At 72.6% G+C, this 55,755-nt stretch carries 55 protein-coding genes and 1 riboswitch (1 of these 56 only partly in view); of the genes, 28 read left to right on the top strand and 27 right to left on the bottom strand.

The genetic code is table 11. The annotated features are described in order from the left end of the window. From ACZ7N4_RS34940 to ACZ7N4_RS34920, 5 genes are all read right to left on the bottom strand, one after another. On the bottom strand, positions 1–338 hold the 5' end (the start) of the coding sequence (locus tag ACZ7N4_RS34940; protein ID WP_471367063.1) for a cobyric acid synthase. It extends 1,171 nt beyond the left edge of the window; the window shows 338 of its 1,509 coding nt (coding positions 1–338); its start codon is at positions 336–338; its stop codon lies beyond the left edge, outside the window. Then, positions 335–1,279, bottom strand: a complete 945-nt coding sequence (locus tag ACZ7N4_RS34935; RefSeq protein ID WP_471367060.1) for a cobalamin biosynthesis protein — start codon at positions 1,277–1,279, stop codon at positions 335–337. The genes ACZ7N4_RS34940 and ACZ7N4_RS34935 overlap by 4 nt, the downstream gene beginning before the upstream one ends. Before the next feature lie 110 nt (positions 1,280–1,389). Next, positions 1,390–1,531: riboswitch (cobalamin riboswitch) on the bottom strand. 129 nt (positions 1,532–1,660) lie between these two features. Then, positions 1,661–1,888, bottom strand: coding sequence for a hypothetical protein (locus ACZ7N4_RS34930; RefSeq protein ID WP_471367057.1), 228 nt, complete (start codon positions 1,886–1,888; stop codon positions 1,661–1,663). 31 nt (positions 1,889–1,919) lie between these two features. Next, positions 1,920–3,173, bottom strand: coding sequence for an inorganic phosphate transporter (locus ACZ7N4_RS34925; RefSeq protein WP_471367055.1), 1,254 nt, complete (start codon positions 3,171–3,173; stop codon positions 1,920–1,922). Positions 3,174–3,316: 143 nt separating this feature from the next. Beyond that, positions 3,317–4,009 carry a lysozyme gene (locus tag ACZ7N4_RS34920; protein WP_471367134.1) on the bottom strand — a complete coding sequence of 231 codons (693 nt, stop codon included), beginning with the start codon at positions 4,007–4,009 and terminating at the stop codon, positions 3,317–3,319. 530 nt (positions 4,010–4,539) lie between these two features. Between ACZ7N4_RS34920 and ACZ7N4_RS34915 the strand changes: the two genes are divergently transcribed. The 3 genes from ACZ7N4_RS34915 to ACZ7N4_RS34905 all read left to right on the top strand — a co-directional run bounded on the left by ACZ7N4_RS34915 (position 4,540) and on the right by ACZ7N4_RS34905 (position 8,141). Then, a complete protein-coding gene (locus ACZ7N4_RS34915; protein WP_471367052.1) occupies positions 4,540–5,217 on the top strand; it encodes a class II aldolase/adducin family protein in 678 nt (225 codons plus the stop codon). A gap of 157 nt (positions 5,218–5,374) precedes the next feature. Beyond that, positions 5,375–6,502: an alpha/beta hydrolase gene (locus ACZ7N4_RS34910; RefSeq protein WP_471367050.1), complete on the top strand. Its 1,128-nt coding sequence runs from the start codon at positions 5,375–5,377 to the stop codon at positions 6,500–6,502. Between the two features lie 220 nt (positions 6,503–6,722). Then, complete coding sequence (locus tag ACZ7N4_RS34905; protein ID WP_471367045.1) at positions 6,723–8,141, top strand: hypothetical protein; 1,419 nt, start codon at positions 6,723–6,725, stop codon at positions 8,139–8,141. A gap of 35 nt (positions 8,142–8,176) precedes the next feature. On the opposite strand, the gene ACZ7N4_RS34900 is transcribed toward ACZ7N4_RS34905, so the two are convergent. Further along, the gene (locus ACZ7N4_RS34900) at positions 8,177–8,593 is read right to left on the bottom strand and encodes a VOC family protein (protein WP_471367044.1); all 417 of its coding nucleotides are present in this window, start codon (positions 8,591–8,593) and stop codon (positions 8,177–8,179) included. A gap of 234 nt (positions 8,594–8,827) precedes the next feature. On the opposite strand from ACZ7N4_RS34900, the gene ACZ7N4_RS34895 reads away from it, so the two are divergent. The 4 genes from ACZ7N4_RS34895 to ACZ7N4_RS34880 all read left to right on the top strand — a co-directional run bounded on the left by ACZ7N4_RS34895 (position 8,828) and on the right by ACZ7N4_RS34880 (position 12,843). Then, positions 8,828–9,640, top strand: coding sequence for a hypothetical protein (locus ACZ7N4_RS34895; RefSeq protein WP_471367039.1), 813 nt, complete (start codon positions 8,828–8,830; stop codon positions 9,638–9,640). 95 nt (positions 9,641–9,735) lie between these two features. Next, the gene (locus ACZ7N4_RS34890) at positions 9,736–11,334 is read left to right on the top strand and encodes an ABC-F family ATP-binding cassette domain-containing protein (protein WP_471367035.1); all 1,599 of its coding nucleotides are present in this window, start codon (positions 9,736–9,738) and stop codon (positions 11,332–11,334) included. A 366-nt stretch (positions 11,335–11,700) separates the two neighbouring features. After that, entirely contained in the window at positions 11,701–11,922 is a 222-nt protein-coding gene (locus ACZ7N4_RS34885) for a helix-turn-helix domain-containing protein (protein ID WP_004002281.1), read from the top strand. Positions 11,923–12,039: 117 nt separating this feature from the next. Next, complete coding sequence (locus ACZ7N4_RS34880) at positions 12,040–12,843, top strand: enoyl-CoA hydratase/isomerase family protein (protein WP_471367028.1); 804 nt, start codon at positions 12,040–12,042, stop codon at positions 12,841–12,843. Positions 12,844–13,280: 437 nt separating this feature from the next. On the opposite strand, the gene ACZ7N4_RS34875 is transcribed toward ACZ7N4_RS34880, so the two are convergent. From ACZ7N4_RS34875 to ACZ7N4_RS34855, 5 genes are all read right to left on the bottom strand, one after another. Beyond that, the gene (locus ACZ7N4_RS34875; protein ID WP_471367025.1) at positions 13,281–14,036 is read right to left on the bottom strand and encodes an SDR family oxidoreductase; all 756 of its coding nucleotides are present in this window, start codon (positions 14,034–14,036) and stop codon (positions 13,281–13,283) included. A gap of 4 nt (positions 14,037–14,040) precedes the next feature. Then, positions 14,041–15,825: a glycoside hydrolase family 15 protein gene (locus ACZ7N4_RS34870; protein ID WP_471367023.1), complete on the bottom strand. Its 1,785-nt coding sequence runs from the start codon at positions 15,823–15,825 to the stop codon at positions 14,041–14,043. 89 nt (positions 15,826–15,914) lie between these two features. Further along, on the bottom strand, positions 15,915–16,727 hold the full coding sequence (locus ACZ7N4_RS34865; protein ID WP_471367020.1) for an SURF1 family cytochrome oxidase biogenesis protein: 813 nt from the start codon (positions 16,725–16,727) through the stop codon (positions 15,915–15,917). Positions 16,728–16,776: 49 nt separating this feature from the next. Beyond that, a complete protein-coding gene (locus ACZ7N4_RS34860; protein ID WP_356150861.1) occupies positions 16,777–17,010 on the bottom strand; it encodes a hypothetical protein in 234 nt (77 codons plus the stop codon). A gap of 98 nt (positions 17,011–17,108) precedes the next feature. Then, a complete protein-coding gene (locus ACZ7N4_RS34855) occupies positions 17,109–18,092 on the bottom strand; it encodes a DEDDh family exonuclease (RefSeq protein ID WP_471367015.1) in 984 nt (327 codons plus the stop codon). A 376-nt stretch (positions 18,093–18,468) separates the two neighbouring features. On the opposite strand from ACZ7N4_RS34855, the gene ACZ7N4_RS34850 reads away from it, so the two are divergent. Continuing rightward, the gene (locus ACZ7N4_RS34850; protein WP_471367013.1) at positions 18,469–19,179 is read left to right on the top strand and encodes a VIT1/CCC1 transporter family protein; all 711 of its coding nucleotides are present in this window, start codon (positions 18,469–18,471) and stop codon (positions 19,177–19,179) included. Positions 19,180–19,292: 113 nt separating this feature from the next. After that, the gene (locus ACZ7N4_RS34845) at positions 19,293–20,342 is read left to right on the top strand and encodes a zinc-dependent alcohol dehydrogenase family protein (protein ID WP_471367010.1); all 1,050 of its coding nucleotides are present in this window, start codon (positions 19,293–19,295) and stop codon (positions 20,340–20,342) included. Positions 20,343–20,470: 128 nt separating this feature from the next. On the opposite strand, the gene ACZ7N4_RS34840 is transcribed toward ACZ7N4_RS34845, so the two are convergent. Further along, positions 20,471–21,850 (bottom strand): CoA transferase, encoded by a 1,380-nt coding sequence (locus ACZ7N4_RS34840; protein WP_471367006.1) that lies wholly within the window; start codon positions 21,848–21,850, stop codon positions 20,471–20,473. 85 nt (positions 21,851–21,935) lie between these two features. Continuing rightward, positions 21,936–23,468, bottom strand: a complete 1,533-nt coding sequence (locus ACZ7N4_RS34835; RefSeq protein WP_471367002.1) for a S8 family peptidase — start codon at positions 23,466–23,468, stop codon at positions 21,936–21,938. Positions 23,469–23,746: 278 nt separating this feature from the next. Here ACZ7N4_RS34835 and ACZ7N4_RS34830 point away from each other — a divergent pair, with 278 nt between their 5' ends. The 3 genes from ACZ7N4_RS34830 to moaA all read left to right on the top strand — a co-directional run bounded on the left by ACZ7N4_RS34830 (position 23,747) and on the right by moaA (position 26,917). Further along, positions 23,747–24,103, top strand: coding sequence for a DUF485 domain-containing protein (locus ACZ7N4_RS34830; RefSeq protein ID WP_471366999.1), 357 nt, complete (start codon positions 23,747–23,749; stop codon positions 24,101–24,103). Continuing rightward, positions 24,100–25,755 (top strand): solute symporter family protein, encoded by a 1,656-nt coding sequence (locus ACZ7N4_RS34825; protein WP_471366997.1) that lies wholly within the window; start codon positions 24,100–24,102, stop codon positions 25,753–25,755. The genes ACZ7N4_RS34830 and ACZ7N4_RS34825 overlap by 4 nt, the downstream gene beginning before the upstream one ends. Positions 25,756–25,927: 172 nt before the next feature. Beyond that, positions 25,928–26,917 (top strand): GTP 3',8-cyclase MoaA, encoded by a 990-nt coding sequence (gene moaA / locus ACZ7N4_RS34820; protein WP_471366994.1) that lies wholly within the window; start codon positions 25,928–25,930, stop codon positions 26,915–26,917. Positions 26,918–26,982: 65 nt separating this feature from the next. On the opposite strand, the gene ACZ7N4_RS34815 is transcribed toward moaA, so the two are convergent. Both ACZ7N4_RS34815 and ACZ7N4_RS34810 read right to left on the bottom strand, forming a co-directional pair. After that, complete coding sequence (locus ACZ7N4_RS34815; RefSeq protein ID WP_189307007.1) at positions 26,983–27,201, bottom strand: hypothetical protein; 219 nt, start codon at positions 27,199–27,201, stop codon at positions 26,983–26,985. Between the two features lie 263 nt (positions 27,202–27,464). After that, a complete protein-coding gene (locus ACZ7N4_RS34810) occupies positions 27,465–27,845 on the bottom strand; it encodes a DUF3099 domain-containing protein (protein ID WP_471366988.1) in 381 nt (126 codons plus the stop codon). 246 nt (positions 27,846–28,091) lie between these two features. Between ACZ7N4_RS34810 and ACZ7N4_RS34805 the strand changes: the two genes are divergently transcribed. Next, on the top strand, positions 28,092–28,373 hold the full coding sequence (locus tag ACZ7N4_RS34805; protein ID WP_471366984.1) for a GlsB/YeaQ/YmgE family stress response membrane protein: 282 nt from the start codon (positions 28,092–28,094) through the stop codon (positions 28,371–28,373). Between the two features lie 121 nt (positions 28,374–28,494). On the opposite strand, the gene tyrS is transcribed toward ACZ7N4_RS34805, so the two are convergent. The 3 genes from tyrS to ACZ7N4_RS34790 all read right to left on the bottom strand — a co-directional run bounded on the left by tyrS (position 28,495) and on the right by ACZ7N4_RS34790 (position 32,741). Beyond that, positions 28,495–29,763, bottom strand: coding sequence for a tyrosine--tRNA ligase (gene tyrS / locus ACZ7N4_RS34800; RefSeq protein ID WP_471366980.1), 1,269 nt, complete (start codon positions 29,761–29,763; stop codon positions 28,495–28,497). A gap of 66 nt (positions 29,764–29,829) precedes the next feature. Continuing rightward, positions 29,830–31,221: a metallopeptidase TldD-related protein gene (locus ACZ7N4_RS34795; RefSeq protein WP_471366978.1), complete on the bottom strand. Its 1,392-nt coding sequence runs from the start codon at positions 31,219–31,221 to the stop codon at positions 29,830–29,832. Then, positions 31,218–32,741, bottom strand: coding sequence for a TldD/PmbA family protein (locus ACZ7N4_RS34790; protein WP_471366976.1), 1,524 nt, complete (start codon positions 32,739–32,741; stop codon positions 31,218–31,220). The genes ACZ7N4_RS34795 and ACZ7N4_RS34790 overlap by 4 nt, the downstream gene beginning before the upstream one ends. Positions 32,742–32,982: 241 nt before the next feature. On the opposite strand from ACZ7N4_RS34790, the gene fabG reads away from it, so the two are divergent. From fabG to ACZ7N4_RS34775, 3 genes are all read left to right on the top strand, one after another. Then, positions 32,983–33,687: a 3-oxoacyl-[acyl-carrier-protein] reductase gene (fabG, locus tag ACZ7N4_RS34785; RefSeq protein WP_467923818.1), complete on the top strand. Its 705-nt coding sequence runs from the start codon at positions 32,983–32,985 to the stop codon at positions 33,685–33,687. 5 nt (positions 33,688–33,692) lie between these two features. Next, the gene (gene fabI, locus ACZ7N4_RS34780) at positions 33,693–34,460 is read left to right on the top strand and encodes an enoyl-ACP reductase FabI (protein ID WP_189306993.1); all 768 of its coding nucleotides are present in this window, start codon (positions 33,693–33,695) and stop codon (positions 34,458–34,460) included. 155 nt (positions 34,461–34,615) lie between these two features. Then, positions 34,616–34,966 carry a hypothetical protein gene (locus ACZ7N4_RS34775; RefSeq protein ID WP_471366970.1) on the top strand — a complete coding sequence of 117 codons (351 nt, stop codon included), beginning with the start codon at positions 34,616–34,618 and terminating at the stop codon, positions 34,964–34,966. Here the strand turns inward: ACZ7N4_RS34775 and ACZ7N4_RS34770 are convergent. Beyond that, positions 34,944–35,636 carry a FadR/GntR family transcriptional regulator gene (locus tag ACZ7N4_RS34770; protein WP_471366967.1) on the bottom strand — a complete coding sequence of 231 codons (693 nt, stop codon included), beginning with the start codon at positions 35,634–35,636 and terminating at the stop codon, positions 34,944–34,946. The two genes, ACZ7N4_RS34775 and ACZ7N4_RS34770, sit on opposite strands and share 23 nt — an antisense overlap. Before the next feature lie 133 nt (positions 35,637–35,769). Here ACZ7N4_RS34770 and ACZ7N4_RS34765 point away from each other — a divergent pair, with 133 nt between their 5' ends. From ACZ7N4_RS34765 to ACZ7N4_RS34750, 4 genes are all read left to right on the top strand, one after another. Beyond that, entirely contained in the window at positions 35,770–37,101 is a 1,332-nt protein-coding gene (locus tag ACZ7N4_RS34765; protein ID WP_471366963.1) for a CynX/NimT family MFS transporter, read from the top strand. 56 nt (positions 37,102–37,157) lie between these two features. Next, positions 37,158–37,277: an SGM_5486 family transporter-associated protein gene (locus tag ACZ7N4_RS34760; protein ID WP_256464729.1), complete on the top strand. Its 120-nt coding sequence runs from the start codon at positions 37,158–37,160 to the stop codon at positions 37,275–37,277. A gap of 167 nt (positions 37,278–37,444) precedes the next feature. Then, positions 37,445–37,651 carry a hypothetical protein gene (locus ACZ7N4_RS34755; protein ID WP_471366958.1) on the top strand — a complete coding sequence of 69 codons (207 nt, stop codon included), beginning with the start codon at positions 37,445–37,447 and terminating at the stop codon, positions 37,649–37,651. Between the two features lie 78 nt (positions 37,652–37,729). Then, positions 37,730–38,248 (top strand): SixA phosphatase family protein, encoded by a 519-nt coding sequence (locus tag ACZ7N4_RS34750; RefSeq protein ID WP_471366956.1) that lies wholly within the window; start codon positions 37,730–37,732, stop codon positions 38,246–38,248. Positions 38,249–38,413: 165 nt separating this feature from the next. On the opposite strand, the gene serB is transcribed toward ACZ7N4_RS34750, so the two are convergent. Further along, the gene (gene serB / locus ACZ7N4_RS34745) at positions 38,414–39,640 is read right to left on the bottom strand and encodes a phosphoserine phosphatase SerB (RefSeq protein ID WP_471366954.1); all 1,227 of its coding nucleotides are present in this window, start codon (positions 39,638–39,640) and stop codon (positions 38,414–38,416) included. 911 nt (positions 39,641–40,551) lie between these two features. On the opposite strand from serB, the gene ACZ7N4_RS34740 reads away from it, so the two are divergent. Further along, the gene (locus ACZ7N4_RS34740) at positions 40,552–43,131 is read left to right on the top strand and encodes an ABC transporter ATP-binding protein/permease (protein ID WP_471367131.1); all 2,580 of its coding nucleotides are present in this window, start codon (positions 40,552–40,554) and stop codon (positions 43,129–43,131) included. A gap of 150 nt (positions 43,132–43,281) precedes the next feature. Here ACZ7N4_RS34740 and ACZ7N4_RS34735 read toward each other — a convergent pair whose 3' ends face one another. From ACZ7N4_RS34735 to ACZ7N4_RS34725, 3 genes are all read right to left on the bottom strand, one after another. Then, positions 43,282–44,043 (bottom strand): transglycosylase SLT domain-containing protein, encoded by a 762-nt coding sequence (locus tag ACZ7N4_RS34735; RefSeq protein ID WP_471366951.1) that lies wholly within the window; start codon positions 44,041–44,043, stop codon positions 43,282–43,284. Between the two features lie 241 nt (positions 44,044–44,284). After that, positions 44,285–45,457, bottom strand: coding sequence for an S-adenosylmethionine:tRNA ribosyltransferase-isomerase (locus ACZ7N4_RS34730; RefSeq protein ID WP_471367129.1), 1,173 nt, complete (start codon positions 45,455–45,457; stop codon positions 44,285–44,287). Between the two features lie 8 nt (positions 45,458–45,465). After that, the gene (locus tag ACZ7N4_RS34725) at positions 45,466–46,176 is read right to left on the bottom strand and encodes an SDR family NAD(P)-dependent oxidoreductase (protein WP_471366949.1); all 711 of its coding nucleotides are present in this window, start codon (positions 46,174–46,176) and stop codon (positions 45,466–45,468) included. A gap of 748 nt (positions 46,177–46,924) precedes the next feature. Between ACZ7N4_RS34725 and ACZ7N4_RS34720 the strand changes: the two genes are divergently transcribed. From ACZ7N4_RS34720 to ACZ7N4_RS34710, 3 genes are all read left to right on the top strand, one after another. Continuing rightward, positions 46,925–48,070, top strand: a complete 1,146-nt coding sequence (locus ACZ7N4_RS34720) for a GAF domain-containing sensor histidine kinase (protein WP_471366944.1) — start codon at positions 46,925–46,927, stop codon at positions 48,068–48,070. Continuing rightward, entirely contained in the window at positions 48,063–48,704 is a 642-nt protein-coding gene (locus tag ACZ7N4_RS34715) for a response regulator (protein ID WP_471366942.1), read from the top strand. The genes ACZ7N4_RS34720 and ACZ7N4_RS34715 overlap by 8 nt, the downstream gene beginning before the upstream one ends. Positions 48,705–48,873: 169 nt before the next feature. After that, positions 48,874–49,119: a chaplin gene (locus ACZ7N4_RS34710; RefSeq protein ID WP_189306968.1), complete on the top strand. Its 246-nt coding sequence runs from the start codon at positions 48,874–48,876 to the stop codon at positions 49,117–49,119. A 72-nt stretch (positions 49,120–49,191) separates the two neighbouring features. Here the strand turns inward: ACZ7N4_RS34710 and ACZ7N4_RS34705 are convergent, their stop codons facing one another. Then, entirely contained in the window at positions 49,192–49,980 is a 789-nt protein-coding gene (locus tag ACZ7N4_RS34705; protein WP_471366935.1) for a hypothetical protein, read from the bottom strand. Positions 49,981–50,129: 149 nt separating this feature from the next. Here ACZ7N4_RS34705 and ACZ7N4_RS34700 point away from each other — a divergent pair, with 149 nt between their 5' ends. The 3 genes from ACZ7N4_RS34700 (at position 50,130) to ACZ7N4_RS34690 (ending at position 52,493) form a co-directional block, all read left to right on the top strand. Continuing rightward, a complete protein-coding gene (locus ACZ7N4_RS34700; RefSeq protein WP_471366930.1) occupies positions 50,130–50,921 on the top strand; it encodes an ABC transporter ATP-binding protein in 792 nt (263 codons plus the stop codon). Between the two features lie 60 nt (positions 50,922–50,981). Then, positions 50,982–51,413, top strand: coding sequence for an NfeD family protein (locus ACZ7N4_RS34695; protein ID WP_467923801.1), 432 nt, complete (start codon positions 50,982–50,984; stop codon positions 51,411–51,413). 123 nt (positions 51,414–51,536) lie between these two features. Continuing rightward, complete coding sequence (locus tag ACZ7N4_RS34690) at positions 51,537–52,493, top strand: SPFH domain-containing protein (protein ID WP_471366926.1); 957 nt, start codon at positions 51,537–51,539, stop codon at positions 52,491–52,493. Between the two features lie 107 nt (positions 52,494–52,600). On the opposite strand, the gene ACZ7N4_RS34685 is transcribed toward ACZ7N4_RS34690, so the two are convergent. From ACZ7N4_RS34685 to ACZ7N4_RS34675, 3 genes are all read right to left on the bottom strand, one after another. Next, entirely contained in the window at positions 52,601–53,107 is a 507-nt protein-coding gene (locus ACZ7N4_RS34685) for an HNH endonuclease (RefSeq protein ID WP_471366922.1), read from the bottom strand. Positions 53,108–53,275: 168 nt separating this feature from the next. After that, positions 53,276–53,815 (bottom strand): YbhB/YbcL family Raf kinase inhibitor-like protein, encoded by a 540-nt coding sequence (locus ACZ7N4_RS34680; RefSeq protein ID WP_471366919.1) that lies wholly within the window; start codon positions 53,813–53,815, stop codon positions 53,276–53,278. 44 nt (positions 53,816–53,859) lie between these two features. Then, complete coding sequence (locus ACZ7N4_RS34675; RefSeq protein WP_471366916.1) at positions 53,860–54,642, bottom strand: sporulation protein; 783 nt, start codon at positions 54,640–54,642, stop codon at positions 53,860–53,862. 100 nt (positions 54,643–54,742) lie between these two features. Here ACZ7N4_RS34675 and ACZ7N4_RS34670 point away from each other — a divergent pair, with 100 nt between their 5' ends. After that, on the top strand, positions 54,743–55,393 hold the full coding sequence (locus ACZ7N4_RS34670) for a DNA-3-methyladenine glycosylase (RefSeq protein WP_471366913.1): 651 nt from the start codon (positions 54,743–54,745) through the stop codon (positions 55,391–55,393). Positions 55,394–55,755 lie beyond the last annotated feature (362 nt).

The following is a 55,755-nucleotide window of genomic DNA, read 5'->3' as shown; positions in this document are numbered from 1 at the left end:
AGCAGCCGTTGTTGGCGCCCGCCGTGGTACCCGCGTGCGCTCAGCTCGCCCACCGGCTTGCCGAGCAGCACCACCTGACTGCTCTGCTCGCCGCCGGGCTTGAGCAGCACCGGGTTCATCAGCGCGGTCGGCTCGACCCGGCAGGCCTGCGCCTGCATCGCCTGCGCCCGCCCGATCTCGGCGCCCTCGCGCGTGACGAACGAGTTCAGCGACATGTTCTGCGCCTTGAACGGCGCGACCTTCACCCCCTGGCGTACCAGCCAGCGGCAGATGCCGGCCGTCACGACGCTCTTGCCGGCGTCGGAGGTGGTGCCGGCGACGAGGAGACCACCGTTCACTTCCCGCGTCCTTTCAGCAGCCGGCGTGCGGTGAGCGTGCCGGCGAGGGCGAGCAGGCCGACGCGGCGGGAGAGCCGTACGGCCCGGTCGATGTCGGTGACCCGGACGGGCCGCCCGGCGGCTCCGTTGAGGACGGGCCGGTGCTCGACCCGGCCGCCGTAGGAGAGCGTCCCGCCCAGGCGTACGCCGAGGGCACCCGCGAAGGAGGCCTCCACGGGACCGGCGTTGGGGCTGGGGTGCCGGCGCGCGTCGGCCTTCCAGGCACGCAGGGCACCCAGCGGATCGGGTCCGGCCGCGGCGGCGAGCACGGCGGTCAGCCGGGCACCCGGCCAGCCGGCGACGTCGTCGAGGCGGGCGGAGGCCCAGCCGAAGCGCCGCAGACGGGGGGACTTGTGACCCACCATCGCGTCCAGGGTGTTGACCGCCCGGAACCCGAGGAGCCCCGGGACCCCCGCCACGGCACCCCAGACGAGGGCGCCGACGACGGCGTCCGAGGTGTTCTCGGCGACCGACTCGACCACGGCCCGGGCGACACCGTCGGCGTCCAGCGCCTGCGGGTCCCGGCCGCACAGGTGGGGCAGCCGCGCCCGGGCGGTCTCGATGTCCCCGGCCTCCAGGGCGCGTCCGATGGCGCGGGCCTCGCGGGCGAGCGAGGTGCCGCCGACGACGGCCCAGGTGGCGGCGGCGGTCAGCGCGACGGAGGCGGTGGGGGAGGGGCGTACAGCGCGTGCGGCGAGTGCGCCGAGCGCGACGGCGCCACCGGCGCACACGGTGGTGTGCAGGGCGCCCCAGCCGCGGTGGTCGTGCCACAAGGCGCCTTCCACGGCCCCGGCCGCCCGGCCGAACACGGCGACCGGATGCCCGCGACGGGGATCGCCGAGGAGCAGGTCACCGAGGACGCCGGCGGCGGCGCCGTACGCGTATGTGCGATCGGCACCCATCGGCTCAGCCGGCCGTGGGCACAGGAACGGGCCTGACAGCCCTGGTGCTGGTCCTCGATCGGCAGCCGAGCATGGCGATATGTGTCCTCACTCAGGGTGTCCGCGCCCTGGTTCGACGTGCATCGGCGGTGAGAGTTCCTGGCTCCCGGGAAGTTCTTCCCCGGTGACAGTGGCGGGACCGCGCCGGATTCGCACCGGCTTCCTCTCCTGCCGCCGTTGATGGCCTGGGCAGTCCACCACGCGCCCGGAAGGGCCGTCAACTTGCCTTTGACCTGCGTGGGGACAGTGTGCTGATCCCCACACCGCGGGGCGCGCGGGGTCTGCCGGGGTACGGCAGAGGCTCCCCGCACGGCGTGCGCGGGGAGCCTTTCGGTGGTGTGGTCAGGCCTTGGCCACGATCAGGTTGATGCCGTACGCCACCGCCGCCGCGCAGGCCGCGAAGCACAGGTAGGCGCCGGTGACGGCGAGGGCGGCGGAGTCCCCCTGGGCCGTGGCCTTCTCGCGCCGGTTCAGGCCCGCGATGCCGAGCGTGAACAGGGTCACCAGGCCCACGGTGACCACGAGGCTGACGCCGAACACGGAGCCCAGGGCTGCCCAGTCGATCTTCATAGTGCTTCCTTCGCTAACCGGGTGCTCGGGGTCAGACCGCGGCGGCCGGCGGGGCGGCCGGAGCCGGTTCGGCGGGGGCGGTGGCCTGCTGCGGGAACGTGAGGTCCACATCGGCGGCGACCGTGCCGGTGGGCGGCGGGATCACGGCGGCGATGGCGGTCGTGACCACACCGGCGGGCTCCTCGGTCTCCTCGACCACGTTGGTGTGGTCGACGACCTCGCGGCGGGAGATCTTCCAGATCGCGGCGGACGCGGCGACCAGGAAGACGGCGACCACGGCGGTGCCCCAGTCACCCAGGTCGGTGACGGCCTCGGCGCCCGCGCCGACCAGCGCGGCGGCCGGGAGGGTGAGCGCCCAGGCGACGAACATGCGGGTCGCGGTGGACCAGCGGACCACACCGCCCTTGCGGCCCAGGCCCGCGCCCATCACCGAGCCGGAGACGACGTGGGTGGTGGAGAGGGAGAAGCCGAGGTGGGAGGAGGCCAGGATGGCGGTCGCGGCGCTGGTCTGGGCGGCGAAGCCCTGGCGCGGCTCCAGGTCGGTCAGGCCCTTGCCCATGGTGCGGATGATGCGCCAGCCGCCGATGTAGGTGCCGAGCGCGATGGCCAGGCCGGCGGAGAGGATCACCCAGGTGGGAGGGTTGGAGCCGGGGGCGATCGAGCCGCCCGCGACGAGGGCGAGGGTGATGATGCCCATCGTCTTCTGGGCGTCGTTGGTGCCGTGCGCGAGGGAGACCAGGCCGGCGGAGGCGATCTGGCCGGCGCGGTAGCCCTTGCGGGTGGCCTCGCCGTCGGCGGTGCCGCCGATGCCGTAGGAGAACCGGGTGGCCAGCAGCGAGGCGAGGCCCGCCACGATCGGCGCGGCGACGGCCGGGAGCAGCACCTTGGTGACGAGGACGTCACCGTGGACGGCGCCGAAGCCGGCGGAGGCGACGGTGGCGCCGACCAGGCCGCCCATCAGGGCGTGCGAGGAGCTGGACGGCAGGCCCACGAGCCAGGTCAGCAGGTTCCAGAGGATCGCGCCGACCAGGGCGGCGAAGATGACCTCGGGACGGATGCCGGTCTCGTCGACGAGACCCTTGGAGATCGTGTTCGCGACCTCCACGGAGAGGAAGGCGCCCACGAGATTGAGGACGGCGGACATGGCGACCGCGATCTTCGGCTTCAGGGCGCCTGTGGAGATGGTGGTGGCCATCGCGTTCGCGGTGTCGTGGAAACCGTTCGTGAAATCGAACGCGAGAGCGGTTGCCACCACTATCGCGAGGATCAGCGAGAAGCTTTCCATTTACCCAGGCAATCGTTCGAGGTCATTGGCGGGTCGAACGTAGGCAACCTGGGTGAACGGAAGATGAACTGAGACGGGCGTGAGGATGTCCGTCACGCGCGTACGAGGCTCCGCTCCCCTCTCCCGGCCCAAGCGCCCCTTGGCTAGCGGCCGCGGGCCAGGACCCGCAGCCTGCTCAGGGAGCCGTTGAAGAGATTCTGGTCACCCGGCAGCCGGCCCTTGGTGCCGTACTGCCAGAACGTCCAGTACCGCCAGCCGCCGGGCAGGGCGCCCGGTCGCGAGGTGCCGTGACGGGCGATCCACAGGGCGTGCGAGGAGGAGAAGGCGCGACTGTTGCCGGTGCACAGCCTCCACCACTGGGTCGTGGTGTAGATCAGCGGCCGGCGGCCGGTCTCCCGCTTGATCTCGTCGCTGAACGACCGGATCCAGCGGACCATCCGTTTCCTGTCCAGCCCGTAGCACTTGTGCCGCGCGTCGTACGGGTTGTACTCGATGTCCAGCGCGGGCGGCAGCGTCCAGCCGTCCGCCCGCCAGTCCCCGCCGTGCCGTACGAAGTAGGCGGCCTGCCGGGCCCCGGAGGACCGGTCCGGCAGCGCGAAGTGGTACGCGCCCCGGATCAGGCCGGCCTTGCGGGCGCCGGTGTACTGCCCCGAGAAGTAGGGGTTGCGGTAGGCCGTGGACTCGGTCGCCTTGATGTACGCGAACCGGGCGCCCCTGGCCCGGGCGGCGGCCCAGTCGATCCGCTTCTGGTGCGACGACACGTCATGCCCCCGGGGCAGCCCGGCACCGGCCCTCGGCATCCCGGCGGCGTCCGGGGCCGCGGGCTCCTGCCAGATCCCGGCTGTCCACGCGGAACCGGTGGCGGTGGCCGGCGAGATCCCGGCTGTCCGCGCGGAAACGGCGGCCGGCGGGGATGTGCCGGCCTCGGCCTGCCCGGCCGCCTTCGGTGCGCCGCCGGCCGTCCGCAGGGACCCGGCCGGCCGCGGCGAGTCCGTCGAGGCCGACGCCGGTGGTCCGGCCGGACCGGTCGGCGCCTCCCCCGCGGATGCGGCCCCGGCGGGTGCGGGGCCGGCGAGGGCGAGGACCGCCGTGGCCGCGGTGAGAACCGCGGCGCGGCGGCGGGCGAGGGTGCGTTCACGGGCCATGCGTCTCCCCGGGGCGGCGGACGGCCTGCCTCCCGCGGGCGGCGGCGGTCGTCCAATGGGCAGGAGGGACCATTGAAAAACCCGGCGATCACCGAATGGGCGACGATTTGATGCGGTTCCGGGTGGTCTGTCATAAAATGCGCCCGTTCGGCCGCACGGTCTCCGGGCGGAAGCCGCCGCCCCGCCCGCTCCGCGCACCCCCCGGCTGGCAGGATCACCGCATGGCTGAACCGATTCTGCACACCGACGACGGGCACCAGGACGAGGTACGGCTCTGGGCGGAACTGGTCGCTACGGCCCGCCGCAGCGTCGCCGACGGACTGGTCGTCGGCACCTCCGGCAACGTCTCCGCCCGCATCGGGGACCTGGTGCTGGTCACCCCCTCCGGCGTCCCCTACGACCGGCTCACCCCCGCCGACATCACCGGCGTCGACCTCACCGGACGCCAGGTGCTCGGCACGCTCGTACCGACCAGCGAGCTGCCCATGCACCTCGCCGTCTACCGCACCACCGACGCCCGGGCCGTCGTCCACACCCACGCCGTGCACGCGACCGCGGTCTCCACGCTCGTGCCCGAGCTGCCCCCGGTCCACTACATGACCGGCGCCCTCGGCGGTCCCGTACGGGTCGCCCCCTACGCCACCTACGGCACCGACGAACTCGCCGAGAACATGCTCCGCGCCCTCGCCGGCCGCTCCGGCTGCCTGCTGCAGAACCACGGCACGATCACCCACGGCGCCACCCTCGACCAGGCCTACGACCGTTCCGCCCAGCTGGAGTGGATGTGCCGGCTGTGGCTGACGGCGTCCTCGGTGCCGGGCCTGACGCCGTCCCTGCTCACGGAGGCACAACTCGCGCAGGCCGGGGAACGCTTGAAGGGATACGGCCAACGGAGGTGACCCCGTGCCCCACAGCAACCCGCCCCGAGCCCTGACCGCTCCGCTCGACCTGCTCCGCCGCACCGGTGCGAGCCGGCCGGGCCCGATCCGCGGCACCGGCCCCCTGCGCCCCCCGCTTCCGCTGGCCGGAGGACCGGTCCGCGCCGACACTGGACCCGTGCGTACCGCAAAGGCGACCGCCACCGCACTCACCGCCTTCCTGGCAGCCGGCACGGCTTCCGTGGTCGCCGGCCGGCTCGCCAGCGCCGCCGCGCTGAAGGCGCCCGCGGGACGTCCGCTGCCCACCGAGCCCCGCCTCACCGTGCACGGCACGGCCGCCGGCCAGGTCACGCTCACCCGCGACCTGGCCGCCCTGCGCCCCGGCACGTACGGGCTGGCCGGTGACGGCTCGCACGCGGTCGTCGGCCCCGTCCTGGAGGCGGCCGAGCACACCGCCGACACCGTCGTACGCCGCCTCGAACGCGTCACCCACGGCACCCTCGCCCCCGGCGACGCGGTGTGGCTCACCCCGAACCTGTACGTCGGCGACCCCGGCACCGCCCTCGGCCTGGACCACGCCGACGTCGACGTGCCCGGGGAGCTCGGACCCCTGCCCGCCTGGTTCGTGCCCGGCGACCGGAACACCTGGGTGATCGCCCTGCACGGCCTCGGCACCACCCGGGAACACGCCCTCAACGTCATGCGCTTCCTGCACGGCCGCCGGCTTCCGGTCCTCGCCCTCGCCTACCGCGGCGACCTCGGCGCCCCGCGCCCGCCGGACGGGCTGAACCACCTCGGGGAGACCGAGTGGCGGGACGTCGAGGCGGCGATCCGCTACGCCCAGCGGCACGGCGCCCGCCGGGTCGTCCTGTTCGGCTGGTCCACCGGCGCCACCATGGCCCTGCGCGCCGCCGAGCGCTCCGCCGTCCGCGACCGCGTCGCCGGGCTCGTCCTCGACTCCCCGGTGCTCAGCTGGGAGGCCACGCTGCGCGCCCTGGCCCGGGCCCGGCACACCCCGTCCTCGCTGCTGCCGCTCGCCGTGCGGGCCGCGCAGGGCCGGGCCGGACTGCACGCCGACCGGATCGCCGGGACGCCCGACGCCGACCGGCTGCGGGTCCCCACCCTGATCGTCCACGGCCCGGACGACCAGGTCGCCCCCTACGAGTTCTCCCGCAGGCTCGCCCACCGCCGCGCCGGCCTCGTCTCCCTGCACACCGTCGCCCGCGCCCCGCACGGGGCCATGTGGAACGTGGACCCCGAAGAGTACGAGGAACAGCTGCGCCGGTTCCTGACCCCGCTGATGTGACCCCCGACCCCCCGACCCCCGGACACCTGTGACCCGCGGACACCCGGCCCGCATCCGGACGACATCCGGCCGACACCGGCACGAAGCATTCCGTTTCAGGCCTACCGATGGCGTGATCGGGTCGCTACGGCCGGTCCCACGCCCCGTGCATTGGCCAGCCCGGTAGCCCGCCGTGACATTCCGTTTGGGTTTTCGGACCGTCAACCGGAAGACTGCACCCGTGACGTCCCGTATCCCGCGCGACTCCAGGCTCCGACTCGTCCGACCGCGACCCCTGGCCGCCGCCCCCAGAGCTGTGAACCAGAGGCGCCCACAGCGCCCCGCACCCCGGCCGCCGGAGGGCACACCCGCCCCGGCCGAACTGGCCGGAATGGCCCGCACCAAGCTGGCCGGCGCGGCCCGCGTCGCCCGCTGGGCCGATGCCGCCCTCGGCCCCGGCCGCACCGGTGCCACCACCGACGGCAAGGCCACCCTCTCCGCCGCCACCGCCGAACGCGCCGCCGCCGAACTGGGCCTGACCGCCGCTCAGGTCCGCGCCGACTGGGACACCGCCCGCCTCGCCGGACTCGTCGAGGTGCACGGCGACAGCGCGCGCCCCGGCTGGCGGCTGCGCGCCTGGGACCGCGACGACAGCGCCGTACTGCGCGGCTGGGTGGCCCTCTTCGACGCCTGGTCGCTCGCCTGCCCGGAACCCGACGGGCACGAACCGGCCGCCGTCGCCGAGGTCGTCTCGGCCATGCCCCAGGTGCTCTCCTTCCTCCAGCTGTCCGCCGGCCCCGTCCCGGTCGAGCAGCTGCTGGACCTGCTCCAGCAGCGGGTCACCGAGCTGCGCACCGAACGCTGCGAGGTCTCCTACGAGCCCGGTACCGGCGGTCCCGCCGGATCCCCGGTCCCGGCGGACCCGGCACCCGCCGAGCACGCCCCGCTCGCCCCGCTGCTCGACTGGGCGCTGAGCGCCCTCGCCGCCGTCGGCGCCCTCACCTACGGCGGCGGCCAGGCCACGCTCACGCCGCTGGGCAACTGGGCGGTCTGGGTCAAGCTGGAGCAGATCTGCGTGGCCGCGCAGAGCCCCGCCGGCAACATCGAGCAGTCCGCCGAGGACATGCTCCGCGGCTGCGCCCAGCTCCGCCCCAACGCGGCCCGCGCCGAGTACCGCGCCTGGCTCGCCGCCCGCCCGGTCGGCAGCGCCGTCACCGAGCTGATCGGCGCCGCCCGCGGCGACGACGCCCTGCTGCGCGGCCTGGCCTTCGAGGCGCTGCGCGTGGTCGGCGCCCCCGCCGAGCCCGACGTACGGTCCGTCGTGGACGAGCCGGCGCTGCGGCCGTACGCGCTGCTGTGGCTCGCCGAGCACGACGGCATCGACCCGGAGGACGCCCACGAGGTGCTCACCCGGGAGGAGGCCACCTGGCTGTGGGTGGACACCGCCGCCGCCGTCGCCGACCACGGCGAGGCGCCGATGCTGGTCCGGCACCTGGAGTCCGCGGTGCAGCCCACCGTGCCCCAGCTGCTCGACGAGGTCCGCGCCGTCGGCCACCCGCGCACCGTGCAGGTCCTGGTCGCGCTCGCCGCCGCCCACCCCGACCCGGCCCTGGCCAAGGCCGTCCGCCGGGCCGCGTTCCAGGTGCACACCGGAGGCTGAGGAGGGCCGGCGGGGGAGCGCGGCGCGGGAGCGGCTCAGACGCCGAGGTCGGGGGCGTACGTCCCGAAGCTCCAGACGTTGCCCTCGGCGTCCCGGGCCATGTAGTCCCGCGAGCCGTAGTCCTGGTCCGTCGGGGGCACGAGGATCTCCACGCCGTGCTCGACGGCCCGCTGGTGGTGCGCGTCCACGTCGTCCACCACGACGTACACCCCGGCGGGTCCCGCGTCCCGCATCACCGTGTCGAAGACGCCGCCACGGCCCTTGGAACCGATCATCACCGCGCCGTTGCCCTGGACCAGCTCGGCGTGCATCACCGTGCCGTCCTCCGTCTCGTACACCGACAGCTCGGTGAAGCCCAGGGCCTCCGTCAGCTGCCGGATCGCCGCCCTCGCGTCCGCGTACAGCAACGTGGGACAGATGCCCGGTCGTGCGCCGCCGCCCGTGCCCGCCATGCCGATCACTCCTTCGTGCACCGGTTCCGCCCCGCGACTGCGAGTCTCGCAGCCGCCACTGACAACGTCCCGGTAAACGGTGCCCGCAGCCCTGCCGCCGGACGGACCGCCGAACGGGGGACATCCCGTCCGCACCTGCCGGGACAGCCCGCCGACCCGGCCGGCGGTGACTACGCTCGGCGCCTGATCCGGACGGTCGCCTGATCCGGACGGTGCGGACCAGGAGGGGGCAAGGTGGCGTTTCCACCCCACGGCACCCGCCCCCGCCGTCCCGCCGCGGCCCTCCTCTCCGGGACCGGGCCGCCCGCCCGGTCCCGCACCCCCGACCGGTCCCGCATCCCCGCCCTGCTGCGCCGAGCCGCCGCCGGCCTCCTCGCCGCGGTCCTCGCGCTCGGCCTGCTCGGAGCGGCCCGCCACCTCAGGCCCGCTCCCTACGGCGACCGGCTGCTGAACCGCGGGCAGGGCGAGCCCGGGCAGGGGGAGTGGGCGGCGCGGGCGCACGCCGGCGCCGTGGCCGGCTTCGACAGCCGTACCGGCGCACTGCGGTGGCGCTACGCGCGCGCGGGGCACCACCCGCTCGCCGTGCTCCCCGCGCGCGGGGAGGCGATCGCGCTCTGGGACGACGGACTGCTCACCGACACCGACGGCCGGTCCGTGCGCTGGCACCGGGCGCTGCCCGACGCGGCCGAGTGGCTGCCGGCCCAGGGCGGCACCGGCGTGCTGCGCCCCCTCGGCCGCGGCATCCTCGCCGTCGTCACCCCGCGCCGGGTCACCGCGTACCGCACCGCCGACGGGGACCTGCGCTGGGTGCTGCCCGCCGGCGGGGGCTGTGCGTTCCGGCCGGAGAGCGCCCTGCGGCGGGGCGCGGCCCTCCTCCTCGCCCAGCCGTGCGCGGACTCGGCCTGGACCGCCCAGCTCGTGGCCCTGGACGACCTGGGCCGGATCGCGCCCGGCCGCACCCCGCTGGGCAACGATCCGCCCAGCTCGCGCCCCGGGCGCCGGCCGCGGCGAACGGACGCAGGAAAAGCCCTTGCCCGCCCCCGTTAGACTGGTCCCCATGGCCATTCTCCTCGCGCATTAGACGGCGGGAACGTCCTCAGCCGCCCACCCGCCAACCTTCCCGTACGCCCTGGAGTCTGTCCTTGATCTCCGCCTCCGGTATCGAGCTGCGCGCCGGTGCGCGCGTCCTCATCGAGAACGCCACCTTCCGTGTCGCCAAGGGCGACCGCATCGGTCTCGTCGGCCGCAACGGCGCGGGCAAGACCACCCTCACCAAGGTCCTCGCCGGTGAGGGCATCCCGGCCTCCGGCACCGTCACCCGCTCCGGCGAGGTCGGCTACCTCCCGCAGGACCCCCGCACCGGCGACCTCGACGTCCTCGCCCGCGACCGCGTGCTGTCCGCGCGCGGCCTGGACGTGCTGATCCGCAAGATGCGCGAGAACGAGGAGCGCATCGCGAACGGCAAGGGCTCCACGCGCGAGAAGGCCATGAAGCAGTACGAGCGCCAGGAGACGGAGTTCCTCACCAAGGGCGGGTACGCCGCCGAGGCCGAGGCCGCCACCATCGCCGCCGCGCTGAACCTGCCCGACCGGGTGCTCGGCCAGCCGCTGCACACGCTCTCCGGCGGTCAGCGCCGCCGTATCGAGCTGGCCCGGATCCTCTTCTCGGACGCCGACACCCTGCTGCTCGACGAGCCGACCAACCACCTCGACGCGGACTCGATCATCTGGCTGCGGGACTACCTGAAGACCTACCGCGGCGGCTTCATCGTGATCTCCCACGACGTCGACCTGGTCGAGACGGTCGTCAACAAGGTGTTCTACCTCGACGCGAACCGGTCCGTGATCGACGTCTACAACATGGGCTGGAAGCTGTACCAGCAGCAGCGCGAGGCCGACGAGAAGCGCCGCAAGCGGGAGCGGGCCAACGCGGAGAAGAAGGCCGCCGCGCTGCACTCGCAGGCCGACAAGATGCGGGCCAAGGCGACCAAGACCGTCGCCGCGCAGAACATGGCGCGCCGGGCCGACAAGCTCCTCGCCGGCCTGGACGCGGTCCGGGTGTCCGACAAGGTCGCCAAGCTCCGCTTCCCGGAGCCGGCACCCTGCGGCAAGACCCCGCTGACGGCCGAGGGCCTGTCGAAGTCGTACGGCTCCCTGGAGATCTTCACCGACGTCGACCTCGCCATCGACAAGGGCTCGCGGGTCGTCATCCTCGGCCTCAACGGCGCCGGCAAGACCACCCTGCTGCGGCTGCTCGCGGGTGTGGAGACGCCGGACACCGGCCAGGTCGTCCCCGGCCACGGCCTCAAGCTCGGCTACTACGCGCAGGAGCACGAGACCCTGGACGCCGACCGCACGGTCCTGGAGAACATGCGCTCGGCCGCCCCCGACATGGACCTGGTCGAGGTCCGCAAGGTGCTCGGCTCGTTCCTGTTCTCCGGTGATGACGTCGACAAGCCGGCCGGGGTCCTCTCCGGCGGCGAGAAGACCCGCCTCGCCCTGGCCACCCTGGTCGTCTCCTCCGCGAACGTGCTGCTCCTGGACGAGCCGACCAACAACCTGGACCCGGCAAGCCGCGAGGAGATCCTCGGCGCCCTGCGCACCTACAAGGGCGCGGTCGTCCTCGTCACCCACGACGAGGGGGCCGTCGAGGCGCTCCAGCCGGAGCGGATCATCCTGCTCCCGGACGGCGTCGAGGACCTGTGGGGCTCCGACTACGCGGATCTCGTCGCCCTGGCGTGACCGGACCCGGTGTGACCGGACCCGGTGTGATCGAAAGCCTGATCCACTGTGTATGGATCATTCGGCCGATCCGTGATCCATCATCTGTGTGAGATCTCCTCGTATCGAGGTGTGTCGTACACGGATTTTCCGGCCGATCCCCCGACAGCCAGGGGGTCGGCCGTTTCGCGTCCCTGACCTGGCACTTCGCGAATCCGCCCGTACAGCCCCTCGAACCGCACCCCCTCGGAACTGTCACTTCCGCTTGTGGGGACGCGCTCCTGTCGTCACAACGATGTCTCACCGACCTTGCCGAATGGGTGGCCATCGGGCCCGGGAGGGGTGATCATGAGGAGACCAGAGCGCACTTCCCATGAGGAGGCACGGGTGGCCGAGACTCTGAAGAAGGGCAGCCGGGTGACCGGCGCCGCGCGCGACAAGCTCGCGGCAGACCTGAAGAAGAAGTACGACTCCGGTGCGAGCATCCGGGCGCTGGCCGAGGAGACCGGCCGCTCGTATGGCTTCGTGCACCGGATGCTCAGCGAGTCGGGCGTCACGCTCCGTGGGCGTGGCGGAGCGACCCGGGGTAAGAAGGCCGCTTCGTCCTGACTCCGGGCGGCCCATCGGCTTCGATGGTGGCCACCCGGTCGGCGAACCGACCGGCCGGGTGGTTACTGTGCAGTCACTTAGCTTCGCTCTGCTGACCGCACCCATCGGAGGCGCCCCATGGCTTCGCCCGAGCAGGACCTCGTTCCCGCACTCGACAAGGACGGCGTACGGCTCACCGTCGACGACGCGCTCGCCACGGTGACGCTGACCAACCCGGCCAAGCGCAACGCGCAGAGCCCCGCCCTGTGGCGGGCGCTCGCCGAGGCCGGGCGGCTGCTGCCGGGCTCCGTCCGCGTCGTCGTGCTGCGTGGCGAGGGCAAGTCCTTCTCCGCCGGGCTGGACCGCCAGATGTTCACCCCGGAGGGGATCCCGGGCGAGCCGTCCTTCATCGAACTCGCGCGCCGTGACGACGCCGGGCTCGACGCGACCATCGCCGAATACCAGGAGGCCTTCACCTGGTGGCGGCGGACCGACCTCGTGTCCATCGCCGCCGTGCAGGGACATGCCATCGGGGCCGGCTTCCAGCTCGCGCTCGGCTGCGACCTGCGGGTCGTCGCCGACGACGTGCAGTTCGCCATGCGCGAGACCAGCCTCGGCCTCGTACCCGACCTGACCGGCACGCATCCGCTGGTCGGACTCGTCGGATACGCCCGCGCGCTGGAGATCTGCGCGACCGGGCGGTTCGTCGGGGCCGAGGAGGCGGTGGCGAGCGGGCTGGCCAACCTCGCGGTGCCCGCCGGTGAACTCGACGGCGCCGTCAGGGACCTGGCGGCCGCGCTGCTGGCCGCGCCCAGGGACGCCGTCGTGGAGACCAAGGCGCTGCTCCAGGGCGCGGTGGACCGTACGTACGACGAGCAGCGCGCGGCCGAGCGGGCCGCCCAGGCCCGGCGGCTGCGGGACCTGGCCGGCCTCGGCGAGTGACCTCCCCGGCCGGCTCCCGACGCTGACCGGCACGGCCCCCGTCGACGGGTCCGGCGGGACGCCGCGCACCAGGCGCACCCCCACGCGCTCCACCCCGCGAGCCTGCCGGGCCGCGTCCGGGGCCCGGTGCCCCGTACACGCCGTCAGTGACCCGCGGAGTCCGCGGCCCGGCCATCGGCCAGGCCGCGCGCCGCCGTCCTCATGGCGGCTCCTCCGCGCCGGCCCGCACGGCGTCCTGCGCGGCAGGGCCGAACGCACGCGCGCCCAGGGCGGCGGTGACCGCCGCCCTCACGGGCTCCGCCGCACCGCCGCCGGCCGACCGGGCTGCCGATCGACACCCGCGACGGCGCGAGCACGTACCTCCGCCGGAGGTCCGGCCGCGGGGGGTGAGCACCGTGCTCCCGGGGGATCGGCGGCGAGCGTGTGCGGCGGGGCCGTCAGAAGCCGTGCCGCGAGCCACCGTCCACCGGCACCATGACCCCGGTCAGGTACGAGGCCGCCGGTGACAGCAGGAACGCCGCCACCCGCCCGAACTCCCGCGGTGCCCCGTACCGGCGCAACGGGATCCGCGACTCGCTGGCCGCCCGCGTGGCGTCGGGGTCGGCCGAGCGCGCGTCCAGCTCGCGCACGCGGTCCGTGTCGATACGCCCCGGCACCAGCCCCACCACCCGGATCCCGCGCGGCCCCAGCTCGTCGGAGAGCGACTTGGCGAACCCGGCGAGCCCGGGCCGCAGCCCGTTGGACACCGTCAGCCCGGGGATCGGCTCGTACACCGAGCCCGACAGCACGAACCCGATGACACCGCCCTCCGCCAGCTCCGCCGCCGCCGCGCGAGCGAGCCGCACCGCGCCCAGGAACACCGACTCGAACGCGGTCCGCCACTGCTCGTCGGTGGTGTCGGCGACGAACCCGGGCGGCGGCCCGCCCACGCTCACCAGCACCCCGTGGAAGCCGCCGAAGTGCTCACGGGCGGCGGCGACCAGCCGCTCGGGGGCTCCCGCGTCGGCGTTGTCCACGGCCACGCCGACCGCGTTCGGGCCCAGTTCGGCGGCCGCGTCGGCGACCCGCTTCTCGTCCCGGCCCGTGACGACCACCTTCGCCCCGTCCGCGATCAGTTCCCGCGCGGTGGCGTTGCCCAGCCCGCGGGTGGCGCCGGTGACGACGTACACCCTGTCCTTCAGTCCAAGATCCATGGCCCTATCCTGCCTGCTCGTACCCGAACAGGGTGAGGGCGGTGTTCACCAGGCCGACATGGCTGAACGCCTGCGGGAAGTTGCCCAGCTGGCAGCCGTCCGACGGGTCGTACTCCTCGGCCAGCAGACCCACGTCGTTGCACAGGCCCACCAGCCGGTCGAACAGTTCGCGCGCCTCCTCCGTCCGGCCGGTCAGATGCAGCGCGTCGGCCAGCCAGAACGAGCAGGCGAGGAAGGCGCCCTCGCCGCCCGGCAGCCCGTCGACCACCGAGTCGTCGGTGTCGTAGCGGCGCAGGAACCCGCCGTGGCCGAGGCCGTCGCGGATCGCGTCGACCGTGCCGACCACCCGGGGGTCGTCCGGCGGCAGAAACCCCACACGCGGGATGAGCAGCAGGGAGGCGTCGAGCTCCCGGGAACCGTAGGACTGGGTGAAGGTGTTGCGCTCCGGGTCGAAGCCCTTCTCGCACACCTCCCGGTGCACCTCGTCCCGCAGCCTGCGCCAGCCCTCCAGGTCGCCGCGCAGATCGTGGTGCTTCTCCAGGGTCTGCACGGCCCGGTCGGCGGCCACCCACACCATCACCTTGGAGTGCACGAACTGCCGGCGGCCGCCGCGCACCTCCCACAGACCCTCGTCCGGCTGCCGCCACGCCGACTCCAGGAACGTCAGCAGGGAGCGCTGCAGGGCCCACATGTGCGGTTTCGGCGGCAGGCCGGAGGAGCGGGCCAGCGACAGCGAGTCCATCACCTCGCCGTACACGTCCAGCTGGAGCTGGTCGACGGCGGCGTTGCCGGTGCGTACGGGGGAGGCGCCGTCGAAGCCGGGCAGCCAGGGCAGTTCGGTCTCCGGCAGCCGCCGCTCGCCCGCGACGCCGTACATGATCTGCAGGTCGGCCGGGTCGCCGGCGACCGCGCGCAGCAGCCAGTTCCGCCAGGCCTCGGCCTCCTCGTGATAGCCCGCCTTGAGCAGCACGCCGAGCGTGAGGGTGGCGTCGCGCAGCCAGCAGTACCGGTAGTCCCAGTTGCGCACGCCGCCGGGCTGCTCGGGCAGCGAGGTGGTCGGTGCGGCGACGATCCCGCCGGTCGGGGCGTAGGTGAGGGCCTTGAGGGTGATGAGGGAGCGGACGACCGCGTCCCGGTACGGGCCCTCGTAGCGGCACCGGCGGGCCCAGCGCCGCCAGTCGGTGACGCTGCTCTCCAGCGCCTCGTACGGGTCGATGAGCGGCGGGCGTTTCTCGTGCGAGGGATGCCAGGTGAGCACGAACGCGACCCGCTCGCCCTCGGCGACGGTGAACTCCGCGTGGGTGCCGAAGTCCTCGCCCCAGGTGTGCACGGCCGGCTCGGAGCGCAGCCAGGCGGAGTCCGGCCCGGCGACGGCCACCCGGTGGCCGTCCGAGCGGCGCACCCACGGTGTGATCGAGCCGTAGTCGAAGCGCAGGCGCAGCGTGCTGTGGACGGTGACCCGGCCGCTGACCCCCTCCACGATCCGGACGACGTCGGGGGCGCGCTCGCGCTGCGGCATCAGGTCGGTGACGCGGACCGTGCCGTCGGCGGTCTCCCACTCGGTGTCCAGGACCAGGGTGTCGGGCCGGTAGGCGCGGCGGGTGCAGACGTCCGCTCCCGTGGGTGCGATCCGCCAGTGGCCGTGGTCGTCCTCACCCAGCAGCCGGGCGAAGCAGGCACCGGAGTCGAAGCGCGGCAGGCACAGCCAGTCGATGGAGCCGTCCTTGCCGACCAGGGCCGTGGTCTGCTGGTCTCCGATGAGGGCGTAGTCCTCGATGCGCGCGTTCACGGGATGCGGTTTCCCGGGGGACCAGGGGGCCAATCAAGGGCACGCCGGGGGAGTGACGTCGCCGGCGCCAGGAGCCCGGGGCCCGGGCGTCACACCGCGGCCGATTCGCTCTCCTCCGGCGCGCTCTCCTCCGGCCGGCGCTCCGCCGCGGCCTCCTCCTGGTCGCGGATCTCCCGCCGGACCAGGAACCACCAGCCGACCGGAACGGCCGCCGCGAACAGCCACCACTGGATCATGTACGCGTAGTTCAGCGGGGCGTCCTCGCTGCCCGGGTCGGAGATCTGCTCCGGGGAGCCGCCCTTGGCCCGGGGTGCGGTCTGCTGGATGTAGCCGCCGAGCACCTCGGCGCCGAGCCGGTGTGCCTCCTCGGCGCTGTTGATCAGCATGATCTGCCGGTCGGGCAGGCCCTTGACGTTCTTGATGCCGCTCGCCGCGGTCGTCTCGTCGGCCATCAGGCGCCCCGTGACGGTGACCCGGCCGGCCGGCGGGGCGGGGACCTTCGGGAAGGCGGTCTGCACGCCGTTCGCGGGGATCCAGCCGCGGTTGACCAGCAGCACCTTGCCGTCGTCGAGGACGAACGGGGTGAGGACGTGGAAACCGACCTGGTCGTCGGAGTTCGTCCGGCGCCGGACCACGACCTCCCCGGCGGTGTCGAAGGTGCCGGTCGCGGTGACCGTGCGGTACTTCTCGGCGCGGGTCACCCGGTGTCCGGGGGAGGTCAGCCGCTCGACCGGGACCGGCTTGGCGTGCAGCGCCGTGGAGACCAGGTCGTTGCGGGCGGTGCGCTCCTCGTACCGGTGCTGCTGCCAGAAACCCAGCCGGATCATCGTCGGGATCAGCGCGATCGCGACGAGCGTGAGGATCACCCACTGGCGGGACAACAGGAAACGGTAACGGTGCACCCCACGACGGTACCTCCGGGCCGTGGGGTGCATTCGGGCGGGTGCCGGGTCAGACGCGGTCGACGATCCCCGCCTTCCCCTGTTCCCGGGCGCAGTGGGCGCCGCAGTAGAACATGCCGTCGGCCTCCACGCCCTGGCCGATGATCGAGACCTTGCAGTTCTCGCAGACGGGGGCCATGCGGTGGATCGCACAGGAGAAGCAGTCGAAGACGTGGACGGCGCCCTGTGCGTGGACCTCGAAGGCCATCCCGTAGTCATTGCCGCAAACTTCGCATTTCGCCATGCGCCACAGGGTGAGGCGTCACCGGTCCGGGGGCGAGCCGGGGCCGGGTGAGTCGTGCGGCAATCACCCGTCCGTACGATCACCCGACCGTGTGGCGTCTACTCGCCGGCGGGCTCGACGTCCCCGAGCAACTGGCCGAACGCGGCCTCGTCCACGATGGGGGTGCCGTACTGCCGGGCCTTGACCGTCTTCGACGTGCCCGAGCCGGGGTCGTTGGTCACCAGCAGGCTGGTCAGCCGGGAGACGCTGGTGGCGACGTGCAGCCCGGCTTCGACGGCACGGTCCTCCAGCAGCTCCCGCTCGGTCGAGGTGTCGCCGGAGAAGGCCACCCGCATGCCCTGTTTGAGGCGTTTGCCGTCTTCGTAGCGACCCGGGTTGGGATAGGGGCATGCGGGCCTTTTACGGGAGGGGCGCCAACTGCTGCCCCGGTAGCCGCCGTAGCCGCCCGACGACTGCCGCGGCACCGGCCGGTCCGACCACTCCGTCAGCGGCCGGCACTCCAGCAGCGGCAGCCGTACGCCGCCCGCCGCCGCGGCCCGCAGACTGGGCCGGAACGCCTCCGCCAGCACCCGCGCGTCGTCCAGCGCGTGGTGCGCCCGCTGCTGCACGACCCCGAAGTGCGCCGCCAGCGACTCCAGCTTGTGGTTCGGCAGCGGCAGCCCCAGCTCCTTCGACAGCGCGATGGTGCACAGCCGCTGGCGCACCGGCGCCTCGCGCCGCACGCGCGCGTACTCCCGCGCGATCATCTGCCAGTCGAAGACCGCGTTGTGCGCGACGAGCACCCGGCCGTCCAGCCGGGCGGCGAACTCCTCGGCGATGTCCCCGAACAGCGGCGCGCCGTCGAGCACCTCGCTCGTCAGACCGTGTATCCACACCGGCCCGGGGTCCCGCTCCGGGTTGACCAGCGTGTACCAGTGGTCCTCGACCTCCCCGCGCGCGTCCAGCCGGTAGACGGCCGCCGAGATGATGCGGTCGTCCCGGGCCAGGCCGGTGGTCTCCACGTCAACGACCGCGTATCCCTGCGGATACACGGCCGGCCACTGGGTGGGGGAGGACACTGCGGTCGCACGGTCTTCGAGCATGGTCACTGAGGATACGGGCCACGACTGACAACGCGGTCCCTCAGGTCCCCACCGCCCGCCCCGGCTCGCCCTCCCGCTCGGTCACCGCACACACGCCCCGGCCCCGGCGAGTTCGGCGCTCGTACGACGCTCACCCCGGCGCCCTCCCGAGGCCCCGGCCGTCGTCGGCACGCGTCCGCGGCCGCGCCCCCCCCCGGTGCCCCAACGGCCGGTGCCCGCAGGCCCCGCCGCGATGCGTCCGGTCAACTCTGCCGAGCCGAACCGGAGTTCGCGCGGCTGGGGCAGCTCGCCCGGCCGGTTCCCGGGGACGGGGAGCAGCCGGTGCGCGGGGCGTCGGTGCGGTGGCCGTGACCCCGGGGGTGGGATCCTCCCAGCTGTGACGGAACCCACCCACGACGAGGGCCACGACGGCGCCCTGGGCTCCCGGCTGAACTGGCTGCGCGCGGCCGTGCTCGGTGCGAACGACGGCATCGTCTCCACCGCGGGACTGGTCGTCGGCGTGGCCGGCGCGACCGAGAACCGGAACGCCCTGCTCACCGCCGGACTGGCCGGCCTGCTCGCCGGCTCCATGTCCATGGCGGCCGGCGAGTACGTCTCCGTGTCCACCCAGCGCGATTCCGAGATGGCCGCGCTGGCCGCGGAGAAGCGGGAGCTGCGCGAGCAGCCCGAGGCCGAACTGCGGGAGCTGACCGCACTGCTGGAGGGGCGCGGTCTGTCCCACGAGGTGGCCCGCGAGGCCGCCGAACAGCTCACCGCGCGGGACGCGTTGAAGGCCCACGCGCGCGTGGAGCTGGGAATCGACCCCGACGAACTGACCAACCCCTGGAGCGCGGCCTGGGCGAGCTTCCTGTCGTTCACCGTGGGCGCGCTGCTGCCCCTGCTGGCCATCGTCCTGCCCCCGCCGGGCCGGCGCCTGACCGTCACCGTCGTCTCGGTCCTGGCCGCCCTCGTCCTCACCGGCTGGACCAGCGCCCGCCTGGGCGCCGCCGGCCCGAAGCGGGCGGTGCTGCGCAACGTGGCCGGCGGGGCGCTGGCCATGGGGGTGACGTACGGGGCGGGGACCCTGCTGGGGGCGGTGGGGGCCTGACCGCACCTCGACGCGCGTCCCGCGCGGGAGGCGTCGTACGGTGAAGGGCGCACGGCCACCCCGAGCGCCCCCCCCGCGATCTCGCACCACCCCGCACGAGAAGGATCCCCGTCATGCGCGCCACCACCATCCACGCCCCGTACGACATGCGCGTGGAAGACGTGCCCGAGCCCTTGGTGCAGCTGCCCACCGACGCCGTCGTGCGGGTGCTGCGGGCGTGCATCTGCGGCAGCGACCTGTGGGCCTACCGCGGTGAGGCGGCCCGGCAGCCGGGGCAGCGGATCGGGCACGAGTTCCTCGGGATCGTCGAGGAGACCGGCTCCGGCGTGAACACCGTCAGGCGCGGTGACCTGGTGGTCGCGCCCTTCATGTGGTCCGACGGCGTCTGCGACTACTGCCGCGAGGGCCTGACCACGTCCTGCGAGCACGGCGGCTTCTGGGGCTCCGTCGGCTACGACGGCGGCCAGGGCGAGGCCGTACGCGTGCCCTTCGCGGACGGCACCCTCGTCCGGCTGCCCAAGGAAGCGGCCTCCGACGACCACCTGCTGTCCGCCCTGCTGACCCTCTCCGACGTCCTCGGCACCGGCCACCACGCCGCCCTCGGCGCGGGTGCCCGGCCCGGCGCCACGGTCGCCGTCGTCGGTGACGGCGCGGTGGGCCTGTGCGCCGTCCTGGCCGCCAAGCGGCTCGGTGCCGAGCGGATCATCGCGCTCGGCCGGCACGAGACGCGGACCTCCCTCGCGCGCCGGTTCGGCGCCACCGACGTCGTCGCGGAGCGGGGGGACGCGGCCGTCGAGGCCGTCCGCGAGCTGACCCGCGGGCAGGGCGCCCACGCCGTCGTGGAGGCGGTCGGCACCGAGCAGTCCATGCGGACGGCCGTCAACATCACCCGCGACGGCGGCGCCATCGGCTTCGTGGGCGTGCCCCACGGCAGCGGCACCGGTCTGGACCTCGGTGTGATGTTCGACCGCAACATCGCCCTGCGCGGCGGCGTCGCCCCGGTCCGCGCCTACATCCCCGACCTGCTGCCCGACGTGCTCGACGGCACGATCGACCCCTCCCCGGTGTTCGACATGACCGTCGACATCGAGGGCGTCCCGTCCGGCTACAAGGCCATGGACGAGCGCACGGCCCTGAAGGTGCTCGTCACCAACGGCAACTGACCGCCGAGGCCCGGCACGCCCGGCCGGGTCCGGTACGACGCGTGACCGCGGGCCGTGTCAACGGCGGCCGTCCAGCCGGGCCCGGTACGACCAGCCGCGTCCGGTGGGCCCGGCCAGGCGCGGACGTCTCACCGCCACACGGCCGACTCCGCCCCCCAGGGTGTGGCAGGCCGGGCCCAGTCGGTCGGGGCGTCGGTGAAGGACACGGCCGGGCGGGCGTGCCGCAGTCGGCCGAGGGGGCTGTCGGTCTCCGTCAGCCAGGGGCCCGGGCCCGGGTAGGAAGCGACCTGGTCCGGGGACTCCGGGTGGATGCCGGTCGTCAGCCAGTGGGCGGTCCGGGCCAGTGCCAGCCGGACCAGCCGGCTCCCGCCGTCGTACGACTGCTCGGTCAGCGCCCGCAGCACTGCCGCCGCCAGCAGGTAGCCGGTGCCGTGGTCCAGCGCCTGCGCGGGCAGCGCGCCGGGCCGGTCCGCCGTGCCCTCGGTGACCGCGATGCCGGTCGCGACCTGCACCAGGCTGTCGAAGCCGCGCCGCCCGGCCCACGGCCCGTACCCGCCCCACGCCGACACCTGGGCCACCACCAGACCGGGGTGCCGCTCGGCCAGCGCGCGCGGGGCGAGCCCGAACCGGTCGAGGGCGCCCGGCCGGTACCCGGTCACCACGACGTCGGCCGTGCTCAGCAGCTCCTCCACGGTGTCCCGGCCGGCGGCCAGGTCCAGCGTGGCGGACCGTTTGCCGAAGCCCGTGTCGGCGTGCAGGTCCGGGAGTTCCGGCGACCACGGGGCGTCGACGCGCAGCACGTCCGCGCCCAGCAGGGCCAGGGTGCGGGTGGCGACCGGACCCGCCAGCACCCGGGTCAGGTCCAGCACGCGCAGCCCGGCCGCGGGCAGCAGGGGAGCGGCGGACCGGTCCACGGGCGGCAGTACGCGCGCGGGTGCCGTGTCCAGCACCGTCCGCTCGACCAGCGGCCGTGCGGCCACCTCGGCGGCCTGCGGGTGCGCCCGCCACCCCCGCGGGGTGCGCAGGGCAACGGCGAGGCCGCCGGCGTCGAAGACGGCCTCCTCGGTCTCCAGGGCGGAGCGCTCGGCGAGCCTGCCGGCGACCTGCTCCGCCGAGGCGTCCGCGGGCAGGCCCAGCGCGGCGAGCAGCCGGTCCCGGTGGTGCGGGTAGTTGGCGTGGGTGCGCACCCAGCCGTCGGCGGTCCGCCAGAACCGCGACAGAGGCGCGAACACGACCGGTGCCCGGCCGTCGACCTCGATCAGCCGCTCGCTGTGGAAGGCCGCGGCCACCGCGCCGTCGTCCACGGTGACCGTCGGCACCTCCGCGAGCCCGGCGCGCCGCGCCCCCAGCTCCGCGGCGGCCAGCGCACACGCCCCCACACACGCGCGTGCCAGTTCCCGGACGGGCAGCCTCGCATCGAGCACGTCCCGGCGCACGACGGCCGAGACCCGCGACACCGGACCGGGCCGCCCGCCCAGCGCCTCCCAGGCATCCTTGATTTCAATCATTACTTCACTATGCATTATTGATTCAATCAATATGAACCGGAGAGTGATCAAGCATGCATAGCGAGGTGGACGCCCCTGACGTGAACTACCGCTGCCTGACGGCCCGCAACGCGTTGACGATTCCGAAGCCGTAGAAGCCGTTCACCCGCTTGCCCCCGGCGCACGTCGCGTCCACGACGCCGTCGCCGTCGCCGTCGTACGGCTCCGTCGGGCAGCCCGGGTTGTCCGCCTCCGCCTTCAGCAGCGCCTGCAGCCGGGCCGGAGTGGCGTGCGGGTGGGCCGACTTGAGCAGCGCGGCCACCGCGGCGACGTGCGGCGAGGCCATCGAGGTGCCCTGCAGGTACCCGTACTGGTTGTTCGGCATGGTGGACAGGATGCGGCCGTTCTTCGACGGCGTGTCCGGGATCTGGTACTTGTCGCCGCCCGGGCCGGCGACGTCGACCACGCCCCGGCCGTAGCTGGAGTAGTACGACTTGGTGCCCTTCACGCCCACCGCGCTCACCGTCACCACACCGGGCAGCTGGGTCGGCACGTCGAAGCACTCGTGGGGGTCGACCGTGCGGGTGTGGGCCGTCGAGTCGTCGGGGCTGGAGTCGTCCACGATCGCGTCGGCGTCCAGGTCGTCGTTGGAGTTGCCCGCCGAGGCGACGTTGAGCGTGCCCTTGCGCTGTGCGTACAGCTGGGCCCTGTTGACCGCGTCAACGATGGCACGTTGATCGGGGTCGTCCATGCAGTTGTACAGCCATGGATCAACGTAGTAACTGTTGTTGGTGATCTCTATGCCGTGGTCCGCGGCGAACACGAACGCGCAGACCACGCTCTCCGGGTAGAACAGCGAGGTCGCGTCCGGCTGGGCCACGGTGATGCTCGCGACCTTCACCCCGGGCGCCACCCCCGCCACACCGATGCCGTTGCGGGCCGCGGCGATCTCGCCGGCCACATGGGTGCCGTGGTAGTGGTCGGCGTCCGCCGGCCGCCACGCGCCGTACGTGGTGTCCGCCTTGCCGCTCACGCAGCTCGCCGACTGGGACGCGGAGAAGTTCGGGGCGATGTCCGGGTGGGTGTCGTCGACGCCCGTGTCGATGACACCGACCGTCACGTTCCGGCTGCCGGGGTTGATCCGCGCGGCCTTGTCGGCGCCGATCGCCCGCAGGTCCCACTGATCGGCCTCCAGTGGCTCCTCGCCCGCCGCCGCGCTCGCCGCGAGCCGTGCCTGCTCCGACCGGGACAGGGCCTGTGCCGCGCCCTCGTCGGTGGTCCCCGCCGCGCTGAGCGGTGCCGTACGGGTCGCGCCCGCCGAGTCGACCCCGCGCACCGCACGCATCCGCGCGCCGAAGTCCGGGTTCGCGGAGTGGACGACGATGACGCCGATCCGGTCGTAACTCGCCACGACCGTCCCGCCGTTGCGCGCTATCTCGTGCCGCACGGACTCGATCGTGCGGTGGTCGGCGCGGGTGTTGACCACGTAGGCGAGGTTCGGACCGTCCGCCGCCCGTGCCACCGTACCGGCGACGGGCGCCGCCGAGGCCACCGACGGCAGGAAGCCGAGCGAGGCGGTCAGCGACAGCACGACCGGCACGGCGAGCGCGAGGCGGCGTCTAGAACGCAGATGAGCCATGGGATCTCCACATCATCCGGATACGGAACCGCCCGAGACACAGGTGATGCTCGGGCAGGTACATGACGAGTGGTGCAGGCCGAAGCTATCTGCCGCGCACGATCTCCGAAAGGGTCCGTCGGACGTGAACCGGTCCGCGCGGGGCGCCGTGACCGTGGACGGGGCCCGTCGAGTCGGCCCCGCCGGAATCACGCACGGGAGTCGTCACACGACTCACGGTAACGTGACCCCGGTCCTGAGAGGCCAGACAGCGCATGTCCGTGACGCGAGGAGAGCCCGTGGCTACCGAGACACCGCCACCCGCGAAACCCCCAGCTTCCCTTCCCTCCACCGAGGAGTTCACCGAGGTGCAGCAGAGCGCGGAGTTCGGTGAACTGCGCCGCGCCCATCGCTCCTTCGCCTTCCCGCTGACCATCGCCTTCATCGCCTGGTACCTGCTGTACGTCCTGCTCTCCAGCTACGCGGGCGACTTCATGGGCACCAAGGTCGCCGGCAACATCAACGTGGCCCTCGTCCTGGGCCTGGCCCAGTTCCTCACCACGTTCCTCATCGCCTGGTGGTACGCGCGGCACGCCGCCGCCAAGCTCGACCCGAAGGCCGAGGCCATCAAGTCCCGGATGGAGGGCGGAGCATGAGTCCCGCGCAGCACACCCTGACGGCCGCCGGCCGGGCGTCGCACACCCTGCTCGCCGCCGGCGAGGCGAGCGAACACCGGACGCTGATCATCACCCTGTTCGCGGTGTTCGTCGCCGCGACCCTCGTCATCACCGTCTGGGCCGGCCGGCAGACCAAGGACGCCGCCGACTTCTACGCCGGCGGCCGGCAGTTCACCGGCTTCCAGAACGGCCTCGCCGTCTCCGGCGACTACATGTCCGCCGCGTCCTTCCTCGGCATCGCCGGCGCCATCGCCCTCTTCGGCTACGACGGCTTCCTGTACTCCATCGGCTTCCTCGTCGCCTGGCTCGTCGCCCTGCTCCTGGTCGCCGAACCGCTGCGCAACTCCGGCCGCTACACCATGGGCGACGTCCTCGCCTACCGGATGCGCCAGCGCCCCGTCCGCACCGCCGCCGGCACCTCCACGATCGTCGTGTCGATCTTCTACCTGCTCGCCCAGATGGCCGGCGCCGGCGTCCTCGTCTCCCTGCTCCTCGGCATCACCAGCGACGGCGGCAAGATCGGCATCGTCGCCCTGGTCGGCCTGCTGATGATCGTGTACGTCACCATCGGCGGCATGAAGGGCACCACCTGGGTCCAGATGGTCAAGGCGGTCCTGCTGATCATCGGCGCCCTGCTGCTGACCTTCCTGGTGCTGCTCAAGTTCGACTTCAACGTCTCGGAGCTGCTCGGCAAGGCCGCCGACAACAGCGGCAAGGGAAGCGCGTTCCTGGAGCCCGGCCTGAAGTACGGCGGCACCGGCACCACCAAGCTGGACTTCCTCTCGCTCGGCATCGCCCTCGTCCTCGGCACCGCCGGCCTGCCGCACATCCTGATCCGCTTCTACACGGTTCCCACCGCCAAGGCGGCCCGGAAGTCCGTGATCTGGGCGATCGGCCTGATCGGCGCCTTCTACCTGATGACCCTCGCCCTCGGCTTCGGCGCCGCCGCGCTCATCGAACCGGACGAGATCATCACCTCCAACAAGGCGGGCAACACGGCGGCCCCCCTGCTCGCCCTGCACCTGGGCGGCGTCGACTCCACCTGGGGAGCCGTCCTGCTCGCCACCATCTCCGCGGTCGCCTTCGCCACGATCCTCGCGGTCGTCGCCGGCCTGACCCTGGCCTCCTCCTCCTCGTTCGCGCACGACATCTACGCCAACGTCATCAGGAAGGGCCAGGCCACCGAGAAGCAGGAGGTGAGCGCCGCCCGATGGGCCACCGTCGGCATCGGCGCGGTCTCGATCGTGCTCGGCGCCCTGGCCCGCGACCTGAACGTGGCCGGCCTCGTCGCCCTCGCCTTCGCGGTCGCCGCCTCCGCCAACCTGCCGACCATCCTCTACAGCCTGTTCTGGAAGCGGTTCACCACCACGGGCGCGCTGTGGTCCATCTACGGAGGACTGGTCACCGCGGTCGGCCTGGTGCTGTTCTCCCCGGTCGTCTCCGGCAAGCCGACCTCGATGTTCCCGGAGGCCGACTTCCAGTGGTTCCCGCTGGAGAACCCCGGCATCATCTCCATCCCGGTCGGCTTCCTCCTCGGCGTCGTGGGCACCCTGCTGTCGAAGGAGGCCCCGGACGAGGGCAAGTACGCGGAACTGGAGGTGCGGTCCCTGACCGGCACCGGAGCGCACTGAGGGTTCGTACGGACGGCCGCGTCGTACGGGACTGTACGGTCCTACGACGCGGTCGCGTCGTACCTCGTGGGATCGGGTCGCTGTCGATGTCGGTGAGGTCACGTAGGCTCGCAGGTGACGGAGGACGTACGTACGACCGAAAATGAGTGATCGGGAGAGGGAGGGGGCCCACGTGCTCATCGACACCTACGGCCGAGTGGCCACCGACCTGAGGGTCTCGCTGACCGACCGCTGCAACCTGCGCTGCACCTACTGCATGCCCGAGGAGGGCCTGCAGTGGCTGGCCAAGCCCGACCTGCTCACGGACGACGAGATCGTCCGCCTCATCGACATCGCGGTCCGCGTCCTCGGCATCGAGGAGGTCCGCTTCACCGGCGGCGAACCGCTGCTGCGCCCGGGCCTGGTCGGCATCGTCGAGCGCGTCGCGGCCCTCGACCCGCGCCCGCAGATGTCCCTCACCACCAACGGCATCGGCCTCCGCCGCACCGCGAACGCCCTGAAGGCGGCGGGCCTGGACCGGGTCAACGTCTCCCTGGACACCCTGCGCCCGGACGTCTTCAAGACCCTCACCCGCCGCGACCGCCACAAGGACGTGCTGGACGGCCTCGAAGCCGCCCGCGAGGCCGGCCTGACCCCCGTCAAGGTCAACACCGTCCTGATGCCGGGGCTGAACGACGACGAGGCCCCGGACCTCCTCGCCTGGGCGATGGAGCACGAGTACGAGCTGCGCTTCATCGAGCAGATGCCCCTGGACGCCCAGCACGGCTGGAAGCGCGAGGGCATGGTCACCGCCGGGGACATCCTCGCCTCCCTGCGCACCCGCTTCGACCTCAGCCCCGAGGGCGCCAAGGAGCGCGGCTCGGCACCCGCGGAGCGCTGGGTGGTCGACGGCGGCCCGCACCGGGTCGGTGTGATCGCCTCGGTCACCCGGCCGTTCTGCGCCGCCTGCGACCGCACCCGCCTCACCGCCGACGGCCAGGTTCGCACCTGCCTGTTCGCCACCGAGGAGACCGACCTCCGAGCGGCCCTGCGCTCGGGCGCCCCGGACGAGGAGATCGCCCGCGTCTGGCGCCAGGCGATGTGGGGCAAGAAGGCCGGAGCGGGCCTGGACGACCCGTCGTTCGTCCAGCCCGACCGCCCGATGTCCGCGATCGGAGGCTAGGGACCGCTGACGGGGCCACTGACCGGACCGGGTCCGGGCTGGATGTCCGGGCCGGGCGACGGGGCTCAGGCCTCCTCGGCCGCCCGCCACTCCTCGAACGCCACCACGTCCTTCAGGAACCCCCGGACCCCGAGGAACTGCGACAGATGCTCGCGGTGCTCCTCGCAGGCCAGCCACGTCTTGCGCCGCTCCGGGGTGTGGACCTTCGGGTTGTTCCACGCCAGCACCCACACGGCGGCGGCGCGGCAGCCCTTGGCGGAGCAGATCGGGGTCTCGTCACTCACGGTTTCGTCTCGCGGTTCGTCTCACGAAGGGGATCGAGAAGGGGCCGGCCAAGGGCCGGTCCGAAGGGGTGCAAACAGGGCGACGCCGGGCAGCCACGGGGGGAGCTGCCCGGCGTCGGTCCATCGCTCCGACGGGGGATGCGGAGCGCGTACGCAGTATGTCACGGGTACCCTGCCACCCGGCACCGGAACAGCAGGATTGATCTGAGCTTTTCTTGAGGTTGGCGCATAAATGCATTCCGCTTCGGCCGCGTTCGCCCTGCTCAGGCGGGTCCGGGGTGCTCACCGCGCACTCCGGCGGCCGGATTCGGTGGCACGTCCTCGGCCTCGGGCTTCTCCTGAACCGGCGCGACCATCGGCCGCACCGGCGTGGCGACGAACGTCGACGGAAGGGACGGCGGCCGCTCCCGGCCCGCGTTGGCGATCACCACGGCGATGTAGGGCAGGACCGCACCGAGCACCAGCGCGGCGATGGCGACATGCCGCTCGACGTTCCACAGCGCGACCGCCAGGATCACCGAGAGCGTACGGATCGACATCGAGATCACGTACCGCCGCTGCCGGCCCCGGACATCCTCGGCGAGCCCGGTCCGGGCACCGGTGATCCGGAACACCTGGACGCCGCCGCCGTGCTGTTTCCGCATCACATTCCACCATCCGCCCGCATCGGACTCTCCCCGGCCCGCACCCTAGTCCCCACCCGGCGGGGAAACCGGGCCGGGACACGTCCCACGGTACGCCGCGCTCCCGCCGCCGACGAGACCGGGTCGCCCCTGCCTGCGACGACGCCCCGGGCCCCCGCCGCGTACGGGCGAACCCGACATGCGCCGTACGGCGGTGCGAACCACACTGGCCGTAATGCTCACGTCGAGCCGTACGAGGAGGCAGCCATGGGCTGGTTGTGGGCGATCATCGTGGGATTCGTGCTGGGCCTCATCGCCAAGGCGATCATCCCGGGCAAGCAGCACAGCCCCCTGTGGCTGACCACAATCTGCGGCATGCTGGGCGCCATCGTGGGCAACGCGGTCGCCCGCGCGGTCGGCGTGGAGGCGACCCGGGGCATCGACTGGAGCCGGCACATCTTCCAGCTGGTGGCCGCCATCATCATCGTCGCGGCCGTCGACGCCCTCTACATGGCGACGCTGGGCAAGCGGAGAACCCAGCGGGCCTGAGCCCGGAAACGGGGAAGGGACGCGGAGACGGCTCCGCCGCGCAGGCGCGAACAACCACGACCCGTCGCGGAGGCGCGAGCAACCACGGCGAAAGCCGCAGCCGCCGGCGCCCCCACGACGCTCAGGCGCCCGTGACCTCCACCGCGGCCAGGTTCTTCTTCCCGCGCCGCAGCACCAGCCACCGCCCGTGAATCAGGTCCTCCGCCGACGGCACCGCGTCCTCGGCGGTGACCTTCACGTTGTTCACGTAGGCACCGCCCTCCTTCACGGTCCGCCGCGCAGCGGACTTGCTGGCGACCAGGCCGACCTCGGCGAGCAGGTCCACCACCGGAGTCAGCTCGGTGACCTGGACGTTCGGCACCTCGGACAGCGCCGCGGCCAGCGTCCGCCCGTCCAGCTCCGCCAGCTCGCCCTGCCCGAACAGGGCCCGCGACGCTGCGATCACCGCGGCCGTCTGGTCGGCGCCGTGCACCAGCGTCGTCAGCTCCTCGGCGAGCGCCCGCTGGGCCGCCCGGGCCTGCGGACGCTCCTGCGTCTGCCGCTCCAGCTCCTCGATCTCCTCCCGGGACCGGAAGCTGAAGATGCGCAGGAACTTGGAGACGTCCCGGTCGTCCGCGTTGACCCAGAACTGGTAGAACGCGTACGGCGTGGTCATCTCCGGGTCGAGCCATACCGTCCCGGACTCGGTCTTGCCGAACTTGGTGCCGTCCGCCTTGGTGATCAGCGGGGTGCCCAGCGCGTGCACCACGGCGTCCGGCTCGGCCCGGTGGATCAGGTCCGTGCCCGAGGTGAGGTTGCCCCACTGGTCGCTGCCGCCGGTCTGCAGCGTGCAGCCGTGCCGCCGGTACAGCTCCAGGAAGTCCATGCCCTGCAGGATCTGGTAGCTGAACTCGGTGTAGCTGATGCCCGCGTCGGAGTTGAGCCGCCGGGAGACGGCCTCCTTGGCGATCATCTTGTTGACCCGGAAGTGCTTGCCGATGTCCCGCAGGAACTCGATGGCCGACAGGCCCTGGGTCCAGTCCAGGTTGTTGACCATCACCGCGGCGTTCGGCCCGTCGAAGTGGAGCAGCGGCTCGATCTGCGCGCGCAGCCGCTCCACCCAGCCGGCCACGACCTCCGGCGCGTTCAGCGTGCGCTCGGCCGTGGGCTTCGGGTCGCCGATGAGGCCCGTGGCACCGCCGACCAGCGCCAGCGGACGGTTGCCCGCCTCCTGGATGCGGCGCATCGTCAGGATCTGCACCAGGTTGCCGAGGTGCAGGCTCGGCGCGGTCGGGTCGAAGCCGCAATAGAACGTGACGGGGCCGTCCGCGAACGCCTTGCGCAGTGCGTCCTCGTCCGTGGAGAGGGCGATGAGCCCCCGCCACTTCAGCTCGTCGACGATGTCCGTCACGGTTCTCGTGTCTCCTTGATGATCTTCGGGCAGTCGGGTGACACCCGACCACGAACGTCTACGAGGTTATACGCCCTGACTGACAGAGCTCATGTTGAAATCGGGGATCCGCAGCGCGGGCATCGCGGCCCGGGTGAACCAGTCGCTCCACTCGCGCGGCAGCGTCTTCTCCGTCCGGCCCGCCTCCGTGGCCCGGCCCAGCAGGTCCACCGGCGACTCGTTGAACCGGAAGTTGTTCACCTGCCCGGTCACCTCGCCGTTCTCCACGAGGTAGACGCCGTCCCGGGTCAGCCCCGTCAGCAGCAGCGTGGCCGGGTCGACCTCGCGGATGTACCACAGGCAGGTCAGCAGCAGCCCGCGCTCGGTGTCCGCGACCATCTCCTCCAGGGAGCGGTTGCCGCCGTCCAGGATCAGGTTCCCGAGCGCCGGCGCGACCGGAAGCCCGGTCAGGGAGGCGCTGTGCCGGGTCGTCGTCAGGTGCTTCAGCACGCCCCTGTCCACCCACTCCGTGGCGTGGGCCGGCAGCCCGTTGTCGAACACCGACTGGTCGCCGCCGGAGGAGTGGGCGATGAGGAAGGGCGGGCACTCCAGGCCCGGCTCGTTCGGGTCGCTGCGCAGGGTCAGCGGCAGCTCGCTCAGCCGCTCGCCGACCCGGGTGCCACCGCCCGGCTTGGAGAACACCGTCCGGCCCTCGGCCGCGTCCCGGCCCGACGCCGACCACAGCTGGTAGATGAGCAGGTCCGCCACGGCGGTGGGCGGCAGCAGCGTCTCGTAGCGGCCCGCGGGCAGGTCCACGCGACGCTCCGCCCAGCCGAGCCGTACGGCCAGCTCGGCGTCGAGCGCGCCCGGGTCGACGTCCTTGAAGTCCCGGGTGGACCGGCCGGCCCACGCCGAGCGGGTGCGGTCCGGCGACTTGGCGTTCAGCTCCAGCGTGCCGGTGGGCTGGTCGTGCCTCAGGCGCAGCCCGGTGGACGTGCCCAGGTACGTCGACACCATCTCGTGGTTGGCGAAGCCGTACAGCTCCCGGTCGCCGGCACGCGCGCGTGCGAAGGCCTCGCCGAGGGCCGGGGCGAAGTCGGCGAACACCGAGGAGGTGGTCTCGGCGGGCGCGTCCGTGAAGTCGGGGGACTCCGGTACCCCGTCGACCAGCGGCTGCGCGTCCTCGGCGGGCCCGGCACCGCGCGCGGCGGCCTCGGCGGCCCGCACCAGCGGCTCCAGCTCCTCCGCGGTGACCGCGGACCGTGACACCACCCCCGAGGCGGTGCCCTCCTTGCCGTCCACGGTCGCGATCACGGTGAGCGTACGGCCCCGGGTCACGCCGTTGGTGGTGAGCGCGTTGCCCGCCCAGCGCAGGTTGGCGGTGGAGTGCTCGTCGGCGATGACGACGCAGCCGTCGGCGCGGGACAGCGCGAGCGCCTGCTCGACGACCTCGTGCGGCTTGTTGGTGCGGGCGCTCATCGGCCGGCCTCCTGCGTGGTGTTCAGAATGTTGACGCCCTTGAAGAGGGCGGACGGGCACCCGTGGGACACGGCGGCCACCTGGCCCGGCTGGGCCTTGCCGCAGTTGAAGGCACCGCCGAGGACGTACGTCTGCGGTCCGCCCACGGCGGCCATCGAGCCCCAGAAGTCCGTGGTCGTGGCCTGGTAGGCGACGTCCTTCAGCTGCCCGGTGATCCGCCCGTTCTCGATCTTGAAGAAGCGCTGGCCGGTGAACTGGAAGTTGTACCGCTGCATGTCGATCGACCAGGACCGGTCGCCGACCACGTAGATGCCCCGGTCGACGCCCCCGATCAGGCCCTCCGTGGACAGCCCGGCGGGATCGGGCCGCAGCGAGACGTTGGCCATGCGCTGCACCGGGACGTGCGCGGGGGAGTCGGCGTACGCGCACCCGTTGGACCGCTCGAACCCGGTCAGCCGGGCGATCCGCCGGTCCAGCTGGTAGCCGACGAGCGTGCCGTCCTTCACCAGGTCCCAGGACTGGGCCTCGACGCCCTCGTCGTCGTAGCCGATGGTGGCGAGGCCGTGCTCGGCGGTGCGGTCGCCGGTGACGTTCATCAGCTCGGAGCCGTACCTCAGCTTGCCCAGCTGGTCGAAGGTGGCGAAGGAGGTGCCGGCGTACGCGGCCTCGTAGCCGAGCGCCCGGTCCAGCTCCGTGGCGTGCCCGATGGACTCGTGGATGGTCAGCCACAGGTTGGACGGGTCGATCACCAGGTCGTACAGGCCCGGCTCCACGCTGGGCGCCCGCATCTTCTCGGCGAGCAGCTCCGGGATCCGCTCCAGCTCGCCGTCCCAGTCCCAGCCCGTCCCGGTCAGGTACTCCCAGCCGCGGCCCACCGGCGGCGCGAGGGTGCGCATCGAGTCGAACTCGCCGCTCGACTCGTCGACCGACACCGCCGTGAGCTGCGGATGCAGCCGCACCCGCTGCTGGGTGGTCACCGTCCCGGCCGTGTCGGCGTAGAACTTGTTCTCGTGGACGGTGAGCAGCGAGGCGTCCACGTGGTCGACGCCGTTCGCGCGCAGCAGCCGGCCGCTCCACTCCGCGAGCAGCGCCGACTTCTCCTCGTCCGGCACCGAGAACGGGTCGATCTCGTACGACGAGACCCACGTCCTGTCGGCGTGCACCGGCTCGCCGGCCAGCTCGACCCGCTCCTCCGACCCGGCGGCCCTGATCACCTGCGCGGACAGCTTCGCCATGGCCACCGCCTGCGAGGCGACCCGGGCGGCGGCGTCCATGGTCAGATCCACCCCGGAGGCGAAGCCCCACGTACCGCCGTGCACCACCCGCACCGCGTACCCGAGGTCGGTGGTGTCCGAGGATCCGGCGGGCCTGCCGTCCCGCAGCCGCCAGGAGGCGCTGCGCACCCGCTCGAACCGGAAGTCCGCGTGCTCGGCCCCCAGCGCACGCGCGCGTGCGAGTGCCGCGTCGGCGAGGGCCCGTAGGGGAAGCGCCGTGAAGGCTTCGTCGATGGAATGAGGCACGGAGGTCTCCCTGCTGTCGTGGCCTGTCGGGTCCGATCATGTCGTGGGAGCGGGCCGCCGGACCACATGTTTCGGGTCCCGGAACCGGCCCGTTCTGTAGGGTCCCGACAGCGACACCCCCGCGCCACTGTCGGTGCCCGCTTGCCCGCGCGCGCGGCGGTACCGATAGGTTTTCGACTGAAGCCGCCTGCCTCCACGGGTTCGGGCGGGTGTGTCAGACCGCTATCGAAAGGGTGATCCGTTGAGCCGCTCGGTTCTCGTCACCGGAGGCAACCGGGGCATCGGCCTCGCCATCGCCCGCGCTTTCGCCGACGCCGGCGACAAGGTCGCGATCACGTACCGCTCGGGTGAGCCGCCGGCCGGCTTCCTCGCCGTCAAGTGCGACATCACCGACCCGGAGCAGGTGGAGCAGGCCTACAAGGAGATCGAGGACCAGCACGGTCCGGTGGAGGTCCTGATCGCCAACGCCGGCGTCACCAAGGACCAGCTGCTGATGCGCATGTCCGAGGAGGACTTCACCTCGGTCATCGACACGAACCTCACGGGCACCTTCCGGGTCGTCAAGCGCGCCAACCGCGGCATGCTGCGCGCCAAGAAGGGCCGGGTCGTCCTGATCTCGTCCGTGGTCGGCCTGCTCGGCTCGGCGGGCCAGGCGAACTACGCCGCCTCCAAGGCCGCCCTGGTCGGCTTCGCGCGTTCCCTCGCCCGGGAGCTGGGCTCGCGCAACATCACCTTCAACGTCGTCGCGCCCGGCTTCGTCGACACCGACATGACCAAGGCGCTCAGCGACGAGCAGCGTGACAACATCGTGTCGCAGGTGCCGCTCGGCCGTTACGCGCAGCCGGAGGAGATCGCCGCGACGGTGCGGTTCCTCGCCTCGGACGACGCCTCGTACATCACTGGAGCCGTCATTCCGGTTGACGGCGGACTGGGAATGGGTCACTGATCACCATGAGCGGAATTCTCGAAGGCAAGCGCATCCTGGTCACCGGGGTGCTGATGGAGTCGTCCATCGCCTTCCACGTCGCCAAGCTCGCCCAGGAGCAGGGCGCCGAGATCATCCTGACCGCGTTCCCGCGGCCCACCCTGACCGAGCGCATCGCCAAGAAGCTGCCGAAGCCCGCCAAGGTCATCGAGCTCGACGTCACCAACGACGAGCACCTCGCGCGCCTGGCCGACGTGGTCGGCGAGGAGCTGGGCGGCCTCGACGGCATCGTCCACTCCATCGGCTTCGCGCCGCAGGACGCGCTCGGCGGCAACTTCCTGAACACGCCGTTCGAGTCGGTGGCCACCGCCATGCACGTCTCGGCGTTCTCCCTGAAGTCGCTGACCATGGCCTGCCTGCCGCTGATGCAGAACGGCGGCTCGGTCGTCGGCCTCACCTTCGACGCCCAGTACGCCTGGCCGCAGTACGACTGGATGGGCCCGGCCAAGGCCGCGCTGGAGGCGACCAGCCGCTACATGGCGCGCGACCTCGGCAAGCAGAACATCCGCTGCAACCTCATCTCGGCGGGCCCGATCGGCTCCATGGCCGCCAAGTCCATCCCGGGCTTCAGCGAGCTGGCCTCCGTGTGGGACACCCGTGCCCCGCTGGAGTGGGACCTGAAGGACCCGGAGCCGGCCGGCCGCGGTGTCGTCGCCCTGCTGAGCGACTGGTTCCCGAAGACCACGGGCGAGATCATCCACGTCGACGGCGGCCTGCACGCCATCGGCGCCTGACCTCCGCAGCCCACCGACGCCCCGTCTCCCGCCGCCCGCGGGGAGCGGGGCGTCACCCGTTCGGCTCACCGGCCGGGCCGCCGCCGCGCCGGCGGCGCACCCTGGATTACGCCTTCCCGCACGTCCCTCCGCAGCCCGGCCGAGGAGGTCCCCTTGTGCGCCTGTCCCGCAGCCTGGCCCCGGTGACCGCGGCCCTGGTCCTCGTGCTGTCCCTGCCGTACGACGCGCTGTCCCACGCGCGCGTGAACGACGCCAAGCCGCCCGCGCCGAGCCGGTTCGGCGCCTCCTGCCGCACGGCGGTCCGGGGCTCCCACGTGGAGGCCTACTGCCACAACCCCTACGTCGACACCGACCGGGTGCGACTGCACATCGAGTGCGCCCGCTGGTGGGACATCGACACCGACAGCGCCCCGGTGGCCGCCGGGCCCGCCATGACCGTACGGCTGACCGGCCGGTGCTGGAAGGAGGTCCGCTCGGTCTGGATCAGCCACCAGAAGGCGCGGTGAACCGGCCCGGGTCGCACAGGAACGGATAGCTCGCGGCCTCGGTCGCCGCAGCCTCCGCGTCCCCGGCGCGGATCGCGTCCAGCAGGCGGGTGTGGTCCATGTGGGTCTCCGGGGTCAGCTCCGCCCCGACGTCCGCGCGCAGCCAGTCCCGCAGCACCTCGCCCAGGTCGGCGTACATCGCGGTCATCACGTCGTTGTGGGAGGCGGCCACCACGGCCAGGTGGAAGGTGGCGTCGGCCGCCACGAACGCCTCCGCGTCGCCGGTCTCCCAGGCCTCCTCGCGCCGGGCCATCAGCGTGTCCAGCTGCTTGAGGTCCTTCTCGGTGCGCCGTTCGGCGGCCAGCTTCGCCGCGGCCGACTCCAGCGTGGCCCGCAGCTCGGCGATGTGCCGCGGGTCGGCGCCGGCGAAGCGGCGGTGCATCACGCCGGCCAGCTCGCTCGTGGCCACCACGTACGTGCCCGAGCCCTGGCGGATGTCCAGCAGACCGTTGTGGGCGAGCGCGCGGACGGCCTCGCGGACGGTGTTGCGGGCGACACCGAGCTGCTCGACCAGTTCCGGCTCCGTCGGGATGCGCGAGCCGACCGGCCACTCGCCGGAGGTGATCTGCTGCCGCAACGCGGCGATGACCTGCTCGGACAGCGCCGACCGGCGCGGGTGGCTCAAAGGCATGGCACACCTTCGCACGACAGGCCCGCGCGCGTGGACCGCGGGGGCCGGGAGGGCATGGAGAGCCGACGGGACCCAGGGGGCCGAGAGGACCTGGAGGACCGGCGGAATCGACAACCAATCATCCCATGATTCTATGATGGGTCTCATGGCTAGTGAGGAAACCCGCACAGTGGAGACCCGTACGGCGATGTCATCGACCGAACGCGGCACGGCCGGGGCCGCCCGGGAGGCGGCGCCCGGGGCGACGCACCGCACGCGCGCGTGGGCGACCCGGCTGGTCGTCGTCGGCATCGTGCTCTCCGCACTCAACCTCCGTCCCGCCATCACGAGCCTCGGCGCCCTCCTGGAGGAGGTCCGCGACGGGCTCGGCATGAGCGGCAGCGTCGCCGGCCTGCTCACCTCCGTGCCCCCGCTGTGCTTCGCCGTCTTCGGTGTCACCGCGCCCCGCCTGGCCCGCCGCTTCGGACCGGCCGCCGTGGTGTGCGCCGGCATGGCCGCCATCACCACCGGCCTGCTCATACGGCCGTACGTCGGCAACACGGCCGGATTCGTGGCCGCCAGCGCGCTCGCCCTGATGGGCATCGCCGTCAGCAACGTCCTGATGCCGGTCATCGTCAAGAGCTGGTTCCCCGACCGGGTCGGGTCCATGACCGGCCTGTACTCGATGGCCCTCGCCCTCGGCACCTCCCTCGCCGCCGCGGTGACCGTCCCGCTGACCGACGCCATGGGCGGCGGCTGGCAGCCCGGCCTCGCCGTGTGGGCGGCCCTCGCCGCCGCCGCGGTGCTGCCCTGGCTGCCCCTGGTCCGCGTCCGCGACGGCGGCGCCGGGGCCGCCCGGCCGGAGGGACCGGTGCGCGAGCCCGCGGACCGGCACGCTCCACTGCGGATCACCCGCAGCCGCACCGCCTGGGCCCTCGCCGTCTTCTTCGGCCTCCAGGCCACCGCCGCCTACATCACCATGGGCTGGATGCCGCAGATCTTCCGGGACGCCGGCGTCCCGGCCGGCACCGCGGGCGTGCTGCTCGCCGTCACCATGGTGATGGGCGTCCCGCTGGCCTTCGTCATCCCGCGAGTCGCCACCCGTCTGTCCCACCAGGGCCCGATCGTGCTGGTCCTGGGCGTCTGCGGACTCGCCGGGTACGCCGGTCTCTACCTCGCCCCGGCCGGCGGCTCCTGGGTCTGGGCGCTGCTGCTCGGCGTGTCCAACTGCGCCTTCCCGCTCGCGCTGACCATGGTCGGCATGCGGGCCCGCAGCGGTCCGGGCGTGGCCCAGCTGTCCGCGTTCGCGCAGAGCACCGGCTACCTGATCTCCATCCCCGGCCCGCTGCTGGTCGGCGTGCTCTACCAGCAGAGCGGTGGCTGGGGGCTGCCGATCGCCCTCATGGCGGGCCTCATGGTGCCGCAGATGGCGGTGGGCTTCCTGGCGGGCCGCGACCGCACGGTGGAGGACGAGGCGACGCGCTGACCCGCCCCGGGCGCCCCGGCGCCGCCGGACGCGTGGCGGGGTGCGAGACTGGGCGCATGCAGCCTGTGCTCGACCCGAACCCCAAGAACGGCCAGAAGAAGATGCTGCTCGTCTTCGGATCGTTCCTCGCCATCTTCGTGATCATCGCCATCGTGGCGACCATCGCCTCCCCCTGACGGCAGCCCCCCGCCCGGGGTGGGGATGGCCCCCCGTCCCCTAGGGGGTAAGGGTCAGGGTCAACTGGGTGGAAGTCCGGATGGGTTGGCGGGCCCGGATTCCGTAGGTTCGAGAGGTGACCGCGGCAGGCGGTCAGGGACCCGCTCGAAGACCCACGGAGGCGACCATGCCGGCCCGCACCCACCCCCGGCCCCACCCGGCGACCACGGGCGGCGTCGACACCAGGCTGCCCTGGTGGGCGCTGGCCCTGCCCGCCCTGGCGTTCCTCGTGCTGCTCATGCTGATACTGAACCCGTCGGACGCCCACGCGGCGAGCGGCGACCCGGCGATCGCACACCTCCTGGAGCGCGCCCAGCAACTCCTCGCACGCTGACGGCAAGCTCCCTCGCGCGGTGAATCCGCATGTCAACTCCCTGCGCCGGGTGGCCTGTTTCGTGCGAAGCTGGGTTCCATGAGCGTCGCAGAACCCCGCAGGATCGTCCTCTTCCGGCATGCGAAAGCCGACTGGCCCCAGGTCCCCGACCACGAGCGCCCGCTCGCCGAGCGGGGCCGCACGGACGCCGCAGTCGCCGGACGCAAGCTGGCCGACACCGGCCTCACCTTCGACCTGGCCCTGTGCTCCACGGCGACCCGCACCCGCGAGACGTGGAAGCTCGCCGTCCACGAGCTGTCGCACCGGCCGAAGACCATCTATGAGGAGCGGGTGTACGAGGCCTCGCCCGGCGAGCTGATCGCCGTGCTCAACGAGGTCCCGGACGAGGCGCGCAACGTCATCCTGATCGGCCACAACCCAGGCGTGCACGGCCTGGCCGACATCCTGGCCGGCGCGGCCGAGGACGACGCCCGCGCGCGGATGAACCGCCGCGGCTTCCCCGCCGCCGCCTTCGCCCTGCTCTCCTTCGACGGCCCCTGGAAGAGCCTGGAGCCCGCCGTGGCCACGCTCAGGGACTACTGGGCACCCTCCGACTGACCCGGCCGGCCGGGGCCCGGCCGCCGCCGAGGCAGGCCGCCAGGACCGAGGCAGGACGCAGACCCGGGGCCGGCCGCCACGGTCGAGGCAGGCCGCCGACGCCGGAGGGCCCGGGACCGCACGGGGTGCCGGGCCCTCCGGGGGCGGGTGGCTGCGGGGACCCGCTCAGTCCTCGTCGTCGTGCATGTCCGCGGCCTCGACCTCTTCCCGGGTGATGCCGAGCAGATAGAGGACCGTGTCGAGGAAGGGGAAGTTCACCGCCGTGTGCGCCGCCTCGCGCACCACCGGCTTGGCGTTGAAGGCCACACCCAGGCCCGCCGCGTTCAGCATGTCCAGATCATTGGCGCCGTCGCCGATCGCCACCGTCTGCGCCAGCGGCACCCCGGCCTCCGCGGCGAACCGGCGCAGCAGCCGGGCCTTGCCCGCCCGGTCCACGATCTCGCCGGTGACCCGGCCGGTCAGCTTCCCGTCGACGATCTCCAGCGTGTTGGCCTGCGCGAAGTCCAGGCCCAGCCGTTCCTTCAGATCATCGGTGACCTGAGTGAAGCCGCCGGAGACGACCCCCACCTGGTAGCCGAGGCGCTTCAGGGTACGGATCAGCGTGCGCGCGCCCGGCGTCAGCCGCACCTCCTGGCGCACCTTCTCCACCACCGACGCGTCCAGCCCCTTCAGCAGGGCCACCCGCGCGTGCAGCGACTGCTCGAAGTCCAGTTCCCCGCGCATCGCCGCCGCCGTCACCTCGGCGACCTGGTCCTCGCAGCCGGCGTGCGCGGCGAACAGCTCGATGACCTCGTCCTGGATCAGGGTCGAGTCCACGTCCATGACCACCAGCCGCTGGGCACGCCGGTGCAGACCCGCCGCGACCACCGCGATGTCGACACCCAGTGCCGCCGCGTCGGAGGCCAGGGCCGTGCGCAGCGGCTCGGTCTCCACACCGGACACCGCGAACTCCACCGCCGTCACCGGGTACTTGGCGAGCCGGAAGATACGGTCGATGTTGCCGCCGGCCTTCGCGATCCGGGCGGCGATGGCGGCCGTCGACTCGGCGGTGAGCGGATGACCGAGGACGGTCACCAGGGAGCGGCCGAGACCGCGCGGCCGGTTGTCGCCGTGCCCCGAGATGATCTCCGCCTGCATCTTCATCGACTCGGCCCAGCTGTGCACGGTGGCCCGCAGGTCGCCCTCCAGACCGGCCGGGGGCTGGGTCACCAGCACACACAGCACCAGACGGCCTCGGGTGACGACCTGCTCGATGTCGACCACGTCGACGAGGTAGGCGGCAAGGGTGTCGAACAGACCGGCCGTGATGCCCGGCCGGTCCTTGCCGAAGATCTTGACGAGGAGGGTGGGGATCTCGGAGGTCTCCGAGGCGGAGGTCTGCGAAGCGCTCATGGTGTCACCACCGTATCCGGCACCCAGTGCCTTCCGCCCCTGAGGTCCGCCTGACGGACACGGAACAACGGGTGTCGGGCCGGTGACGGCGACCTTGCCACCGGAGAACGGCACCGCGCCGGGGCGGGGGACGGCGGCGGGTGCGGTGTGGGTCCGGGTGCGGATGCGGTCCGGGTGGGAGGCGGCTCGACGGGGGAGCGGACGGGGTACGGCTGGGACACGGGGCCGGGCGCGGTGCCGTCCCGGCTCCACAACGAGGGTCCCACGAGCCGCTCCGAACGGCAGGTCCGAGGGGCCGGGGCCGACGGCTGGTCCGGGGATCGGGCCGGACGGCCGGAGGGGCCGGGGTGGAACGGCTGGTCGCAGGAGCCGGGGCGGGGAGGCCGGGCCTGACACCGTCCACGCGTCCCCGCCGGCCTGCCGCTTCGCCGCCGACGGCCACCCGGCTCGGGGTCCGGCCGGCCCGTCGGCGCCGAATACCTCCGGGACCGGCGGGGGAGGAGCTCCGAGGGACCCCGCGATGGCCGTGCCCTGCGCACTTCCCCGACCGTAGACCCGGCCCCGCGCCGCGGACCCACCCCGCCTTACCCGCACCACCGGCCCACACCGCCGTACCCCCGGCCACCGGTTCTGTTCCCGTTCCTCCCGCACTCCCGGGCACACCTTGCCCCCGTGCACGAGGAGTTCAGCCGGTGACCTCCCAACTCCCGCCGGAACGAAGCGTCGTGGAGAGAGCCGCGGAGAGAGCCGCGGAGAGAACGGACAGGGCGCGTCGGAGCGCCCGCCCGCCCCCTTGGCAAGGCCCGGGTTTCGGTCAGGGGGCCGGGCCTGAAATAGTTCCCCACGATGTTCGACATCCCTAGACTCCCTGCGACGGGGGAAACTCGGGGGACAACTCAGTGGGGCATGGAGTGCCGGAACTCGTACTCGAAACAAACGGACGTACCTGGACACTTGATCCATCCAGGTCATACATCCTCGGACGCGATCCGCAGGGGGACATCGTCTTCGACGACGCCAGGGTGTCCTGGCGGCACGCCACGGTCAGCTTCAACGGCCGCAGTTGGGTCATCGAAGACCACGGCAGCACCAACGGCACGTTCGTGCAGGGCCGGCGCGTCCAGCACATGGAGATCGGCCAGGGCTCGGCGCTGCACCTCGGCAACGCGACCGACGGCCCGCGGCTGAACCTGTCCGCGGCCACGACCCCGGTCGGCGGCCCGGCGCAGCAGCCCCGGCAGCCGCAGGCGGCGGCCCCGTACGCGCCGCAGGGCGCCGGCGCACCCGGCTGGGCCCAGCAGGCCGCCCCGCAGCAGGCCGTGCCCCACCAGGCACCGCCGCAGCAGCAGCAGGCCCAGGCGGGCTGGCAGCAGCCGTCCGCGTTCCCGCAGCAGCAGGGCGGCGGCCCGGCCGAGCAGTACGTACAGAAGACGCCCGGTGGTGGCGCGGGGGCGCCGCCGGTCCACGGCGACCGCAGCCCGACCACGTTCCACCAGTTCGCGCTCGGCCGCGTGATGCGCATCGGCCGTGCCCTGGAGAACGACCTGGTCGTCTCCGACCTCCAGGTCTCCCGGAACCACGCCGAGTTCCACGCCACGCCCGACGGCCGCTTCGAAATCCGCGACCTCGGCTCGCACAACGGCACCTACGTCAACGGCCAGCCGATCGCGAAGGGCGGCTCGGCGCTGCTCGGCCCGAGCGACATCGTCGGCGTCGGCCACTCCACGTTCCGCATCGTCGGCGACCGCCTCGAGGAGTTCGTCGACACCGGTGAGGTCTCCTTCTCGGCCCGCCACCTGACCGTCACGGTCGACGGTGGCAAGCAGATCCTGAAGGACGTCTCCTTCGGCGTACCCGAGAAGTCGCTGGTCGCGGTGATCGGACCCTCCGGTTCAGGCAAGTCGACCCTGCTCAAGGCGCTCACCGGCTACCGGCCCGCCAACCAGGGCGAGGTCCTCTACGACAACCGGAACCTGTACAAGCAGTTCGCCGAGCTGCGTCAGCGCATCGGTCTGGTCCCGCAGGACGACATCCTGCACAAGGAGCTGACCGTCAAGAAGGCCCTGAAGTACGCGGCCAAGCTGCGCTTCCCGGCCGACACCACGGCGCAGGAGCGCGACGCCCGCATCGACGAGGTGCTGCGCGAGCTGAAGCTCGACATCCACAAGGACAAGAAGGTCACCTCGCTCTCCGGCGGCCAGCGCAAGCGGGTGTCGGTGGCGCTGGAGCTGCTCACCAAGCCGTCGCTGATCTTCCTGGACGAGCCGACCTCCGGTCTCGACCCGGGCATGGACCGCGACGTCATGCAGCTGCTGCGCGGCCTCGCCGACGACGGCCGTACCGTCCTCGTCGTCACCCACTCGGTGGCCGAGCTGGCCCTGTGCGACAAGCTGCTGGTGATGGCGCCGGGCGGCGCGGTCGCCTACTTCGGCCCGCCGGAGGAGGCACTGAACTTCTTCGGCTACGACAGCTGGGCCGACGTCTTCTCCGCCTTCGAGAACTACCGCGACTACGACTGGGCGGGCCGCTGGAAGGGCTCGCAGCACTACCAGATGTACGCGGCGGACGTCGACGCGGTCGCCCCGCAGGCGGTCCAGATGCCGCCGATGCAGGCGATCAGGCCGCCCAAGCCGCAGGGCTGGTTCTCGCAGTTCGTCACCCTGGTGCGGCGCTACGTGTCGGTCATCGCCTCCGACCGCGGCTTCCTCGCGCTGATGGTGCTCCTGCCGGCCGTCATCGGCTCGGTCAGCCTGCTGATCCACCCCGACCGCGGCCTGCTGCCGGGCGGCCCCAACCCGCAGACCGGCCAGATCGTGCCCAACGGCACCGCCACCACCGTGCTGCTGATCCTGGCGGTCGGCGCCTGCTTCGCCGGTGCCGCCAACTCCGTCCGCGAGCTGATCAAGGAACGGGTGATCTACGAGCGGGAGCGGGCCACCGGGCTGTCCCGGTCGGCGTACCTGATGTCGAAGGTGTTCGTGCTCGGCGTGATCACCGGGTTCCAGGGCCTGCTGGTCGGTGTCATCGGCTTCGGCCGGCGCGAGCTCCCGGACGAGGGCCTCGTCCTCGGTCACGCCACCCTGCTGGAGCTGTCCCTGCCGATCATGGGACTGGGCTTCGCCGCGATGATGTTCGGCCTGATCATCTCCTCGCTGGTGAAGACGGCCGAGAAGACCATGCCGCTGCTGGTCATGTTCGCGATCATCCAGGTCGTCTTCACGGGCTGCCTGTTCGCCCTGCACGGCACGGTCGGCGTCGACGAGTTCTCGTACCTGATGCCGTCCCGCTGGGCGGTGGCCGCGGCCGGCACCACGCTCGACTTCAACCGGATCAGCCCGCCGGAGACCGCCGGCGACAACGACCCGCTGTGGAACCACACGGTGGGCGCCTGGGCCGGGGACATGATCGCCCTGATCGCGCTCGGTGTGATCTGCGGCTTCTTCGTGGCCCGCTTCCTGCGCCGCCACGAGCCGGAGGTCATGCGCAAGTAGGTCCTGCGCGCGAGTAGGTCCTGCGCAAGAAGGCCATACGCGAGGAGGTCCCGCGCGAGCGGGCCCGCGCGTGTACGACGCCGAAGGGCGGCGCCCCGTGATCGGGGTGCCGCCCTTCGGCGTTACGTCGCAGAGGTCCCGCGCCAGGCCTCAGTACGCGCTGTTGACGTTGTCGATCGAGCCGTACCGGTGCGCCGCGTAGTTGGCGGCGGCGGTGATGTTCGCGACCGGGTCGTAGATGTTCCACGAGGTGCCGGCGACGTGGTACGCCTGGAAGGTCGGCGGGATGACCTGCAGGAGGCCCTTGGACGGGATGCCGTTGACGGCGTTGATGTCCCAGTTGTTGATGGCCATGGGGTTGCCGGAGGACTCCCGCATGATGTTGCGGTGCAGACCGCTGTAGCTGCCCGGGATGCCCTTGGACTTCATGATGTCCAGGGACTGGCGGATCCAGCCGTCGAGGTTGTTCGCGTACGTCGTCGCGGCGACCGGCTGCATCTGCGGACGCTCCACGGAGCGGGTGGCGGCGGCCTTGGCGGCGCGCACCTGCGCGGCCTTCTTCACGGCGGCCTCGGCGGCGGCCTTCTTGGCGGCGGCCTCCACGGCCTTCGCGGCGGCGGCCTTCTTCGCCACGGCCGCGTCGGCGGCCTTCTTCTGCGCCGCGAAGGCGTCGAGCTTGAGGTTGTCGGCGGCGAGCTGGTCCGTGACCGTGCCCTTGACGTTCTGCAGGACGGGGCCGGCGGCGACCTGGGCGGTCGTGGCCGGGGCGCCGGTGGCGACGGTCTCGGCGTTGCTCGGAGCGGCCGAGAGGGCCAGGGCGGCGGTGCCCAGCGCAGCGACACCGGCAACGGCGACCTTGTGCTGCTTGGTCAGAGCGCGACTATAAGCTCGGTTGAGGATGTTCTTGGGCATGGCTGATGGACCTCTTCGTGTAGCGCGGAGGTCGCTCCTGCGTCCGCCGGGGGAATCGACTCCTCCCGCACGAACGCCGCGGGGCGGTGAACCCTGCGGCGCTGAGCGACGGAAGCAATTCTTAGCTGGCGCAAAACGCCCAGGCAAAGGTGTGACGTACGATCCGGGATAGTGGATCAGGGAAGGGCAAAACGGGACAGACAGGGCCGTCTATCCCGTTCATGTGGGGGCGGTTTATCTCCTATGCCCTTTCGTACGTGATGTAGGCCCTATGTGCGGGCTCACACCGGGCGCCATGCCGTCTCACCATCCGTTGCCACCGCAACGCGCTGTGTGAAGGGCTCTCCTCCGGAAGGACGAGATGGACGTCGCCGAACTCGTGCCACAGGTAACGCCCGCGCAGCGCCTCCTCGTAGGCCCGGCCGACCGCCGCCCGCCCGGCGATCGCCTCCAGCATCAGCAGGTGGGAGGCCTCCGGTTCGTGCAGCCCGGTCAGCAGCCCGTCCACCACCCGCACTCCCCGCCCGGGCGTCACCACCAGGTCCGTCCACCCCTGCGCGGCCCGCACCACCCCGTCCGGCCCCGCGGCCGACTCCACGGCCCGGACGGCCGTCGTCCCCACCGCGACCACCCGGCCGCCACCGGCCCGCACGGCGTTGACCACCCGCGCCGACGCCTCCGGCACCGCGAACCGCTCCGGATACGGCGGCTCGTGCGCCTCCGCCGACGACACCCCCGTGTGCAGGGTCACCGGCGCGAACTGCACGCCCCGGCTCACCAGCTCCGCCACGAGTCGCCCGGTGAACGGCCGGGCCGCACTCGGCATCTCCGCACTGCCCGCCCCGTCCGGCGAGGCGAGCGCGAACACCGTCTGGTACGCGGACAGCGGCTGGTCCCGCTCCGTATAGGAGTAGCGAATGGGCCGCCCGTGCTCCCGCAGCACCTCCGCCACGTCCGCCCCGGCGGCCCGCGCCCACCACAACCGCTCCCCGTCCGCGCTCAGCGGCTCCTCCAACAGCAGCCGGCCACCGCCCGGCAAGGACACCCTTGTCCCCGCGGGCAAGCCCGTACGCGCGCGCGTGCTACCGCGCCCGTCCGGCTCCCGCAGCTCCACCGCCCACCGCCCGTCGTCCCCGCGCGTGGAGACGTGCACCACCACGCGCGCGTGCCCGACCCGCCCGTTCACCGCGGCGGCCAGCGTCGGAGAGGTGTTCACCACCAGCAGGTCCCCCGCCCGCAGCAGCCGCGGCAGCTCGCGGAACACGTGATGCGCCACCGCCGTACCGCGCGACACCAGCAGCCGTACGGCGTCCCGCCCCAACCCGGGCCCCCGCTGCTCGGCCGGCACGCGCGCGGACAACTCCTCGGGCACCTTCCCCCACGCCCGGACCGGCTCACCCCGGGGCACCCCCATCGCCGGCGTCACCGAGCCTCCAGCAGTGCCGCCGCGGTGTACCGGCCGCTCGCCGGGCGCCGGTCCAGCAGCCGCAGGAAGGCCGGGGCGATCTCCTCCGGCGCCGGCGTCCCCGACAGGTCCTCGTCCGGCTCCGCCGCTGCCGACATGTCCGTCCGCATCCCGCCCGGATCCACCCACCAGACCCGCAGCCCCGGCTCCTCCACCGCGAGCACCGCGGACAGCTGGTCCAGTGCCGCCTTCGTCGCACCGTACGCGCCCCACGTCCGGTAGGCCTCCACGGCCGCGTCCGAGCTGACGTTGACCACGACGCCGGCGGGCGCCTCCCGCAGCAGCGGCAGCGCCTCCTGGAGCAGCCCCAGCGGCGCCACCAGGTTCGTCTCCAGCGCCGCCCGGAAGCCGTCCAGCGGCTGGCCGCCCAGCGGCACCAGCGGCTCGGCACCCAGGACCCCCGCGTTGTTCACCACCACGTCGAGACCGCCGAGCCCCTGCGCGGCCGCCACCAGCACCGCCCGGTGCCCGCTGCCGGTGACGTCCCCCGGCAGCGCCACCACGCGCGCGCCGTGCCGCGCACCGAGCTCCCTGACGGCCCGCGCGGTCTCCCTCAGACCGTCGGCGCCCCGCGCGTCGAGGACCAGGTCCCAGCCCCGCGCGGCCAGCGCCTCGGCGAGCGCCCGCCCCAGACCCTTCGAGGCCCCCGTGATGATCGCTACCGGCATGACTACCGTCCCCTCGTCACCCACCGCCCCCGACGGGCGGTGGCCACACCGTAGGAACGGCACCGCCGTGACCGCCTCGGACGCGGGCCGCAAGACGCCAGGGCCCTTCGGCGTAGGCCCCACGCCCCGCCCCGGACGCCCGGGCCCCCGCCCCACGGCCGACGCCCTACGCCCTCCGCGGCGTCCACAGCCTGCGCCCTACGCCCCACGGCCGACGCCCTACGCCCCCGCCCCCGCCGGGCGCCCACGGCCTGCGTCCTACGCCGCGCCAGCGGCCTGCGCCGCTTCGTCCGGGTCACGCGCCCTACGCCGCTTCGTCCGGGTCACGCGGCGTACTGCGCCCGGTCGCCAGTGGCCTGCACCTACGCTCGGCGCCGACAACCTGCGTCCGTCCGCCCCCGGCCCGTGGCCAGCGCCCGACGCCCCGCGCCGGTGGCCTACGCCTCTCCGTCCGGGCCGCGCGCCCCACGTCCGCTTCCCGCGCCCCGCACCTACGCCCGGCGCCTGTGGTGGCCTGAGCTCCTCCGCCCTCGGCCCGTCCGCCCTCGGCCCGTGGCCGGCCCCAAGGCCTCCGCGCCAAGCGGCCGACGCCACCCGTCCCGGACCGGACCCACCCTTCACGTCCTACGCGCCCTACACCCCAGGCCCGGGGCCGAGGACCTACGCCACCCGTCCTAGGCCGAGCGGACCGGCGTTCGCCGCCACGGGACGGATCCGCGCTGTCGGACCCCGCCGGTACCGTGAGGACATGAGTCAAGGCCCCCGGTCCGGCCTCGCCGCGGTGAGTTCCGCGCTGCTGGCCATGAGCAGGCACCTGGAGGTGCGCGACGTCCTCAAGACGATCGTCGCCTCCGCCCGCGAGCTGCTCGACGCGCAGTACGCCGCCCTCGGCGTCCCCGACGACCACGGCGGCTTCGCCCAGTTCGTCGTGGACGGCGTCAGCGACGCCCAGTGGCGCGCCATCGGCCCGCTCCCGCGCCAGCACGGCATCCTCGCCGCGATGCTGCACGAGGCGAAGGCCGAGCGCCTCGCCGACGTGCGCAAGGACCCCCGCTTCGAGGGCTGGCCGGCCGCCCACCCCGACCTGGTCGACTTCCTGGGCCTGCCGATCAAGGACGGCGAGGAGGTCATCGGGGCCCTGTTCCTCGCGAACAAGCGCTGCGCCAAACCGGAGGGCAGCTGCGGCTTCACCCAGGAGGACGAGGAACTGCTCGCCATCCTCGCCCAGCACGCCGCCATCGCCCTCACCAACGCGCGCCTCTACGAGCGCAGCCGCGAACTGACCATCGCCGAGGAGCGCTCCCGCCTCGCCCACGAACTGCACGACGCGGTCAGCCAGAAGCTGTTCTCCCTGCGCCTGACCGCCCAGGCGGCAGCGGCGCTCGTGGACCGCGACCCCGCCCGCGCCAAGGGCGAACTGCACCAGGTGGCCTGCCTCGCCGCCGAGGCCGTCGACGAACTGCGCGCCGCCGTCGTGGAGTTGCGGCCCGCAGAGCTGGACGAGGACGGCCTGATCGCCACCCTGCGCACCCAGTCCAAGGTCCTCGACCGCGCCCACAGCGCGCGCGTGACCTTCACCAGCAACGGCTTCCGTGCCCTGCCCGCCGCCCAGGAGGAGGCCCTGCTCCGGGTCGCCCAGGAGGCCCTCCACAACGCCCTGCGCCACTCCGGTGCCGACCGGGTCGACGTCAGCGTGGAGCGGCGCGGCGGCGGAGCCGTCCTGCGCGTCACCGACGACGGCAGCGGCTTCGACCCCACGGCCGTCCGCCGCGCCGGACGGCACCTCGGCCTGGTCTCGATGCGGGACCGGGCGAGCGGGGCCGGCGGCACGCTGACCGTGGACTCGGCGCCCGGCAAGGGCACCACGATCGAGATGGAGGTCCCCGGTGGGTGAACCGATCAAGGTGCTGCTGGTCGACGACCACCAGGTCGTCCGCCGGGGCCTGCGCACCTTCCTGGAGGTACAGGACGACATCGAGGTCGTCGGCGAGGCCGCCGACGGCACGGAGGGAGTCGCCCGAGCCGAGGAACTGCGGCCCGACATCGTCCTCATGGACGTCAAGATGCCGGGCATGGACGGCATCGACGCCCTGCGCAGACTGCGCGAACTCGACAACCCCGCGCGCGTGCTGATCGTCACCAGCTTCACCGAGCAGCGCACCGTCGTCCCGGCCATGCGCGCGGGCGCCGCCGGGTACGTCTACAAGGACGTGGACCCCGACGCCCTCGCCGCCGCCATCCGCTCCGTGCACGCGGGGCACATCCTGCTCCAGCCGGAGGTCGCCGACGCCCTGCTCTCCCAGGAGGAGGCCAACACCGGTCAGGGCAGAGGCGGTTCGCTCACCGAGCGGGAACGCGAGGTGCTCGGCCTGATCGCGGACGGCCGCTCCAACCGGGAGATAGCCCGCGCCCTCGTCCTGTCCGAGAAGACCGTCAAGACGCACGTCTCCAACATCCTGATGAAGCTCGACCTCGCCGACCGCACCCAGGCCGCGCTGTGGGCCGTACGCCACGGCGTGACCGGCTGAGACGCCCTCACCAAAGCCTCACCCGCGGCAACACGAAGGGTCACGGCCCAGGCTGAGATTCATACCGTCGTGGGAAAGTCACCCGGATGGCGCACCCTCCGCGGGGCTCCGCCGTTCTCCAGTGCGTGCCGCGGTGATCGCCGCGGTGACAGCCTAGGAGGGGTAGACAGTGAAGAACCTGAAGAAGGCGGCGGCCGTGACGATGGTGGCCGGTGGCCTGGTGGCCGCCGGTGCCGGCCTTGCCTCCGCCCACGGCGGTGCCCACGCGGCCGGCGAGGCCGCCGGCTCCCCGGGCGTCGGCTCGGGCAACGTCGCCCAGGTCCCGGTCCACGTCCCGGTGAACGCGGTCGGCAACAGCGTGAACGTCATCGGTGTGCTGAACCCGGCCTTCGGCAACCTCGGCCTCAACCACTGAGGACCGCCCGACGGCGCACCGAGGCCTCCCGGACCCGTCGGGAGGCCTGTCGGGTTCCCACCCCGGCAGCGGTTACCGCGCGCCCCGCTCCCGCTCCTCCACGTACGCGTTGTACGCCGCCACCTGCGCCCGCCGGGCCGTCCGCTCGACCGGCCTCAGCGCCTCCGCCCGCGCCCTCATCTCGGCCGAGCTGACCGCACCCCCGTACCCGTTGCCGTACGCCAGCGACACCAGCAGCCCCACCCGCTGGGCCAGCTCCAGCACCCGGACCGCACGCGGCGGATATCCCGGCGCCAGCCCCTCGCACCCCCGCTCGGCCCGCGCCCGGTACGCGTCGATCGCCGCCTCCGCCACCGGACCCGACCCGGCGACGTCCAGCTTCGACAGCACGTCGGTCGCCTCCCTGAGCGCCTCCGCCAGCTCCCGCTCGGCCTCACCCAGCGACGGGACATCGGCGGGCGGCGCCGGGCGCACCGGCAGCACGTGCCAGACCACCTCGACGTGCACATCGCCCTGCGGCCCGGCCTCGTCCACCTCGGGCACCAGCCCGAACGCGGCGCCGTGACAGACCACCGCCTCCTCGGCCTCCAGCGCCCGCGCATTGAACTCCGGCGGACCGCTCAGCCCCAGCGGATGCCCCGGCGCCGGCAGCGCCACCCGCAGCCCGGTCACCCCCAGCGCGCGCAGCCGCCCCAGCGCGAGCGTCAGCCCGACCGGCGCGGACTCGTCGGGCAGCCCCTCCACCCGGTGCACCGCGTCCCCGCCCACGATGGCGAGTACGGCGTCATCCGGAGAGACAAGTCCGGCCAAAAGGGCATTTCCCCAAGCGGCAAGGCGTCCTGAACGCGGTTCCGAGAGCATGCCCCCACCCTAAGGACCGGACCGATGGAATGGGGCGGGGCACTCGTGGCGTAGATTTCATAAGGGCTGCGCCCACCGGCGCGGCGGACCCGAGCCACAGGCGTACGCGAGCCGAGACCGGCCACACTGCAAGGGGAGACAACGCGCTCATGAGCGATGTTCTGGAGCTTCAGGACGTATCCGTGGTCCGCGAGGGCCGGGCTCTGGTGGACCAGGTCTCCTGGTCGGTGAAGGAGGGCGAGCGCTGGGTCATCCTCGGCCCCAACGGCGCCGGCAAGACCACCCTCCTGAACGTCGCCTCCAGCTACCTCTTCCCCAGCAAGGGCACCGCCACCATCCTCGGCGACACCCTCGGCAAGGTCGACGTCTTCGACCTGCGCCCCCGCATCGGCATGGCCGGCATCGCCATGGCCGACAAGCTCCCCAAGCGACAGACCGTCCTGGAGACGGTGCTCACGGCCGCCTACGGCATGACCGCCACCTGGCACGAGGACTACGACGAGGTCGACGAGCGGCGCGCCCGCGCCTTCCTCGACCGCCTCGGCATGAGCGACTACCTGGACCGCAAGTTCGGCACCCTCTCCGAGGGCGAGCGCAAGCGCACCCTGATCGCCCGCGCCCTGATGACCGACCCCGAGCTGCTCCTGCTGGACGAGCCCGCCGCCGGTCTCGACCTCGGCGGCCGCGAGGACCTGGTCCGCCGCCTCGGCCGCCTCGCCCGCGACCCCATCGCCCCCTCCATGATCATGGTCACGCACCACGTCGAGGAGATCGCCCCCGGCTTCACCCACGTCCTCATGATCCGCCAGGGCAAGGTCCTCGCCGCCGGCCCGATCGAGCTGGAACTCACCTCCCGCAACCTCTCCCTCTGCTTCGGCCTCCCGCTCGTCGTGGAGCAGGTCGGCGACCGCTGGACCGCCCAGGGCCTGCCCCTGTCCTGACCCCGCCGCTCCCCCCTTCGCGCCCTGTCCGCCGCCCGGCCACGGCCCTACCATGACCATGTGAACGACATCGACGCATGGGTGTGGTGGCTCGTCGGCGCGGCGGCGCTCGGAATCCCGCTCGTGGTCACCGCGATGCCGGAGTTCGGCATGCTCGCGGTGGGAGCCGTCGCGGCGGCGGTCGTCTCCGCCCTCGGCTTCGACGCCGTCCTCCAGGTCCTCACGTTCGTCGTCGTCTCCGTCGCCCTCATCGCCGTCGTCCGGCCCATCGCGGCCCGGCACAGCCGGCAGCGCCCCCAACTCGCCACCGGCGTCGAGGCGTTGAAGGGCAGACAGGCGGTCGTACTGGAACGGGTCGACGCGTCCGGCGGCCGTATCAAACTCGCCGGGGAGGTCTGGTCGGCCCGCGCCCTCGACACCGGCCGCGCCTACGAAGCGGGCCAGGAGGTGGACGTCGTGGACATCGAAGGAGCCACCGCGATCGTCATCTGAGGACAACTCACCGAGAACGACGCACACGTTGCACGACGGTCTGTCAGACTCGACCAGCAAGATCCTCAACAGTCATGAGATCGGCCGAAGGCGCCGAGGCGGAGAAGGGTACGGGGAACGACGATGGAACCGGTCATCATCGTCTTGATCATCCTGGTGGTGTTGGTCTTCATCGCCCTGATCAAGACCATCCAAGTCATCCCACAGGCCAGCGCCGCCATCGTGGAGCGCTTCGGCCGCTACACGCGGACGCTGAACGCGGGCCTCAACATCGTGGTCCCGTTCATCGACACCATCCGCAACCGCATCGACCTGCGGGAACAGGTCGTACCGTTCCCGCCGCAGCCGGTGATCACCCAGGACAACCTGGTCGTGAACATCGACACGGTCATCTACTACCAGGTCACCGACGCCCGGGCCGCCACCTACGAGGTCGCCAGCTACATCCAGGCGATCGAGCAGCTCACCGTCACCACGCTGCGCAACATCATCGGCGGCATGGACCTCGAACGGACCCTTACCTCCCGCGAGGAGATCAACGCGGCCCTGCGCGGCGTCCTCGACGAGGCCACCGGCAAGTGGGGCATCCGCGTCAACCGCGTCGAACTCAAGGCCATCGAGCCGCCCACCTCCATCCAGGACTCGATGGAGAAGCAGATGCGCGCCGACCGGGACAAGCGCGCCGCGATCCTCACCGCGGAAGGAACCCGCCAGGCCGCCATCCTCACCGCGGAGGGCGAGAAGCAGTCCCAGATCCTGCGCGCCGAAGGTGAGGCCAAGGCGGCAGCTCTGCGGGCCGAGGGCGAGGCCCAGGCCGTCCGCACGGTCTTCGAGGCCATCCACGCCGGCGACCCCGACCAGAAGCTCCTGTCCTACCAGTACCTCCAGATGCTCCCCAAGATCGCCGAGGGCGACGCCAACAAGCTCTGGATCGTCCCCAGCGAAATCGGCGACGCCCTCAAGGGCCTCTCCGGAGCGATGGGCAACTTCGGCCCCCTGGGCGGAGGTTCGGGCAACGGCTCGTCGGGCAACGGCGGAGCGTCCGGCGCCGAGCGCCGGGAGAAGCCGAGCATCGACTGAGGACTGGAGAATCCCGGATGTCTCCCGCGCCCCCTCAGGGGCGCGGGCAACCGCGCGAGAAGCGACGGACCACCCGCGGCCGCCGACCAGCAGAACCCGGCAGATGCCTAGGCCGCATCCCGAGCGAGCCACTCAGGAAGGGCCCCGAAGTCCTCGGTGCCCATGGCAAGGAGCATCGCGTCGGCCGGCGTCGGCTCGAACGGCTCCCGCAACAGCGCCATCCCCGCCTCCTCCGGAGTCCGGTTCGCCTTCCGGTGGTTGTCCTCCGCACACGCGGCGACGGTATTCAGCCATGTGTCCTGCCCACCCTGCGACCGCGGCAGCACATGGTCCACGGTCGTCGCCCGGCGCCCGCAGTACGCGCACCGGTGCCGGTCCCGTACCAGCACCCCCCGCCGCGACCACGGGGCTTGTCTTCGGAACGGCACCCGCACGTACCGGCACAACCTGATCACCCGAGGCGCCGGTATGTCGACGTCGGCACCCCGCATCCGCAGCTCGGGATGGGCCTGCTCGACCACGGCCTTGTCCTGGAGCACCAGCACCACCGCACGGTTCAACGTCACCGTCGACAGCGGCTCGAAGCTCGCGTTCAGAACCAACGTGTCACGCACCCAGCCCACCTCCCGTGTGCACCTGCCCACCCCCCGGCGGGCTCGGATCAACTCTGGACGGGCGCGCCGGGATGGACAACGCAATAAAAAATGCCCGCCTCCGATCACTTCCAAGACCGGAGGCGGGCAAACGTTCAATGAACCCTTGGCTGAATCCGTGCGCCGGGGTCAGCCCTGCGCGGGGTTCTCGTACTCACCGATGAGCTGGGCACGCGCGAGCGTGTGGAACCGCAGGTTGAAGCCGACGACGGCCGGAGACGCGTCCGCGTCCGGGCCCAGCTTCTCCTGGTCCACCGCGTACACCGTGAACACGTACCGGTGCGGACCGTCCCCGGGCGGCGGAGCGGCACCGCCGAAGTCCTTCGTCCCGTAGTCGTTCCGCGCGTGGACGGCGCCCGCGGGCAGCCCCTCGAACCTGCCGCCGCCCGCACCCGCCGGCAGCTCCGTCACCGAGGCCGGGATGTCGAACAGCACCCAGTGCCAGAACCCGCTGCCGGTCGGCGCGTCGGGGTCGTAGCACGTCACGGCGAAGCTCTTGGTCTCCGGCGGGAAACCCTCCCAGCGCAACTGCGGCGAGGTGTTGCCCTCCGCCTGGACCTGGGCGCTCTTCAGCGTCGCGCCCTCCTCGATGTCCTCGCTCGTCACCGTGAACGACGGCACGGGCGGGTGGAAATCGTGGGGGAGCGGCCGCCGCTTGAGCTCGGTCACCTCGGTACCTCCTGATCGATGATCTGGAACCAGCAGCTCCGAGCCTAGAACCAGTTGCGCTTGCTGCCGACCTCGGACAGCCACTGGTTGAGGTAAGCCGCCCAGTCGGTCCCCTGCCAGTCGTTCAGGCCCACCTGGAAGGACCGGTAGGTGTCGCTCCCCTCGCTGAACAGGCCTGGCTTCTTGTCCATCTCCAGCACGACGTCCATCGCGTGCTCGTCGGCGACGAAGCTCAGCTCGACCTGGTTCAGACCCCGGTACTGCGACGGTGGGAAGAACTCGATCTCCTGGTAGAACGGCAGCTTCTGCCGCGTACCCCGGATGTGGCCGCGTTCCATGTCCGCGCTCTTGAAGCGGAAGCCCAGCTGGATGAACGCGTCCAGGATCGCCTTCTGCGCCGGCAGCGGGTGCACGTTGATCGGGTCGAGGTCGCCGGAGTCCACGGCCCGCGCGATCGCCAGCTCGGTGGTCACACCGATGTTCATCCCCCGCAGCGCCTGACCGTCGATCATGGTGACCGGCGTCTCCCAGGGGATCTCCAGCCCGAACGGCACCGCGTGCACGGCCCCCGCCTGCAGTTCGAAGGCCCCGCCGAGCCGCACCTTCGTGAACTCGATGTCCTGCTTGTACTCCTGGTCGCCGCTCTCCACCTCGACCTTGGCCTGCAGGCCGACGGACAGTCCCTCGATGGCCTGGTTCACGGACCCGCCCTGGATCCGCACCTCACCCTGGACGACACCACCCGGTACGACGTTGACCTCGGTGAGCACCGTCTCGACCGACGCCCCGCCGGCCCCCAGGCTCGCGAGCAGCTTCTTGAACGCCATGACTCTCCCTTTACGAATGGACCCTCGACCCGTACAAACGCGATCGGCCCTCGCCCGGTTCCGCCGGAGCGGTGCCCCGTCTGGGCTACCCTCGGAGAGCATGATCGCGCCCCCGGACCGTACGCCACTGCCCCGAAGCTTCTTCGACCGCCCGGTCCTGGAGGTCGCGCCCGACCTCCTCGGCCGCATCCTGGTCCGGACGACACCCGACGGCCCCATCGCCCTCCGCCTCACCGAGGTGGAGGCCTACGACGGCCAGAACGACCCCGGCTCCCACGCCTACCGCGGCCGCACCGCGCGCAACGCGGTGATGTTCGGCCGGCCCGGACACGTGTACGTCTACTTCACCTACGGCATGTGGCACTGCATGAACCTCGTCTGCGGACCCGAGGGCCGGGCCAGTGCGGTGCTGCTCCGCGCGGGGGAGGTCGTCGAGGGCGCCGAACTGGCCCGCAAGCGGCGTGTTTCGGCGCGGAACGACAAGGAACTGGCCAAGGGCCCGGCCCGGCTGGCCACCGCCCTGGAGGTGGACCGGGCCCTGGACGGCACGGACGCGTGCACCTCCGGCGAGACCCCCCTGAGGATGCTGACCGGGACCCCGGTCCCCTCCGACCAGGTGCGCAGCGGCCCCCGTACCGGTGTCGCCGGCGAGGGCGGGAACGGCGACCTGCACCCGTGGCGTTTCTGGGTCGCCGACGATCCGACCGTCAGCCCCTACCGTGCCCACGTCCCAAGGCGCCGCCGAGGTTGACTCGGCTCGGCAGGATGCGTAATGTAGCCCGAGCCGCTGAACCGGGTACGGCGATCGCCTGCAGCCGGAGCGGCCAACCCACCACCTAGCCACACCCCCTCAGCCGGGGTCGTTTCCGGCGCGCCCGCGCGCCCGAATGCGAACGCGCGAGACTCGATTATGAGTCGTCGAGGGAAGCGGCTAAAGTGGTGAACGTCGAAAGGCCGGAGGCGAAAGCCAAAAGCCCACAGGCAAATCCCGCCGACCGGGAATCGGACGCCGAAAGGTTCTGATAGAGTCGGAAACGCAAGACCGAAGGGAAGCGCCCGGAGGAAAGCCCGAGAGGGTGAGTACAAAGGAAGCGACCGTTCCTTGAGAACTCA

The organism is Streptomyces sp. NPDC107654 (assembly GCF_055639035.1).
This window is presented reverse-complemented; position numbering and strand designations above follow the sequence as displayed.

Coding starts and splice junctions, on each gene's coding strand:
- ACZ7N4_RS34935 (WP_471367060.1), bottom strand. CDS start 1,279: ATGGGTGCCGATCGCACATACGCGTACGGCGCCGCCGCCGGCGTCCTC.
- ACZ7N4_RS34930 (WP_471367057.1), bottom strand. CDS start 1,888: ATGAAGATCGACTGGGCAGCCCTGGGCTCCGTGTTCGGCGTCAGCCTC.
- ACZ7N4_RS34925 (WP_471367055.1), bottom strand. CDS start 3,173: ATGGAAAGCTTCTCGCTGATCCTCGCGATAGTGGTGGCAACCGCTCTC.
- ACZ7N4_RS34915 (WP_471367052.1), top strand. CDS start 4,540: ATGGCTGAACCGATTCTGCACACCGACGACGGGCACCAGGACGAGGTA.
- ACZ7N4_RS34900 (WP_471367044.1), bottom strand. CDS start 8,593: ATGGCGGGCACGGGCGGCGGCGCACGACCGGGCATCTGTCCCACGTTG.
- ACZ7N4_RS34880 (WP_471367028.1), top strand. CDS start 12,040: ATGGCTTCGCCCGAGCAGGACCTCGTTCCCGCACTCGACAAGGACGGC.
- ACZ7N4_RS34875 (WP_471367025.1), bottom strand. CDS start 14,036: ATGGATCTTGGACTGAAGGACAGGGTGTACGTCGTCACCGGCGCCACC.
- ACZ7N4_RS34860 (WP_356150861.1), bottom strand. CDS start 17,010: ATGGCGAAATGCGAAGTTTGCGGCAATGACTACGGGATGGCCTTCGAG.
- ACZ7N4_RS34855 (WP_471367015.1), bottom strand. CDS start 18,092: ATGCTCGAAGACCGTGCGACCGCAGTGTCCTCCCCCACCCAGTGGCCG.
- ACZ7N4_RS34845 (WP_471367010.1), top strand. CDS start 19,293: ATGCGCGCCACCACCATCCACGCCCCGTACGACATGCGCGTGGAAGAC.
- ACZ7N4_RS34840 (WP_471367006.1), bottom strand. CDS start 21,850: ATGATTGAAATCAAGGATGCCTGGGAGGCGCTGGGCGGGCGGCCCGGT.
- ACZ7N4_RS34835 (WP_471367002.1), bottom strand. CDS start 23,468: ATGGCTCATCTGCGTTCTAGACGCCGCCTCGCGCTCGCCGTGCCGGTC.
- ACZ7N4_RS34825 (WP_471366997.1), top strand. CDS start 24,100: ATGAGTCCCGCGCAGCACACCCTGACGGCCGCCGGCCGGGCGTCGCAC.
- ACZ7N4_RS34810 (WP_471366988.1), bottom strand. CDS start 27,845: ATGCGGAAACAGCACGGCGGCGGCGTCCAGGTGTTCCGGATCACCGGT.
- ACZ7N4_RS34805 (WP_471366984.1), top strand. CDS start 28,092: ATGGGCTGGTTGTGGGCGATCATCGTGGGATTCGTGCTGGGCCTCATC.
- ACZ7N4_RS34795 (WP_471366978.1), bottom strand. CDS start 31,221: ATGAGCGCCCGCACCAACAAGCCGCACGAGGTCGTCGAGCAGGCGCTC.
- fabI (WP_189306993.1), top strand. CDS start 33,693: ATGAGCGGAATTCTCGAAGGCAAGCGCATCCTGGTCACCGGGGTGCTG.
- ACZ7N4_RS34770 (WP_471366967.1), bottom strand. CDS start 35,636: ATGCCTTTGAGCCACCCGCGCCGGTCGGCGCTGTCCGAGCAGGTCATC.
- ACZ7N4_RS34765 (WP_471366963.1), top strand. CDS start 35,770: ATGATGGGTCTCATGGCTAGTGAGGAAACCCGCACAGTGGAGACCCGT.
- ACZ7N4_RS34760 (WP_256464729.1), top strand. CDS start 37,158: ATGCAGCCTGTGCTCGACCCGAACCCCAAGAACGGCCAGAAGAAGATG.
- ACZ7N4_RS34755 (WP_471366958.1), top strand. CDS start 37,445: ATGCCGGCCCGCACCCACCCCCGGCCCCACCCGGCGACCACGGGCGGC.
- ACZ7N4_RS34750 (WP_471366956.1), top strand. CDS start 37,730: ATGAGCGTCGCAGAACCCCGCAGGATCGTCCTCTTCCGGCATGCGAAA.
- serB (WP_471366954.1), bottom strand. CDS start 39,640: ATGAGCGCTTCGCAGACCTCCGCCTCGGAGACCTCCGAGATCCCCACC.
- ACZ7N4_RS34735 (WP_471366951.1), bottom strand. CDS start 44,043: ATGCCCAAGAACATCCTCAACCGAGCTTATAGTCGCGCTCTGACCAAG.
- ACZ7N4_RS34730 (WP_471367129.1), bottom strand. CDS start 45,457: ATGGGGGTGCCCCGGGGTGAGCCGGTCCGGGCGTGGGGGAAGGTGCCC.
- ACZ7N4_RS34725 (WP_471366949.1), bottom strand. CDS start 46,176: ATGCCGGTAGCGATCATCACGGGGGCCTCGAAGGGTCTGGGGCGGGCG.
- ACZ7N4_RS34720 (WP_471366944.1), top strand. CDS start 46,925: ATGAGTCAAGGCCCCCGGTCCGGCCTCGCCGCGGTGAGTTCCGCGCTG.
- ACZ7N4_RS34705 (WP_471366935.1), bottom strand. CDS start 49,980: ATGCTCTCGGAACCGCGTTCAGGACGCCTTGCCGCTTGGGGAAATGCC.
- ACZ7N4_RS34700 (WP_471366930.1), top strand. CDS start 50,130: ATGAGCGATGTTCTGGAGCTTCAGGACGTATCCGTGGTCCGCGAGGGC.
- ACZ7N4_RS34690 (WP_471366926.1), top strand. CDS start 51,537: ATGGAACCGGTCATCATCGTCTTGATCATCCTGGTGGTGTTGGTCTTC.
- ACZ7N4_RS34675 (WP_471366916.1), bottom strand. CDS start 54,642: ATGGCGTTCAAGAAGCTGCTCGCGAGCCTGGGGGCCGGCGGGGCGTCG.
- ACZ7N4_RS34670 (WP_471366913.1), top strand. CDS start 54,743: ATGATCGCGCCCCCGGACCGTACGCCACTGCCCCGAAGCTTCTTCGAC.